The organism is Kribbella antibiotica (assembly GCF_004349055.1).
Taxonomy (GTDB): Bacteria; Actinomycetota; Actinomycetes; order Propionibacteriales; family Kribbellaceae; genus Kribbella; species Kribbella antibiotica.
The window spans coordinates 1-40490 of sequence record NZ_SMKX01000068.1 but is presented as its reverse complement, the minus strand read 5'-3'; the positions used below and the strand labels follow the sequence as shown (position 1 = coordinate 40490).

Here is a 40490-nt window from a genome sequence, read left to right as displayed (position 1 = left end):
GGGTGGGTGCAGACGTGGTCCCGCAGCGAGTCGACCGACAGATCCAATTGAAGACCCGAAGTCAGTGAGTGGGTGAGTCAGGAAGACCGCTGCGGGACCACGCCAACCATTCTCACTGTGAGTGGGGGCGGTCCGGCTCCCTCGGTAAACCGGTGGACCGGATAGGTGTTCGCCTGAAGGATGTGCCTGGTGACTGGATTCAGATCGGCTCGGGAGCTCAGCGCGGCGTTCTATGACGACGTGATTCGGCCGGTAGTCGCCGTACCGCATGCGGCCGGACTGCTCGGCTGGGGATCAGATGTCCTCGGCTACGACACCGAGCGGTCGATGGATCACGGCTGGGGGCCGCGGCTGCAGATCTTCGTGGACGACCCAGCTCCCGTGCGGGACGCAGTTGAGAGAGCGCTCCCCGACACGTACGACGGGCATCCGGTGCGGATCGGCTGGGATACCCAGGAGCCGATCCACCACATCACGGTGACGACGCTCGGCGACTGGCTTGTCGACCTGCTCGGCTTCGACGCCTCGGCCGGGATCAGCACAGCCGACTGGTTGATCACGCCGCAGCAGAAGCTGCTGGGAGTCGTCGCCGGACCCGTGTACGCCGATGACGGCCGGCTCGCGCAGATTCGCCAGCAACTCGACTGGTATCCGGACGACATCTGGCGCTGGTCGCTCGGCTGCCAGTGGGCCCGCATCGGCCAAGAAGAACCCTTCGTCCAACGCACCCACGAGGTTGGCGACGACCTGGGATCACGAGTCCTGGCAGCTCGACTCGTGCGCGACCTGATGCGGCTGGCGCTCCTGCAGTCGCGGGTCTACGCGCCGTACTCGAAATGGTTCGGTACGGCGTTCGCCGGGCTCAAGCACCCGGATGGGCTCGACCGCGTCCTGGCCGATGTACTTGCCGCGGACAACCTTCCGGCTCGCGAACAAGCGTTGACGACCGCGTACCGGCTGCTGGGGGAGCGGCACAACGCGCTGGCGATCACGCCGGCCATCGACGCGAGCCCGCGACCGTTCCACGAGCGGCCGGCGCTGGTGCTCGGCGCCGAGCGGTTCGCCGAAGCTTGTCTGGCGACAGTGCAAGACTCCGGGCTGCGGACGTTGCCGTCGATCGGCACGGTGGACCAGTTCGCCGACAACACCGACCTGCTGAGCAACCCGTCGGCGTACCGTCGCCTGCTGGGCGCCTACGCGACCTGAGTCGCGATCCGGAGCGCCGCGATCAGGTCGCGGTACAGGTCGTCGGTGGCCAGCAATTCGTGATGCTTGCCCCGGGCCCGGATCGTTCCGGACTCCAGTACGACGATCTGGTCGGCGTCGATGACCGTCGACAGCCGGTGCGCGATCGTGAGGACGGCACCGGTCTGCGCGACCCGGTCGATCACTTCGTGGACGGCGGCCTCGGTCAGTCCGTCGAGTTGAGCGGTAGCTTCGTCGAGCAGCAGGATCTCCGGCGTACTCACCAGAGCGCGAGACAGCGCTATCCGTTGTCGCTCGCCGCCGGAGATGACCGCGGTGGACAGGGACGTGTCGAGCCCGTCGGGAAGCGCCCGGACCCGCTCGTCGAGCCGAACCGCGCGCAACGCCTCCCACAGCGTCTCCTCGTCAGCATCCTGGTGGGTGTAGAGAAGGTTCTCCCGAAGCGTTCCTGGGACCAGAGGTGTGTCCTGTTCGACGTACACGATCCGGCGCCGCAAGTCCTCGAGAGACCACTCGTCCAGCGGTATCCCATCCAGCACGAGCCGGCCGCTGTCGGGGTTCAGGAAGCGCAGCAGCAGCGAGAACATCGTGGTCTTGCCCGCACCGGACGGGCCGACGATGGCGGTGTGCCCGATCCGTGGAATCTCCAGACTCACGTCGGACAAGGCCGGTGCCGAACCCGGCGCATACCGGGCGGTCACGCCCTCGAAGCTGAGTGCTGATCGGGCCAGATCCCCGCTCGTACGACGTTCGCCGCCGGCGTCCTCGGCCTCGAGTTCGAGCGCGTCGATCTCGCGGATCCGCGTTGCCGCCGCGATCCCGGACTGAAGCGCGCTCACCGTCGTGGTCAGCGAGGTCACCGGCTCCATCAACTGGAACGTGTACAGCAGGAACGCGACCAGGCTGGAGACCGCCAGCAGACCCGAACTGACCCGCCACGCGCCGAGGCCGAGGATCAGCAGCGTCGCCAAGCCGATCCCGAAACCCGCTACGGTCATCGCAACCGCCTGGTACCGCACGGCGCGCACGCTCTGCCGCGCGGACTCGGCCGCCTCGGTGATGACGCGATCGCTCTCCCGGGTCTCGGCGCGGCTCGCTTTCACGGTCCGGATCGCCCGCAACGCGCCCTCCAGCGCACCCCCGAGCCGACCTACCGCGCCCTGGGCCTGCTCCTGAGCTCTGGCCATCGGCGGCATCAGCAAAGCCACGATCACGCCGACCACCACGAGCGCACCCAGAGTCGTTGCCAGGAGCACCCCGTCGAGCAGTGCCATCAGAATCAAGGCGCCGACCAGCGAGATCACACCGTTCACCAACTGCACCAGGCTCGATGCCGCAGCCTCCCGCAGCAGAACGGTGTCCGAGGTAACGCGGGTGACCAGCTCGCCGGGCGAGCGGGCGGCCAATTCACCGACGCGCACCCGGAGCAGCCGCCGCACCATCGAACTCCGCGCGTCCAGTACGACGCGCTCGCCCATCCGCCCGAGCAGGATCCACTGCACGAGCCCCAGTCCCGAGCTCACGATCAGCAGCCCGACCAGCAGCATCACGGTCGGTGCGATCGGGTTGGCGGCGGCCAATCCGTCCAGCACCGACTTCGACACCATCGGCGTCGCCAGCGCGGCTGCCGTCGTACCGAGTCCTAGCGCCAACCCGATCAGCAATGTCTGCCGGTGCGGCCGGACGAACGACCACAGCATCCGCAGGTTCTGCCACCGCTCGGACCTCATCTGATTCTCCCCTCGTCTGAAGCACGAGAGTAGCTTAATGGGACATTGATGTCCTAAAAATAAACATCGCAGACTGATCGAGCTACAGTGCTGCTCATGGCAGACAGCACCAGCGAGTCCGAATCGGGGACTCGGAGCCGGACCCGGCGGGCGATCATCGAGGCCGCGGTACTGGCGTTCGGACGGCAGCGCAACGCGTCGCTCGGGGAGATCGCGATCGAGGCGAAGGTCGCGCGGAGCACGCTGCACCGGTACTTCCCGGATCGTGAGGCGCTGATCCGGGCCATGGCCGACGACCTGCTGGAGCTGGTCGAGCGGACTGTCGACGAAGCCGATCTGGGAACTGGTCCGCCGCGGCTCGCTTTTCAGCGGCTGATCGCCGGCTGGTTCGAGCTCGGGCCGCGGCTGTTCTTCCTGTTCAACGAGCCGAGCCTCGGTAGTCCCGAGCAGGCGCCCTGGGTCAAAGACTTCTTCGCCCGCCTGGATCAGGCCGGCAAGCCGCTGGAGGGTCTGATCGCCCGCGGTCACGCCGAGGGTGTCTTCGCCCAGTCGCTCCCACCGGCCTGGATCAACCGAATGCTGTGGTGGTCGGTCTACATCGCCTGTGAAGCGGTGGCCGAAGGTGAGTTCACCCGGTACGCCGCGCCTGCCATCCTCCTGCAAACCCTGGAGACCGGTCTCTTGACGCCCGGTGCCGGTGACCCCACGAGGGGATGAGATGGCCGGTGTGGAGGAGTTGCTGCGTGAGTTGACTCCGCAGGTGCTCGGGTTCCTGACTCGTCGCTACGGACAGTTCGACCTGTGCGAGGACGCCGTCCAGGAGGCATTGCTGGCGGCGGCGACCCAGTGGCCGGCGGACGGCATACCGGCGAACCCGCGGGGCTGGCTGATCACGGTCGCGACGCGGCGGCTGACGGATCAGTTCCGCAGTGAGAGTTCGCGGCGCCGGCGTGAGGACTCGGTCGCCGCAATGGCCGGTCCCGAAGTCGCTCCGGCTGCAGATTCTCTGGACGCGCCGGAGGGCGACGACACGCTCACGTTGCTCCTGCTGTGCTGCCATCCGGCGGTGACGCCGGCCTCGCAGGTCGCGCTCACCCTGCGCGCGGTCGGCGGCCTCACCACGGCCGAGATTGCGCACGCGTTCATGGTGCCCGAGGCAACGATGGCCCCGCGGATCAGTCGGGCGAAGAAGAGCATCAAGAACGCCGGGAGCCGGTTCGAGCTGCCGCCGGCCGAGGAGCTCGCGGATCGGGTTCGCGTCGTACGGCAGGTGCTCTACCTGATCTTCAACGAGGGCTACACGGCGAGCTCCGGCGAATCGTTGCAGCGCGTCGAGCTGACCGCCGAGGCCATCCGGCTGACCCGGATGCTGAGTGCTGCTCTGCCCGATGACGGCGAGGTTGCGGGTCTGCTTGCGCTGATGCTGCTGACCGATTCCCGCCGAGCTGCACGCGCGACCGCCGACGGTTCGCTGATCCCGATCGACGAACAAGATCGCGCTCTCTGGGATCACGACCAGATCTCCGAAGGCGCCGCGCTCATCCTGGCGACCATGTCGCGTGGCGGCGTCGGCCCGTACCAACTGCAGGCCGCGATCGCCGCCGTACATGCCGAGGCGCCGAGCGCCGACGCCACCGACTGGCCGCAGATCCACGCGCTCTACCTGATCCTCGAGAAGCTGGCCCCGAATCCGATGGTCACCCTGAACCGCGCAATCGCTCTCTCCCAGGTCGACGGTCCCCAGGCGGGCCTCGACCTGCTTGCCACTCTCGACGACGATAAGAACCTCGTCGAGTCCCACCGCCTGGACGCGGTCCGCGCGCACCTCCACGAACGCGCCGGCAACCTGGCGACGGCCCACGCCCTCTACCTGTCCGCCGCCCGCCGCACCACCAGCCTCCCCGAGCAGCGCTACCTCACCGCCAAAGCCGCCGCCGTAACCCCGTAAATCCGCGCCACCAGTCGGGGGCGTGCACTCCGGGTCGTGGGCTTGCACAGGTAATGCCTTGTTCACGCCCACCAGCTCCTGTTCACACCCCCAGGAGCTGGCGTGTGGGCTGGGTCACGTGACTCGGGTTGTAACTTCGGTTTACAGTGACGGTATGAGCCTTCTGGAGCGGACGCGTGGGCGTGAGCGGCGACGCGATGTCATCGGGGTCGGGGTCGCCTGGCTGAACCGGCTGGCCAAGTCGCGCACGATCGACCGGTTCGGCTGGCGCAAGCAGACCGAGCGGGTCGTGTTCGAGGCGACCAAGAGCGGTTTCCGGACCGCGGGAGCGCTCTCCCGGAGTTTCTCGGCCGCGTCGAAGCTGACGAAACCGTCGCGGTTGCCGGCCGCGCGGGGGACCGGCAAGTTCGACCTGACGCCGACCGAGGACCAGCAGACGGTCGTCGAGGTGGTTCGCGAGTTCGCCGCCGAGGTGCTGCGCCCGGCCGCCGCAGTCGCGGACAGCGAGTGCGTGACCGAGCCGAAGGTGCTGACCGCCTCTGCCGACCTCGGACTGAGCCTGATCGAGGTCCCCGAGGAGCTCGGCGGCATCGTCACCGAACGCTCCGCGATGACCGGCGTACTCGTCGCGGAAGCGCTCTCGCACGGCGACATGGGTCAGGCTGTCGCGTGCCTCGCCCCGGCCGCAGTCAGTACGGCGATCTCCCTGTGGGGCGACGAGACCCAGCAGGCGACGTATCTCCCGGCGTTCACCGGCGACTCGGTTGCCGCCGCAGCGCTCGCGATCCTGGAACCGCGCCCGCTCTTCGACCCGTTCGACCTCAAGACCCGAGTGGTCGGCGGCAAGCTGACCGGCGTGAAGTCGCTGGTCCCGCGCGGCGCCGAGGCCGAGCTCTTCGTCATCGCCGCCCAGCTCGAGAACGGCGGCCCGGCACTCTTCCTGGTCGAGTCCGGCCACCCCGGCATCACGATCGAGGCCGAGCCGTCGATGGGCCTCCGCGCCGCATCCCTCAGTCGCGTGATCCTGGACGACGTACCGGCTGTTCAGCTGGGCACCTTCGACGACTACATCGAGTGCGTCCGGCTCTCCCGACTCAGCTGGTGCGCGCTTTCCCTCGGTACGGCGAAGGCCGTGCTCGACTATGTGACGCCGTACGTGAATGAGCGCACCGCGTTCGGTGAGCCGATCAGTCATCGCCAGTCGGTCGCCTTCATGGTCGCGAATATCGCGATCGAGCTCGAAGGCATGCGCCTGGTGACGTATCGGGCCGGATCGCGAGCAGAGCAAGGACTTTCGTTCGCCCGCGAGGTCGCCCTCGCCCGCCGCCTCTGCGCCGACAAGGGCATGCAGATCGGCACCGACGGCGTACAGCTCCTCGGTGGGCACGGCTTCGTGAAGGAACACCCGGTCGAACGCTGGTACCGCGACCTGCGGGCCATCGGCATCATGGAAGGCGTGGTACTGGTCTGATGATCAACCTCGAGACGCCCCGCAAGTTCCGGGCCTTCGTCAACCAGGCGCACCAGGTCGCCGCCGAGATGCTCCGGCCGAACTCGCGCCGCTACGACCTTGCCGAGCACGAGTATCCGGTCGAGCTCGACATGCTCGCCGCCATGGTCGACGGATTAGGGGCCTCAGGCACCAGTTCGGGAGCCGGTGCCGCTGGAGTTCGCCGTACTGAAGGCAACGAAGACAAGGGTGTGAAGAACGGCTCGAACCTCTCCTCGGTCCTCTCCATCATGGAGATGTCGTGGGGCGACGTCGGTCTGCTGCTCTCGATGCCGCGCCAGGGCCTGGGCAACTCCGCCATCGCCTCGGTCGCCTCCGACGAGCAGCTCCGCCGCTTCGACGGTGTCTGGGCGGCCATGGCCATCACCGAACCCGAGTGCGGCTCCGACTCCGCCAACATCCGCACGACCGCCCGCCAGGACGGCGACGACTACGTCATCAACGGCGAGAAGATCTTCGTCACCGCCGGCGGCCGCTGCGACGCGATCGTCGTCTGGGCCACCCTCGACAAGGATGCCGGCCGCGCCGCGATCAAGTCCTTCGTCGTCGGAAAGGACACCCCCGGCGTCACCGTCGAACGCCTCGAACACAAACTCGGCATCCGCGCCTCCGACACCGCCACCATCCGCTTCGAAAACGCCCGAGTCCCGGCCGCCAACCTCCTCGGCTCCCCGGACATCGACCCCGCCAAAGGCTTCGGCGGCGTCATGCAGACCTTCGACAACACCCGCCCCCTGGTAGCCGCCATGGCCGTAGGCGTAGCAAGAGCGTCCCTGGAACTAACCAGAGACCTCCTCTCCGAGGCCGGCGTAGAAATCAACTACGACCGCCCCACCCACCTCCAGCCGGCAGCCGCAGCCACCTACCTTCAACTAGAAGCCGACTGGGAAGCCTCCCACCTCCTGGCCCTTCAAGCCGCCTGGATGGCCGACAACGGCCGCCCCAACTCGCTGGAAGCCTCGATCGCCAAAGCCAAAGCCGGCCGCACCGCCAACGACGTCACCCTCCGCTGCGTAGAACTCACCGGCACCCTCGGCTACTCCGAGAACCACCTCCTCGAGAAGTGGTCCCGCGACAGCAAAATCCTCGACATCTTCGAAGGAACCCAGCAGATCCAGCAACTCATCGTCGCCCGCCGTCTCCTCGGCAAAACGTCGGCCGAGCTGAAATAGCCTTGTAGACAAAGGGATCCGGAGCTGGCTGCAGGAATCATCAGACCAGCTCCGGACCCAGCTCGGGTTCCTCGTAGCCAGCCACGATTTCGGGCCTGCTCCGTCGCTGCTCCGTCAGCCGCAAACCAAGTCGCTCGAGCCGACGGTCCACGGCCTGACGGGCCCGGTCGTGGGACGAGGGAAGCATATGCGTGTACATCTGCAGAGTGAAGCCCGGATCGTAGTGACCGAGATACTCGGAGAGCTCTTTGATGTTGACTCCGTCGGCGAGGGTGATGCTGGCGAAGTAGTGGCGTAGAGCATGCATGCCGGCTGTGTAGTCAGCTTGGTAGTGCTTCCGGCCTCGCTTGTCCTTGGCCGGTGGCGGGATGACGCCCGCAGCGACGATCGCCGGCTTCCAGACCAGCAGGTTGTACAGATCGGCCCGGAGCGCCCTGTCGTCACCCCAGGTGAAGAGAAGCGCATGCGTCCGTAGTTCGCCGTCGACTTGCTCCCACGGCAGAGTGATGTTCGTCGTACCGAACGTCTTGATGTGTTCCTTGACTAACTCGGCCAGGCGCGGTGACATCGGAACGATGCGCTCTTTGTCGTTCTTCGGCAGTGCATAGATCCACTCTTGCCCGAGTCGCTTGATCTGCCGCCGGACTCTGATCACGCCTTCGTCGAAGTCGAAGTCCTCAAGCGCCAGCCCGAACAGCTCACCCTGACGCAGCCCCGCAGCCGACCCAATGGTCGGGATGAGCCGGTACCGCTCTGGGTGAGCCGCGATGATCTGCTCGACTGTCTCGTCCGCCCAGGCAACGACCTGCGAAAACCGCCTCGGCGGCTTCTTCACGACCTTCGACTGCCCCGGGTTCCGCTTGATGAGCTCATCGGCCGCCGCAAGCTCGAGACACCCGTTCAGCACCAGAAACGCACTACGAGCCGTCGACGGCCCGTATGTCGTCATCAAGTCTGTCAGCCACACCGCAATCTCGGACGGCAAGATGCTCTTGACCATCCGCTTCCCAAAAGTCGGCGCAACATGAAGCCGCCACTTAGACTCGTACTGAATCGCGCTGGCCGGGTCGATCGTCCGAGACTTGATCCACCGCGCCCAGATCTCCTCGAGCCGAACCTTCCCAGCATTCGGATCCAGGTAGTCCCCCCGATCTCTATCCGTCTCCTTCCCCGACGCATACCGCAACGCCTCTGTCTTCGTCGCGAAAGCCTTAGACCGCTCAGCTCCCCGAGGGTCGATCCAAACCCCCAACCACCGCTTCCCCCGCCCCCACCGGGCGTCATTCCGCTCCCGCGTGACCTTTCCGTCCGCCTGTGTAACCGCCCGTGTCCACTGATCCTTCGCATACGCCACCGCCTACCTCCCAATCACCGAGTCGACGGCGCTCAACGTCTGGACTGGGGAGGTTTCTGTGCGCGGCTAGCGGTGATCGGCCGCCCAGGGAGAAATTGGCGGTACTTGCTGGAGCATCGTGGCACCATTGAGAGGTGCGTACGGAAGGGTGCTCGCCTCCACACGAGCCGGACCTCAGTGATTCAGCTGAACGGGCTGCCTACCACTTGGTCCCGGTGCTCCTGGGCGGCGGCGTCACAGCCGAACAGCGCGACTGTTGCGGACGTCAGGGCGCGGTCGACTTCCTGCTGCGGTACCCCGACGGCCGTGAGGCCGCACTGGAGGTGACGTCCGAGGCGATGCCGCGTGCCCGGCAACTCAACAGTCTCCTGGAGAACAAAGCCCTGCCCAACCCAGGTAACTGGACTTGGTCGGCAACCGTCGGCGACCCACGCGACTTGCCGGAGTTGGACGCCCGGTGTGAGCGAATCATCCTGGCCTGTGAAGCCGCCGGAATTCGGGAGCCCAGGTACGCCTACGAGTTGTGGCCAGCGAACTCGGACATCAACTGGTTGATGCGGTCGTCCGTCGACATGTACGGATCACCTGATCTGCCCAAGGTGAGCGACGGCCGCGAAGTTCCATTCAACGTCACGCCTGGCTCGATCGGCGGAGGAACCAGCGAGACCCTGAATGAATTCGGTGAGGTCTTCCAGGACCTTCTGGGTCTGGAGAACGTTCAGCGTCACGTCGCGAAGCTGGTGAGGTCGGGGCAGACAGAACGGCATCTCTTTCTGGTCTGCGGCATGACGGCCTTGCCGTATTCAGTCTTCTCGGCTCTCGCCCTCCGGGACGTCATGCCGCCGACTAGCCCGCCGCTACCCGTCGGCGTCACGCACCTATGGCTGATGGTGGAGTTCAGCCGATGGGTATTCCTTGTCGCAACCGAGGGCATGACCCGATTCGAACGTCCAGCGGCGTAGCCCCTCGCTGCCTCGGCAGCCGTCAGGCGCTCAAACCCCGAACCCGCTGATTTGCAGCCCAGGTTGATCACGGGTTGCCGAAGATGAGTAGAAACCCTTGCTGGTAACGGAGCTGGTGATGAACAGGTGCTCAGTAGTTGTCATTGCTGCTCATCCTCTCGCGCTGATTGAGGTGCGTAAAGAGGTGTCCTCTGGCCGGAGCAGGGCATGATGCCCTCTGGTGAGGGCCGGTCAGGTTGTCATTCGGCCGTGTCTACCGTGACTTGTGGTTCCTCTGCCGGGCGGAAGCGGACGGCCCTCTGTCCGTTGAGTTCTGCTGGAAGCTCTGGAGCGAAGTTGGAGTAGACGGCATCACTCGAGTGCGGAACGATGCGGACCGTGTTGCCGTCGACTGAATCGACTTGCGCCGACAAGGCGGTTCGATCCATGTAGCCGAGGGGCAGGGTCGTGCTGTTGATGGGCGCGGATAGCGGTTCGAACAGTGAAATCTGGTAGTGGTCGCCCGGGTTGAGGGCGATCTCTTCATGCTTTTCGAACGTCAAGTCGGTCCAGCTGCCGACCGACGTCTTGCCGCGGATCAGCGAGGCTGCCCGGCGAATCTGGCGGATGTCTTCGGAGCTCAATATCTCGACATCAGGTACCTGCACAGGGACATTTGTGACTGTCTGGATTGTGTCGAGGTCTTCCACGAAACCAGCAAGCGCGGGCTCAGCGAGTGGATCGCCGGCGGGGATCGCGGAGAAGTCACGGAACGGGCCGTACTCAGTGGAGGCCTGGAGGGTATTCGGGGTGGTGAGGGCAGCTGCGAATCGGAGTGCCGGAAGGACCTTCCGCGCATCCAGGCCTGCCACCGGCGCAAGCGTGAAGTTGCAGGTGCCGCTTAGCGCGGTGCCGTCCAGCAAGAATTCGGCGCTCAGCACGCCGGACTCGTCGGAGCCCTGGCCCCAGCTACCAGTCCTGTCCAAACCGGTAGCCGATGACATCGTGAATGTCAGCTCAGCCAGGCTCGTGCCATCTGGATCGACGATGCGCAGACGCCTGCGATGTACCGCTCCCTCGACTGCAGCCGGCGATAGCCGAATACGTCCGACCTCGCCGTCCGTGCTCAAGCCACCTGGAAGTCGGACGCTGAACGAAGCGGCGCCTTCAAAGGGCTTGCCGTACTTGCGCCAAGTCTCGAAGGCGGCCCGGTCCTCGTCGTCGTCCTCGAAGCTGAACTCGAGTTTCATCGGGATTGGACGTTCTTCCAGCGACTGTGGCGACCGTGCGTAGATCTTGACCGTCAGCCATCGATCATCGGAGATCTGTTCTTGTGTCGCGGCGACCAGCCGCGGCTCGGAGTGCAGATCAGGCGGTCTGAGGTCGAGGCTGTAGCCGTAGCGAAAGTGGGGATCCGTATCGAGGACCCGATCCAGTCGTGAGAGATGGTCACGGATGTCGCCTGGCTCGAGGACTGCAGCCGATCCTTCGCCGGGCGCAGCGGAGTCGTGAACTCGGAGAGCGGAGTCCACCCGGAGCAGGGCGGCAAGATCCGCTACCGCATCTCGCAAGCGGTCGCGGCCGCCGTGCAGGTAGTAGTCGATGACCCTTGGATAATCCCCCGCGAGAGTCTCGCAGAAGTTGAGCCCCTTCCAGGCGATGATCCGGTCCGGTGCTTCGAGCCATTCGTTGATCGTGTCCAGCTCGGCGGCTGTGACCTCCAGATCGCTGTCCTCGGCGAGCGCTTCAACAGCCCGAGCCGGGGTCTCCTCGAACCAGTCCTGCAGATTGTTCAACGTGGGATCCAGCGGCGTCACCAGGTACCAGTCGTTGAGGGGCACTTTCCCACGCACCAGTGCAATCAGGACACGGCGAAATGACTTGTCGATCTGGGCCTTCTGGTTCGTATCCAGATTGGTTGCGAACTTCTTGACCTGGTAAACGTCCCACCGAGCGGGTGTGTGGCTCGTCGGCACGATGACATCGATGCCGAAGTCGCCTTGCGACGGGCGAATCCGCAGCGCGTGTTCGTTCCAGTTGTACATCAGGTTGGCGAGGACCGTCTCGACCTCTTCACCGCTGAGCGCCGACCACTCAACTCGAGCCATCTTCATTCTCCAATCGCGCCAGTATGCGACTTGCTCCCCATAATGAACGGGATCTCTCCCGCCCGGATCTCGCCTCGCACGACACTGCACTGGCTGTCGGACGGGAGGTTGTCCGTGTCAGAGCGGGTGGAGACCCAGGCCCTGGCCGTCGGAGAGGATGCCTGGTTCCGGATCTGTGCGCCGAAGGGTCGGGACTCGAACTCCTAACCACTGCTTTACCGGACCAGGGTTGCTGTTGTCCCTCGGCGATGCTCGGAAGTTGTCGCTGACTTGGTCACTCTCCAATGGAGAGTGACTGTCGTTGGCCACAACTGACCGCCGTATGCCGCTCAATCCAATGAGTAAAACCGTGAGTCCCTGTCACCGATGCGCCCGGCTTCGACTGGATCGCGCCGCAGCCGGCTCGCCAACGATGGCAGGCCCAGAAGCTCGGGGACGCAGACTGTCGGGACCCGCCTCCGAGTAAGATGTTCCTACCTGATGGCCGAGGCCCAACGCGTACCTTGACGACTTATCTAGAGCCTGCGCCCCGTCCACTCGGCGAACTCCGCAATGACTGATTTGCAGCCGAAGCTGATCGGTGATTGTCGCTGATGCGCAGAATCGCTTGCCGGTAAGAGATTCCGCAGCTCGCGCCTAGCGATACCGGTCGGCCACCGACGTACTGCTCCGCCAGTTGCCGCCCAGCCGCCTACCGGGCGCGTCGAGCCACGGCCAAGAAGTGTTAGGCCATACGGCACGTCCAGCCCTAGCCTCTAGTCATGACGCTGTGGACTCCGCCAGGTGCCGACCTTGGCGAACACGCTGGGCCGACACCTGATGAGCGCATGCGGCTCTTCATCGGGGGTCTGGATTCCCAGGGCAGGCCGGTGCCGGCGACATTCCGTCGCTTCCAGAAGCAGACGGAGACCTGGCCCGTCACAGCTACCACACCGGAAGGTCCGGCGATGTTGTTGAAGACGTCGCGTGAGATGTTCGCACACGGCTTCTACGTGTACGAATTCATTGCGACCTCGTGCGCCTGGGCGATCAACGCCGTCGAGACGGCGTTGAAGCTACGGCTGGAGCAACCGGGGTCGTTCAAAGAACTGATCACTGCCACGCAGGAGAGGGGCATCCTGTCCCCCCGAGGTCTGTTCGACCCTCGATGCGGGCCGCCAGATCCGAAATGACTTCGTCCACGACGGCAAACAACCGGTGTGGACGCTTGGAACGGCCGACGGAGCACTTCGTCGTCGCCGAGCTCTTCCCGGACAGCGAGCAAACCGACGCTGCTACTTGCTAGATTCCCCGCCGCAACACTTAGGGTGATCGTATGGGGGCAGAGAGTGGGTAGGCGTCGGTGGACCTATCGGTCAGCTCTCCTCGCCAGCGCAGGCAGCGCCGCGCTCGTCGTACTGATGATGGTGTGGTTGTTGAGGCGGACGGCAATGTCGGACGGCGCCGACGTTGCGACCGTGCTCGGCCTGACGGTCAGCCTCGCTACTGCTCTGGCCGGGTTCAGAGGACGACCGCCCGTCATCAACGAGACCATCCTCGCCGAGAAGGCGCGAGCGCTGGCTGCAGTGGTTTCGACGACCGAGGCCAGAGCTCTCGCTCAGCTCCTCGGCGACACAGGTGAGCCGCTGCCGGCCAACGTCGGCTACGCCCAGGTCGACGAGTCGCTGGTGGAGTGGCGATGCGACGGGGGTGAACAGACAGGCACACTGTCAACCATCAAGGCCTACTACGGTTCCCTGACGGTCGGTCGCCTGGTCGTGCTCGGAGAGGCGGGCTCCGGGAAGACCGTCGTGGCTCTGCGCCTCCTCCTCGACCAGATCGCGGCCTTACGGATTGCCCCAGCTGGCTTACAGCTGCGAGTTCCGCTGCGGATGAGTCTCCCGGCGTTCACAGCCACCGGCGAATCGAGCGCGGAGTTGCGTCGTGAGCTCGACCGCTGGATCTCGGGTGAGCTCGTCTCGACCTACAACGTCGAGCCGACGGTTGCGAGTGCGCTGCTCACCGGTGGCTGGATCCTCCCAATACTGGACGGGCTCGATGAGCTGGATGCCGAAAGCAGCTCTCCAGGCCGTGCACGGGATGTTCTGGCGGCACTCAATCTGGATGCAGGCCCGGTCATCGTGACATGCCGGACCAGGAGGTACCGCGAGATCACCGAAGGTGTCGTCGGCCAGGCGTTGCAAGATGCCACGGCCGTCACCCTGCAGCCTTTGGACGGCGCCCAAGTCATTGCCTGGTTGGAGCATCGTCTTCCGAGGGCCGCGGACCGCAAGCGCTGGCGACCGGTTCTCGCCAAGATCCGCGCACATCCACGAGGGCGCCTAGCCAGATGCCTGTCATCGCCACTGCGCCTCTACCTGGCGCTCACCGTCTACCGGAATCCGACGGCCGCCCCGAGACAGCTCTGCGAACTGCCGGCCGACGAGCTGGACGCGCATCTCTTCGGACAGCTCACCGTAGCGGTGACAGAGCTATATCCCCGCAAGGATGGTTCCCGCTACACGGCGGCTCAGGTCGAACGCTGGATGCAAACGCTGAGCGGACACCTGTCCAGCCTTACCGGCGCACAGGGGTCGACCTCGGACTTCGCCCTCAACGATCTGTGGCAATGTCACGGCAGCACGCCCGGCCGAAGGTTCCGACATCTAGCATTCATCCTTCTGCTCCCGATCATGTTTGGAGCCTCCTACGTCGGCCTCAAAGCCATGCTGGCCGGCACACCCGTACCGGGAGGGTCGCTCGTGACCCTTGGCTGGGCAATTCTGTTTGGTCGCATCCTGCATCTCGCGGTGTCCAGACGGCCGTTTCGTCCGGGAAGGACCGATCTCCGGCAGACCGGTTCACGCCGTACGTCGCGTGGCCTGAGATCTGCCGTGTTGGCAGGGATCAAGGCTGGGCCGAGCTGGGGAATGATCGCCATGCTCGGCTTCGGTCTGGCAACCAACGACCGGCCAACCGAGCCCCTGCAGATCCTGCGTGTCCTCGCCGGGCTCCTGGGCTTCGGCTTGACAGCAGGTTTGCTGTTTGGCGCCCTGGCCGGCTTGTGCATCGGGCTCTTTAACGGGATCACGGTCATCCACAACTCCGCGACGAAACCCAGCGAGCCACACCGTCACGCCGTCACATCCGCGCTTCTGTCAGCACTCGCGATCTCCGGGATGTTCGGCCTGATGAAGCTGGGCTCGCCGCTCATCACCGTGGTCTCCGGATTCGTGTTCGGGGTCGTCGCCAGCTTCGCCGTGTCCGGCGTCACGGCCTGGTACCCGCAGTACCTGTTGTACGTCTTCGCTCGCTCCAGAGCCGACGACCTCCCTCGCCGTCTTCCGGAGTTTCTCGACTGGGCCTACGACGCCGGCCTGCTTCGCATGTCCGGAACAAGAACCCAGTTCCGCCACCGCGAAGTCCAAGAGCACTTTGCCGCGTAGCACCCACCGATCACTTTGACGGGCCTGAGATGTCGAGGATGTAGACATTGAGCTTGCCGCCGAGCGTCATGTCAGACACCGACGTGCTGGAGCGGGCGCTGACTGCCTGCGTCGCCACGCAACTCCAGTTGCGTGACGAATGACAACAAGCTCCTGGTGACCGTGCTCACTCCCCGTTGAAGTCGGGGCTATAAGGGGGCGCGGCGCAGTAAAGAAAGTGTGCACTGAGCCATTGGAGTGTGGGCTCAGGGAGGCTGCTCGGGTCCGTGAGGAGCTGCGCGGTTAGCTGCGACACTGATGGGACGGTGGACGGCCACTCGTGTAGTGCACGCGCCGCGTAGCTGTCGTGCCAGGCGGGGTGATCCGGTTGATCGAGAAGGATCGCGAGGCGACCTACGACCTTGGTCCAACTCGGCATGCCCTTGTGATCTCGACCGTAGCTGAGGGCCGTCGGAACGAGCCAGCTGACCAGCGGGTCGCTGACACAGGTGTGGGCACGGAGCGAGAGCGGCAGGTTCGTCTGATCCTTGACATGGCGGGTGTAGGCGCCGAGGTGGCCGTAGCCGAGGTTGGAGAGTGTCCTCCCGCCGGCGCGGCTCTGGCGACGACCGGAGTGAACTTCGTGGTCGGCCAAGGTGCGATTGCCTTCGGTGCCAGTGCGGGCTTCCGGCCCTTGACGCTGCCGGTGTTCGCAGCGTTCACCGCGCTCGGTGTCATCGCAGGATTCGCTGGATGGTCGGTAGCGGTGAGGCGCGCCACGCGCCCGGGCGCGACCCTCCGGGTCCTCGTGCCGGCGGGGCTCCTCCTGTCGAGGATCCCGGTTCTGGTGCTGATGGCAACGAGCTTCATTCCCGAGATATCTGTCTCCGGCGCGATTGCTCTGATGCTCATGCATCTCGTGGTCGCCGCGGTGGCTCTGCCGGTCTATGCGCGGGTTCTTCCGGTGAAGTGACCATCGAGGGGCCGAGGTATTGATTCTGATGATGGGGGTCATCGGCAAGAAGAACCTTCCGGATCTGTTGCGTTCCGACTACTTTCAGTAGTTCCGTGGATGGCAGGGGAGGCGGACGCGATGGATTTGGGTGAGCCGTTCGTCGAGCTCGATTCGTCCCTCTTGTCCACTGGCCAGGCACTGGCAGTCGCGAGCGCGGACCTTCGCGCGGGAGTACGCCCTGCCGATCGGTCATCAGCTCGACCTGATGCCAGCCAAGGACGTGATCGTCCTGGGATCCCCGTACTTCGGCTTCATGTCCAAGACGCGCGAGGACTTCTTGCATCTGAGCGCGCCTCAGGACCTCGGAGGGTTCGGACTCACCTGCATCGAGGAGTACGTCGTACTGGAGGAGCTCGCCACTGGAGATGCGGCACTGGCGACGCGCCTGTTCATTACGCCGCTGGTCTTCCTGTACGCCTACAACCTCGGCAGCCCGGAGCTCATCGAAGAGCTGGCTGCGCCGTTCTACCGTGGTCAGCGCCCGGACTGGCTGGGCTGTTTCGCGATCACTGACGCCAATCATGGATCGGACGTGATCGCGGCGCATACCCGGATCTTCCCTCGAACGAACGGATCGTGAATGACCACGCTGACTCCGGCGGCGCCGTCGAAGAACTTCGCCTCGACGCGCGAGCGAGTCGAGGCCTGCCTGAATACCTTCCTGACCCGCAAGACCGCCGATGCCCGTACAGACGGGCTTGCGCCTCAGATGCCGGCAGTTCTGCAGGGCTTCATCGCCTCGGGTGGCAAGCGGCTTCGGCCGTTGCTGTGTGTTGCCGGCTGGCAGGCAGCGGGCGGGCGTGGCATCCCGGAATCGGTCATCCGAACAGCAGCCGCGTTGGAGATGTACCAGGCGTTCGCTCTGATTCATGACGATGTGATCGACAACAGTGCGATCCGGCGCTCGCAACCGGCCGTGCACGAAGCGTTGGCCCGTCAGTTTGCGAACTCGCCCGACCCGCGGCATCTGGGGGTCAGCGCGGCCATCCTGATCGGTGACATGGCGCTCACGTGGTCGCACGAACTCTTCATGACCGCCGATGTCCCGGCTGATCGCCGCGCCATTGTCGCAACCATCGTCGACGCCATGCGCGAGGAGATGCATCATGGCCAGTACCTCGACCTGCTGAGCGTGCTCCAGCCACTCGAGGACGAGCGGACGCCGCTGACCGTGATCCGCTACAAGACGGCGAAGTACACCGTTGAGCGACCGTTGCAGATCGGAGCCGCGCTGACAGGTGCCGGGCCCGATCTCTTGGCCGGCCTCAGCCGCTTCGCCTTGCCGTTGGGCGACGCATTTCAGCTTCGCGACGATCTGCTCGGCATCTTCGGTGACCCGGCGCTGACCGGCAAGCCGGTCCTGGGCGACCTCCAGGAAGGGAAGCACACCGTGCTGATGGCTCTCGCCGCCCGGCGTGCCAACCCCGGCCAACGCGACATTCTCGAGCGCAGGCTCGGTGACTCTGCGCTCGACGACGACGGGGCCGCCGAGATCATCGAGGTTATTCGTGCGACGGGCGCGGACGCCGAGGTCGAGTCGATGATCGCCGCCCGGTACGCCGAGGCGCTCGCCGTCCTGGACTCAGAGGCGTTCCCGCCGGACGCGACCGCGACCCTGATCAGGATTGCCCGAGCCGCTGTCGAGCGCGACTCGTGAGACAGGACCGGCCGATCTGCCCACCTGTACGCGCCTGATCAAAGCCATCACCACCTGGTAGGGGGACAGCCATGAAGTTGATCTTCCTCGACGACAGCATGCAGCGCGACCCGGCCCGGTGCCACCTGGGGGAGTTGGTGGCGCTGGGCGCGGTGATTGTTCCGAGTGCGCAGGTCGCAGGGTTCGCCGCTGACCTTTCGGCGATCAAGGATCGACTAGGGGTGCCTGCAGAGGAAGAGCTCAAGTGGAAACCGCCCAAAGGGTCGTTCCTCGCGGGAGCCGGAGGCTTGCTTGTCACCGAGCTTCGCCGCAGCGTTCTCGAGGCCGCAATTGCCCGCCAGATCACCTCGGTGGTTCATGTGCTCGACCACGGCCGTGTCTACAAGGAACGGGCCGTCGTCGACGTTGGTCAGGAATTGCTCAAGTGGACCTATGACAAGGTCGCCTGGGATCTGGACGCGGACGGCGCAGTCATGATCGCGGACAAGCCCGGCGGCGGGTCGGCCGAGGAATCACGATGGCTCGCGAACACCCTCGCGGTCACGAACGACGGCACCGCCTACACGGCACCCGGCAAGGTCATCCTTCCGGTGCTGACCGCCGCTTCTCATCACGTACCGCATCTCCAACTCGCGGACCTCATTACTGCTGCTACGACCGCGGCGGTGGCCGGTCGCCCGAGCGGAATGGATCTCGTACCGCTCCTGCTGCAGATTGCCCGCAAGAACTACCGCGAGTACGTCGGCGGCGCAGGAATCACTCTCTGGCCGCCGGACCTGCGAGACCTGCTCTACTGGATCTTCGACGAGGACATGTACACGAGCGGAGGCGTCGACGAACCTCTCGGGCCGACCGATTCTCCGTTCCTGGCCCCAGGAAGGCCCTTCCAGCAAGCCTCCGGCCTCGGCTGAGCCGGTGTCTGGTGTTGATGACGCAACGCTACCAATCGCGTGCTGAAGGATGATCCGATGCTTGCCGCGACTCCGCTCCTGTTCCAGGCCGTCACGGTGCGCACGATCACCAGGATGGTTCGTCGCGGCGAGATGGTTCGCCACGGCGCAGCGTGCGGACCGACGGGAACAAGTAGCCGGTCACTCTGTTTCGGCAGGCGACACCCAGTACGGTGATCGCCATGAGGTACGCAAGGACCTCTCTACGACCGTGGAACTCAAGATCCAGGCCTTCGCGAGCGCTGTTGATCGTGCCGCTACCCCGGACACGCTCGCCATTGTGCTGACCGACCTCAAGACGGTGCCGTGCGGCCCCTCCGATCTGCGTCAGATCGGATGAGAACGGACACCACCGGTCCCCGGCGGCTTGTGTCAGATGCGGGAGCTCAGCCAGGTCGTGAGGTCGTCGAGGACGGTCTCACGTTCGGGTTCGTTGAACAGTTGATGATGCAGACCGTCGTACAGCTTGAGCGTGCGGTCGGTGGAGGTCAGCGCGTTGTACAAGTGCTTGCTGTACTCCACCGGTGCAATCCGGTCGGCGGTGCCATGGAGAAGCAGCGTCGGCGTCAGCAGTGCCGAGAGCTTCTGTCTGGTCTCATTCATGGTGACCAGGGACTCGAAGCCCATCCGGGCGCGGACTCGGTGCCGAAACACCAGTGGGTCGGCGTAGAAGTCGGCCAGTGCCTGCGGGTCCCGCGTCGTCTGGTGCAGCGGTAACCGGCGGGTTCCCGTCCCAGGTGCTGTCTTGGCCAGGAGCCGGCCCAGTGCCATTGTCGTAGCGGAGGTCGGCGTCGGCCGTGCTGCGGTGCTGCACAGGACGAGCCCGTCGAGACTGGCCTGGTTCTGGAGCGCGTAGGCGAGGGCCAGCATCCCGCCCCAGCTGTGGCCCAGGAGGAAGAGCGGGTGCCCGGGCTGGGTACGACGCAGCGCTGTGACCGCCGCGCCGGTGTCCTTGAGATGGTCCCTGACGTGCGCGTTCGCCCGCGGTCCGTGGGATGCGCCGTGGCCGCGTTGGTCGAGAGCGGTGACTGCCCAGCCCTGCGAGGCGAGCTGCTCGGCCACGCGGTGGTAGCGGCCACCGTGGTCCCCCAGCCCGTGGATGATCATCACCGTTGCCTTTGTGTGGCCATCGGCAGGCCAGGTGTGCTGCTGGAGCAGCAGCCCGTCATGGCTGCGCCACTGGTGGACGGTCCTCATCGGATCTTGCCCGCGGCCTTGCGGTCCAGGCGCTTGACCAGAGTGTCGAGCTGGTAGGTGTTGCGCAGTGGCTTGCCGTGCGCGAAACACAGGAGACTCGGTGACAGGTCGGCGAGCCTTCTGATCGCTTCCCGATTGCGGGCACGGTCGATCGTGAACCCCGCTGGGGGTTCCTGAAGTCCGGATCCGGCCAGCGAGGGGCGCCGGTTGAGGACGTCACCCACGAGCGCAACCCGGTCGGCCTCCCGCCAGAACACGACGTGTCCGGGGGTGTGGCCTGGTGTCTCGAGGACGGTGAAGCCACCCACCATGTCGCCTTCGCGAAGTCGCGTCGTGACCAGGTGCGCCGGTCCGGCCCAGTGCCGCGTCTGCCATCGCGTCACCACATTGACCGGGGCAAGATCGGCAATGCTCCCCTCCTCCATCGCGTCGGCGTCCCCGGCCCCACACAACAGCGGAAGCCCGAGCTCCTCGCAGATGACGTGACTAGAGCCCTGGTGGTCGGCATGGGCGTGAGTGATGGCATGGGCGGTGACCGGTCGCCCCTTCAGCTGGCGCAGGATGCGCCCCGCTGCGTGCCGGGTGCCCGAGTCGACGACCACGTCGCCCATCAGGAACACGTTGATGGCGTGCGGCGGGAAGCCGCGAAGCAGGTACAGATCGTCGGCAAGCTTCTTCATGGCCCCTCATGAGTACGGTGGCGTATGGATACTGTGCCGTATGTTTATCCGGTGGCGCCGATTCCTGTCAATACGGTGCAGTATCCTCACGAACATGGCAGAGGTGGAACAGCCGCGATCTCCGCGTCTCTCGGTACAGGACTGGGAGGCCGCGGCGCTCGAGGCGATCGCGACAGGAGGACTCAGAGCCGTTGCTGTTGAGCCCCTAGCAAGGGTCCTAGGGGTCACCAAGGGCAGTTTCTACGCACACTTCCGCAACCGCCGCGAGCTCGTGGATGCGGCGCTGCGCAACTGGGAGAGATCGCACGGGGCAGAAGGACTGGCCGAGTTCGCCGCGATCTCGGACCCCAAGGAGAGGCTGCGCCAAGTCCTCGTCGGCGCCATCGCCTTCAGTCAGAGTGCCCGTCCCTCACCCCACCTTTCCCTGCTCGCCGAGATGGATGACGAGACGGTTCGCGCTGCCGTGCACCGCGTGAACGAGTCACGCGTCCAACTGATCGCTGACGCCTATCGGGAGCTGGGAATGCCCAGAGCGCAGGCTCGCCGGCGGGCGCAACTCGCCTACGCGGCCTACCTCGGCTTGCTCCAGCTTGCGCGAAGCGAACCCGACAAGATCGTGAGCGGAGCGGAGTTGAACAAGATGATCGATGAGGCCCTGGTCGCCCTGCTCCCCGTTCGGACAGCTCAAGACGGGGGCTGACGACTCAGCTGTTCTGGGCGCTTCCCGGCCCGTGAGGACCCAGGAGCCGGGGAGTCAGCCTGTGGTGAGGCGAACGTAGCCCTCGATCTCGAAGCGAAGGCGAGGATCGGCCGGCGCTGATACGACCGCGAGCGAGTGCCCGGGGTAGACACCGTCAGGGAACCATCGCGCATAGGTGGCGTCTCGTGCCTGGTAGAAGGCAGGAAGGTTCTCGGAACCGGCCACGAAGGTGAGCGGCCGCACGATCCGGTCGGCTCCGGCGGCGAGCTCTGACGACAGCGCGGTGAAGTTGGCGAAGATCTGCTCAGCCTGCAAGTACGGATCATCGAAGATCTCCCCGGTGGGGAGATTCCCGACCTGCCCGGAGATGAAGACGAGCTGCCCGGTCGGAGATGGCTGTACTTGCCGATCGGCGGCGCGATGCTCGCCGGGTTCCAAGGGTGTTCGCGGTCCATCGTGGATCCTCGTCCCGGGACGGTTGCCGCCCGGAATTCGTCTTCCGGCGCGGTGCCTGGGAATGTCGTCCAGCCGTCGGCGTGCTGAGCGACCACGTGTCACCTGTGACGGCTGGGATCAACCGTTTCGCAACCACTATGCGGCGGTCCCGGCCGCTCCCGTCCTGGCCTGCCTGCTGACCTCTGGCGGGAGTTTTGTCGTTGCGCAGGGCGTCCAACTTGTGGTCAGCATCGGGATGCTGGAAATCGCTCACTGTTCAGTCGCGGCGGTGAGCTCGGCGATGAATCCCGTTCGTGACCTCTACGCGGTCGCTCCCGGAGCCGATGTTCAGCACATCGGCCGGTTGCCTATGAATGAGTACTCATGCAATAGTAGTCGTATGTCATCGATCAGGTTGTTCATCCTCGACACGTTCGCGAGGAACGGCGAGATGCACGGGCATAGGGTGCGCCTCCAGGCCGAGCGGGAACATCTGCACCTGTGGACGGACGTGTCCGTGGGCAGCCTGTACCAGGCGATCAAGCGCCTGCTGGCTGAGGGCTTGCTCGAAGAGGTCAGGACCGAGAAGGAGGGCAATCTGCCCGAGCGTCAGGTGTACGGCATCACCGGTGAAGGGCGGCTGCGTCTCAAGGAACTCCAATCCGAGAGTCTGCGCCACATCTGGATGAAGCCGGACCCGTTCGACCTGGCCCTCACCCGCCTGGACCCGGAAAAGCTGGACGAGCTCGACACGGTGATCGCATCCCGGCTGGATGAACTCGCCTCCATGCTCTCGGACACCGAGGCGCTGAACGCCAACGCCATCGACGGCGGCTACCTGACGGTGAGCGAGGCACTAGCGGTCAGTCACAGTGCGCACAGGCTGCGCGCCGAGATCGCCTGGCTCCAGGAGGTGCTGGACGCGGTGCCCGAGATTGTCACCGATGAACGGACCCGTCTGCCCGACACCCTCTGAATCACCGGATTCCGCCCCCTTGAATCCGCCCGCGTCGCAGTCGGCGCGGTATCGCCCGGTAAGGAGCACGCCCCATGTCCGAACTCATCGAACCCTTCACCCTGTCCGTGCCGGAGGAACAGCTGACCGACCTGCGTGAGCGGCTCTCCCGCACCCGGTGGCCCGATCCAGAGACCGTTCTGGACACCAGTCAGGGACCCCAGCTGGCGAAGCTCCGCGCGCTGCACGACTACTGGCTCAACACCTACGACTGGCGGCGGTGCGAGAAGACCCTCAACTGCTTCGGCCAGTCACGCACCATCATCGATGGTCTGGGCATTCACTTCCTCCATGTGCGCTCGCCTGAGCCGGACGCCCTCCCGCTGGTCATGACCCACGGATGGCCCAGCTCCGTCCTCGATTTCCACAAGGTCATCGGCCCACTGACCGATCCCGCGTCCCACGGCGGTGACCCGCGGGACGCCTTCCATCTCGTGGTGCCGTCGCTGCCGGGATTCGGGTTCTCCGACCGGCCGACGGAACCCGGCTGGGGATTCCCCCGGGTCGCCGATGCCTGGATCACGCTGATGGACCGGCTCGGCTACCGGCGATGGGGCGCCCAGGGCGGCGACCTCGGATGCGCGGTCACCGACGAGATCGGCCGCAAGGCCCCCGACGGATGCGTCGGGCTGCACCTCAACTTCGCCATGTTCCCGCCAACGCCCGACGAGATCCGGGACGCCACCGAGCACGAGCAGGCAATGCTCGACAGCGCCGCCTACTTCTGGGAGAACCTCTCGGGCTACGCCAAGGAGCAGGCAACCCGCCCTCAGACCATTGGCTACTCCCTCGCGGAGTCCCCCATCGGCCTGGCTGCCTGGATCTACGCGATGTTCCAGGACACCTGCGGCACGCCGGGGGACGCGGAAGCATCTTTCACCCTGGACGAACTGCTCGACGACATCATGCTCTATTGGCTTCCCAACACCGGGACATCCTCTGCGCGGACCTACTGGGAAATGGCACGGTCGGCACGGCCCTCCGCGCCGAATGCCGCCGCACCGATCACACTGCCTACCGGATTCAGCATGTTCCCGGAGGAGCACGTCCGGAAGTCCCAGCGCTGGGTGGAACGCCGCTACAGCAACGTCGTCCACTTCAACGAGCTTGAGGTGGGCGGGCACTTCGCGGCCCTGGAACAACCGGCACTCTTCGTTGACGAAGTCCGGACCACCTTCCGTTCCTTGCGCTGAGCGCACCGCCGGCATCGGCACCTCCTACCGACAGCTTCCCCCCAGGAAGGGCAATACCTCATGACACCCCTGCCCGGCGAACTCCTCAAACTGCTGAACCGGCCCAGCCCCTGCTTCATCGCCACCACCATGCCGGACGGCTCGCCTCAGCTCACCCTGACCTGGGTCGACACCGATGGTGAACACATCCTCATCAACACCGTCGAGGGCTACCGCAAAACCAAAAACGTTCAACGCGACCCCCGTGTGGCCGTCAGCATCGCCGACCCGGACGACACCTCCCGCTACTTCTCCGTACGGGGACGCGTCACCAACGCCACGACCGACGGCGCCGCCGAGAGCATCGAACACCTCGCGCAGAAGTACACAGGCCACCCCTACGCCTCGTACGGCGGCCCGGGCCAGACCCGGCTCCTGCTGACCATCACCGTCGACTCCGTCATCCATTCCCCCATGCACTAAAGACCAAAGGGACCGTCATGACCAATTTCCCCCACAGCGCCGGCACCGCCCGCCCCTATGTCTGGGCGCCGGACCAGTCCCCGGCCTACTGGAACGTCGGCACGTACTGGAGAGTGCTCGCCGACGGCAGCCAGACCGACGGCCGGTCCTGCACGTTCGAGGAACTGTGTCCGCAAGGACTCGTCGCCCCACCGCACGTCCACGACAAGGAGGAAGAGGCGTTCTTCATCCTCGAAGGTGATTTCGTGTTCACCGTCGGAGACGAGGAGATCCCGGCCGGACCCGGCAGCTACATCTACCTGCCGCCCAAGGTCCGCCACGGCTTCCGCGTCGAATCCGAAGTCGGCCGTGTCTACAACATGCTCACCCCGGCCGGATTCGAGCAGAACATCATCACCAACGGCCAGCCCGCCCCCCAGGTCTCGATGCCCCCACCGGGAACGAGCGCCGTGCCGCTCTGGAGGCAATTGCGTACCTCCAGGCCCCCAGCCCCCTGGGACGACCCTGCCTGGGCGCCTGACTCGTCCCTTTAGAGCGCCGGCCTAGGCCCGGGATGTTTGGCTTACGGTGCGGGACGACGAGCCCACGGGTCAGAGCGACGTCGACCAGTCCGGCGCGCAGTCCGCAGGTCGGATCGGTCAGGTCGGTCTCGCGGATGCGGACCTCGACACCTGTCCGGGTAGGCAAAGGGCCGTAACCCCTCGACTGCTGGACTCGTTGCCGATGATGCCGGGTGTAAGAATGGTGGGGATGGGCAGGCACGGGCCTGGCCATCCCCACCACCTTCGGTCGGACGGGACGACGAGGGTTGGGGTGGGTGCGTGGCAGAGGATCTTGGTTGCCGTTGAGTGGCCTTCAGGCCGGACGGCCACAGACTCGAGGGTTTGCCCCTACTCGGATCCCGACGCGCAGAGCACGCCTGCGACGACGTCAGACGCCCACTACACCCTCAACGGCGAAGTGCCAGTAGACGGTGTCCACGTCCCGAGGCTCATGTCACTGGTGACGCGGCAGTGTCACTGCGGTCCCTGATCACTGCGTCGGCGAGGGGTGCAGCGCGGTGGGAGATGTGAGCGAAGGCCATCAGGGTGAAGATGTCGCCGAGGACTGGGACGCGGAAGACGAAGGGGCGTGGCCCGATGGAGTCGGAGATCGAGTCGATGCTGCCTTCACTGTTCTGTCTGGCCAGCAGATATTCGATACCGGCGGCGACTGGCCGGGGATCTGGCTGGTGGCAGAGGGCGATCATTGCGTAGGCCGTGCTGACCGGATCACTGACCGATCCGGGTTGCTGGCCCCAGCCGCCGTCGGTGTTCTGGCTGTGCAGGATGTGGTCGAGGGCCTTCGACCTCAGTTCCTGCGCGCAGGACGTGTCGAGCTCCGAAACGGCCAGCACTGCACGGAACATTGCGTGGAACCTGCTGGAGCTCCAGTCCGGAGGGAAGGTGCCGTCTGCGCGCTGTTGAGCGGCGAGAAACCCCAGGGCACTGGTGATTACGGCTGCGTCTCCTGTCGGCCGGCAGGAGAGTGCATTGATCGCGGCGGCAGTCATGCAGGCTTCGGAGGGAGCGCCGGCGATGTAGGTCGGGAAGCCTCCGTCGTTGCCGTGGGTGGCGAGCAGCGACTGCCTTCCGCGTTCGATGGCCTGCCGGTGGGCAGGGTCGTCGTAGGTTTGGAGCAGTTCGAGGATGACCGAGGTGTCGTCGATGTCGGTGACCTCGGCGATATCGGTCACCGACCAGCTGCCTTGTGGCTTCTGCCGCCTGACGAGGTTGTCGGCGATGGTTTGGATGACGTCGTCGGGTGCACCGGCTGCCTGTAGCGCCACACCCGCAGTTGCGGTGCACCAGGTGTCGGTGTCGGTGAAGAAAGGGATTCCGCCGTCGCGACGCTGGTGCGCGAGGAGTTTGTCCACTCCGTTGCGAACGATGGCTTCGTGTCCGCCCTGCCGGTGCAGTGCGTGTAGTGCGGACAGATGCACCAGGAGGTTGCCTTCCCAGATCTCGTCGGAGTTCTGGGTGGACAGCAGCAGTTCGATGTCACGGTGTTCGGCCTGATGCCGTGCGCCCGGCGCCGTTGCCCAGATGACTTTCACGGCCGTGGTCTGAGCTTCGGCCCATGGGTGAAGCCCGGTGTTGGAGAAGGACGTCTGGTCCGGCGCTGATTCCGTGCCTATCTCGGCTCCGCAGGCGAGGAGTAGTGCCTCGAAGGTGGCGCGTTTGCGCCGGCTGGTGAAGTCGGGTGCCTGCGCGATGTAGGCATTGAGGTCGACGGATCGGCCGTCGGCTGGGCTGCCGCACGCCGCCGCGATGAGCGCCTGGTCGAGAGGATGGGCTGTGGCTCGGCGTCGCTGCAGGTATCCGGTGATTCTGGTGGCCTGGTCGATCCGGTCGGGAATGTCGCGGAGGAGCGACAGCGTGAGGGCGGATTCCAGCACTCGGCTTTGGCAGGGTTCGCGGACCCCTCCATCGGGTTCGACGCGTTCGATCACGAAGGTCGAGAGTCGTTCCATCGCGGAACGCCAGCCGGCGGGGAGTGAGCTCTCCGGCCAGAGGGTGTGATGGGGCGACGTACGGCGAACACGCATGAGATCACCTCTCAGGAAATGACATGGATAGTCCCGGGTTGGAAGCGCGTGGGCAGACAGGGTCACTTCGCCGACGGCGGCGGGGCCGCCAGCGCGGCGAGTTCGTCGATGCGGTTGATGACCTGCCAGGCCTGCGGATGCAGTTGGGTGTTGTGCGGGCACGCCATGAGTACGCCCCGCCCTGTACAGGCGAACATCTGGAGGTCGTACTCGTTGTCGCCGGCTACCAGGACCCGGCTGGGGTGAACCCGGTGGCGGATGCAGAATTGGTGAAGCTGCCGGTGTTTGAGCTTGGCGGCATCGATCGTGAAGTTGACCTTGGTCAGCGCGTCGGCGTCGTCGAACCCGAGTTGAACGTTGCTGTACCAGTCCGCAACCCCCAGACGCGCTGCCATGTGCTCCACGTAGGTGTTGAACGAGGCGGAAATCAGCCCCACCCGCAGTCCTGCCTGCTGGAACTTGCGGATCATCGGTGTCACCGACGGTCGCAGCCTGATCTTGGAGAACACCGTCTCGGTGGCGGCGCGGCCGACCCGGCCGCTGGAAGTCAGCAAGGCCAGCAGGCGCTGGTCGGCGACAGCCTGGCTGATCTGCCCGGACTCGGACTCGCGGATCAGATCCGTCAGCCGTTGCCGGGGAATTCCCAGTGCCGCCAGAAGTTCGACCGCCGAGTTGTCGATGGTCAGCGTGTCATCCAGGTCGGCGATCACCGCATCGAACATGCGCTCGGTCACTAGGGCCGCACCCGGAGGGCCGTCAGAGCACGTAAGGGGAACGTCGGCCGATACAGCGGGGTGGCCTCCGGTGTGGCGGACAGCGTTGGGAAACGGGCGGCCAGCTCTTCCAGCGCGATCCTTAGCTCCGTCCGAGCCAGAGAGGCACCCACGCAGTAGTGCGTGCCTCGGCCGAAGGCCAGATGCGGAGGCGCAGGCCATCTTCCGGGCAAACACCTGTCCGGGCCCGGGTATCGATCGGGGTCGTGGTTGCCGGCGCCGTACAGTAGGAGCACCCTGCTTCCAGCCGGCAGCACGCTGCCGGCGACAGCCACCTCCCGCACGGTGGTGCGGTACATGCCGACTACAGGGCAGTCCAGCCGTAGGCTCTCTTCGACAAGGTCCGAGATCGGGACAGTGCCGTCAACCAGTGTGGGCCAGCCCCCCGGTGAGCGCAGCTGACTCCTGACGATGATGGCCAGTGCCTGGGCCAGCGTGGTGTGTCCGGTGATGATCAAGGTCGGGATCAACGCGGCCACTTCGTCCGGTGTGAGTTTGTGACCGTGGGAGCTCTCGTACAGCATCGTGCTGATGAGGTCGGCGCGCGGAGCGGATAGTCGCTGCGCCGTCAGTTCCCTGGCGAACTCGCCGAAGGCTCGGAGGCCCGTGGCGTACTCGCGCAACTGTTCCGGAGTGTGGTCGCGGCCGACCATGAGCTGGACCTTATGGTCGGACCAACGCAGACACGCTTGGTGGTGCGCGTCGGGGATGCCGAGGAAACGCAGAATCACCGTCAGCGCGTAGGGCAGCGCGAACTCGGTGATCAGGTCGAACTCCGAGACGCAGGTGAGGGGCTCCAGCAACTGCGCTGCTGCGGCTCTGATATCGGCTTCCGCGGCCTTCAACGCCCGTGGGGTGAACCCCGCGTTGATCACGGACCGGACTCTGGTGTGTTCGGGCGGGTCCATCTCGCCCAGCGATACCGACTCCCCACTCCAGGTGCTCAGCATCTCCTGCACATCCGGAGGAAGGTCCGTCAACGGCCGTGGTTTGTGATCACGAGCGGAGAAGTCGTCGTCGTTGCGGAGGATCGCGGCGATGTCGTCGTATCCGGTCACACACCACGCCTGAAGCTGAGGAGAATGAAAGATCCGGCCGCGGCCTTGAAGTTGAGCCAATGCGCCGTAGAGGTTGTCCCGATCACGGTCCCTGGGATCGAATCCCGCAGGCAGAGCTTCGTCGTCAGCCGACTGTCGTGCCAAGGTTTCCCCCCGGTAGATCGCCTCAAAAAATGTAAGCACGGAACAGCGACCGGCCCGTGGGGCACCGGCGTGTTGCAGATCGCCGGCGCCCCTGCACCGGCTCGCCGGTGCAGGGCGGACCTCGCTGTGGGCGCCTAGAGTCAGCCAAGAGCTGATCATGCCTACCTTGGAGGACAACATATGGCTGGCGATATTTCTCGGCCCCATCCCACGTACGACTGCAGCGGCAATACACCTGGCAACTACGAGCACCCGGACGATCCGACCAGGTTCATCAAGTGTGATGCGGGTCTGCGAGCGATCGAGTTCGATTGTGGGCCGGCTACGCCTGGGGCCAACAGCACGCCGGTGGGCCGGCTGGTCTATTACGCGCCTTATGACGCCTGTCTGGACCTCGACGAGTACACCGAGCTGACTGGGAAGGCTCCCGGATGGGAGGTGACGGAACCTGCGGAGTAGGTCCCACGAGCGGTCGAGCGGAAGCCGTCATGGAGACGGCCGGCCGCTGGCGGCGTCGCTGAGCAGTTCGCGGATGGCGTAAGTGCCGAAGGCGCCCGGAGCGGCGATCCGGCCTGCGGTGTCGACGAGAACCGCAGCCGGACTGCCGTGCAGCCGGTATCCTTTCCCGACCTCGGCCGACTGCTGGATCAGCATCTCCCCGACCCGATGCTCGCGTGCCCAGGCGGCGACGCTCGCTGCGTCACCGGTGCCGATCAGCAGGACCGTTGCCTTGCCGGCCAGGCGTTCCCGCCACCGCGGCAGTTCTTCGGCAATGCGTGCGCATGGCCCACATCCGGGGCGCAGGGACAGCAGGAGCACCGGCGCCCCGGCCGCCAGTGCAGAGCGCAGGCTGCCACGTCCTCCGTCGGTGCTCGCGAGGTCGAATTCCGGCGCCAGTACGCCGACCGGCAGGCCCTTCGCCGCAGCCTGAGCCGGCGGACGCACGTCGATCCGCCGCCGCAGTTGGCGCAGCGCCAAGCCCTGGTGCAGTTGCACGACACCGATCACAGCGAGCGCTGCTGTTCCAGCGGCGTAGCCGAACGGTAACTCCTGCGGTACGTCGTCCCGGGCGAGTGACCCGAGTACGGCGGCGAGTACCAGCAGCCCGAGAACAACGTTGCGCAGCAATGTCGGGGCGCCGATCGGCCGCGCGCTTGTCGCGCCGAAGCACGAGCACGCAGGTCGTTCACCGCGCAGCAGCAACCGCGCCACCAGCAGCGAGAGCACCAGCAGCAGTCCCAGCGCTGTGACACCTGCTGCCGTCGCTGTCCACGACGGTAGTACTGCGGCTGCCACGACCAGTTCCACCACCGGCAACGCCGTCGCGACCATCGAGCACCACCGAGCGGGTACACCGAACTCCTCCACCGACTGCCGGGTGCCTGCGCGGTTCGCCAGCTTGGCGAACCCGGCCCACCCGAACACAACTGCGACCAGCAGGCGAAGTGCCCACACGACATGCGAAACGATCACGACATTCACTCTGCCACGCGCCACGCCGAGTTCGCACCGGTGCTCACTCATTCTCAACCCAACAACGTCAACCCCATGCGCAAAGGCTTTGCCGTGCTCCTGACGGCTGGCTCTAGCTGGACCAGGTGTAGGTGCCGGAGGGGACGACGAGGGTGGGGACGGGGGAGTGGCGGAGGATTTTGGTTGCTGTCGAGCCGAGGAAGACGCGGGCGAGGGGGCCGAGTCGGCTGGAGCCGAGAACGAGTACGTCGTTCGGTCCCCAGGGGATGCCGTTCAATGCGCCGGCCCACCCACGGCCGCGGGCCACGGCTGTCTCGACGTCGGTCACGCCGTGGTTTTTGCAGAACGCCAGAGCATCCTCGTGCAGCTCGATCGCCTGCTCGGCCCACTGCGCGGCGACCATGTCCTCGGCGTCGAGTCCGACCTCGGGCGGGTACATCGTGCTGGCGCGTGGTACGAACGTCGCCACTCGCAGGTGTCCGTCGTAGTGCTTTACCAGTTCGCAGGCTGCGGCGAGTGCCTCGCGAGACCGGTCGGTGCCCGCATAGGCGCAAGTCAACGCCCCGAAGGTCGCGGCCGGATCGCCGCCGTATCCCTGGGGCGCGAGCAGGATCGGCACCGGGGACGAGTGAAGCAGCCGCGAGCTGACACTGCCCACGAGTAGCGAGCCTTGGGTCGCTGCGCGCGCCGATCCCAGTACGAGCAGGTCGACGCCGGACTCGTCAGCTACCCGCACCAGGCCGTCGGCGACTGAGGTCGAGGCGACTCGCCGGAATTCGAGTGACTCGGGAGTACCGGGCGACAACGCCGCGATCGCATCGCGGCGAGCCTGGTCGGCTATCGAGTCGAGCCACTGCCGGTACTCCAGGTCGACCCGGTCCGCGCCAGGGTTCTCGGAGACAGCAGGCAGTACAGCGACAACGACCAGTTCGGCACCTGTAGTACGGCGCAGCGTGGCGCCGAGCTCGAGGGCTTCGGGGGTGTCGTCGCCACCGCGGTAGGCGACGATGGCTTTCACAGTCCACCATCCTCGTCCGCAACCTCTGCGTCGTGCAGGATCGAATGCTTGTGGCTGTAGAGGAAATAGACGGCCAGTGCCAGGATCAGCCACAGCCCGACCGAGATCCAGGTGACCTTCGCGATCGTGCTGGCGGCGTACAGGCACGAGATGATCGACAGGATCGGGATGACCGGGCCGAACGGTAGCCGGAAACCGCGCTCGAGGTCGGGTCGGGTCCGGCGCAGGATGATGACGGTTGCCGAGACCACGGTGAAGGCGGCCAGGGTACCGATGCTGACCAGGTCGAACAGTTTGTCGATCGGCACCACGGCCGCCAGGACGGCGATGAACGCGCTGGTGAAGAGCACGTTCTTGTTCGGCGAGAGGGTGTTCTTGTTCACCTCTTTGAACATCGGCGGCAGCATGCCGTCGCGGCCCATCGCGAACAGGATGCGGGTCTGGCCGTAGACCGTGATCAGGGTGACCGAGAAGATCGAGATGACAGCGCCCGCGGCGATGATGATGCCGGGCAGCGCGACGCCGGTGACATCGTTCAGGATTGCCTCCAGGCCGGCGTCCTGGCCCTCGAACTTGGCGGTCTCCTGGGCGCCGACGGCGGCGAATGCGACGACCAGGTAGAACACGGTCACGATCAGGACGGCGCCGAAGACTGCCCGGGGGATGGTCCTGCCTGGATTCTTAACCTCTTCACCGGCCGTGGAGACGGCGTCGATCCCCAGGAAGGTGAAGAAGATCGCCGGGATCGCGGCGGAGATGCCGCTGATGCCCTCGGGGGCGAAGGGCACAAGGTTGCCGGACTTGAAGCCGGTCAGCGCGAGCACCACGAAGAGGGCCAGGACACAGAGTTTGATGACCACCATGATGGCGTTCGCTCTGGCCGACTCCTTCGCACCGCGGAGCAGTAGCAGGCAGCAAAGGCCGACCAGTACTACGGCGGGCAGGTTGATGATGCCGGAGCCGTCGGCGAGCAGCCCCGAGCTCAGGGACTCGGGGATCCGGACGCCGAAGACGTCATCGAGGAGCGCATTGAAGTACTCGGCCCAGCCGACCGAGGTGGCAGCCCCCGCGACGCCGTACTCCAGGATCAGGCACCAGCCGACGAGGTAGGCGGGGAGTTCGCCCAGGGATGCGAAGGAGTACGAGTATGCCGAGCCGGAGACCGGGATGGTCGAGGCGATCTCGGCATAACAGAGGGCAGTCAACGCTGCGATCACGCCGACGAGCAGGAAGGTGACCATGACGGCGGGTCCGGCCTTGGGGACCGTTACCGCGAGGACGAAGAAGATACCGGTACCGATGGTGGCGCCGACGCCGAACATCATCAGCTGGAACGTGCCCATGGTTCGCACGAGGTGTTCCGAGCCGTGGGCACCTCGGCTGGCGGCGAGCATTTCGTCGATGTTCTTCTTGCGTAACAGCGGGTGCGATGGCGGATGAGTGGCTCTGCTCATGGTGGCCTCCGACCGGATCGGGTCGGGTCAGCGTGACAGGGAGCGACCGTCATGTACAGGAAATGGCCGGTTCCGGAACCGGCCATGGGACGACTGCGTGGAGCCAGCCGCTCTGCGGACACTGGCGTACCGGCGCGAGCCAACAGGACGCCGAGGACCGCCCGGGGCCGTGGCCCGCCCAGCCGCAAGGGGCGCCCATGCGGCGATAAGATGCTGGGGTGAATACGACGGAGCTTGGACGGCGGATCTTCGAAGCCGCACAGCTCAACGGTGAGTTCGTGCTCAGATCCGGCCGAACCTCGACAGAGTACTTCGACACGTATCAATTCGAGGCCTTCTGTGGTCAGCCGCTGAGGTTGGTGTTGACCCACTTGTAGTGCCAACGGTCGGGGCCGCGGGCGAGGAGAAGAGCGGGGATGGCGTTGACCTTCCACTGGTCAGAAACCTCTTGAGGATGCGCATGGAGTCCACTCCGGGGTATCGACGGTGGCAGGACCACCCTTCGAGCAAACGCGCTGGGGAAGCTGGCCCGGATGAGCGAGCGGCAGTGACGCTGGTCCAGATGCAGGGCGCATCCAGCGTCGGGCACGGCGGGTCGCATTCTTCGCCGCTTCGAAGGGTCTCGGAACGGCTGTGGGCGGTTAGGAGCGCCGTGCGGGAGTGTGCTGCACCTGTCGCGGAGGTACGAATTCTGTCGTTGCCGGGCTGTCGGGGCGAGGTAGATCACCGTTGTCGGCCCCCGGTCCAGGAGCCCGACCACACGCTTGGCGGCGAGCTCGATGAGTTCGCCGCCGCTGCGTGCCCGCAGCGTGAAGCTACGCGGCCGGTATCGTTCGGTGCGTGAAGAGGGTGCGCCGGAACGTCCACGGTCTGGTGAGATCGGCTAGTGATGGTGGCTCAGTGACGGTGCCGACGCAGCCGGGATCGCGTTCCTTGCGGTTTCCGCTCGGATCCACCTGGCGCGGCGCGGCTCGTCGGCGCTGCTCAACCTGTCGAACTAACGTTGGCCCGTTGGCCCGTTGGCCCGTTGGCCCGTTGGCCCGTTGGCCCGTTGGCCCGTTGGCCCGTTGGCCCGTTGGCCCGTTGGCCCGTTGGGCAGCGTGCGGTGAGCGGGCGCTGGGAGACGCTTACTGCTGAGCGTCGGGTGCTGGCTGTCGCGCGGACCGTGACCTCGCTGAATCGGCTGCTCGAAGTGCTGGTGGTCTTCGCCGACGACGACCGGATCGCGGTCGAGTTCGTGGTGAGCGCCGGATCGAGGTTCGGCGCCGAGGTACCCGGGGTACTGCAGCGGATCGGCGCGCGGATCGTGACCTGGGATACCGCCGTTGCGACGGATTACGACCTGATCCTCTCGGCAAGCGATCACGAGGACTTGCATGAGCTCGGAGGACCGTTGGTCCTGCTGCCCCATGGGGCCGGCTTTCAGAAGTACTCACCACACAACGAGGCAGATGTCCGGGAACGCGCGGGATTGAGGTCTGGCGCTCTCTGGCGTGACCGGAAGCGGGTGCCGGAGCTTCTGGTGGTTGCCCATGACAACCAGAAGTCGCTGGTTCCCGGGTTCGCCGATCGGGTTCTCGTGGCTGGTGACCCGGTCATGGACAACCTGATCCAGCTCAGCAGCAGACGCGCTGAGCTGCGAGAACAGCTTGGCATCGGCCCCAGCCAGAGTCTGGTCACTCTGACATCGACATGGGGGCCCGCCTCGCTGCTGGGTCGCTGGCCAAAGTTGCCCGCCCAGCTCCTGGCTGAGTTGCCGTACGACGAGTACCGGGTGGCCGCCGTACTGCATCCGAACATCTGGGCCGCGCACAGTTCGTGGCAGATCCACCAATGGTTGCGTACGGCGGTGGCGTCCGGGTTGATCCTGGTTCCGCCGACTGGCCCTTGGCAGAGCGTCCTGGCTGCTGCCAGCTGTGTGGTGGGTGACCACGGATCGCTTTCAGCGTACTCGTCCGGATTGGCCACACCGCTGGTTCTAGGAGCGTTCGGCGAGGAGGAGGTTCCCCGGGGTACGGCCATGTGGCGTCTGGGTGGCTCCGTGCCGCGGCTGGACGGCTACGAGTCGTTAGCGGATCAGATCAGATCGACCATGGGTAAGCCGGAGCAACAACTGCTCAAGTCGCTCGCCGAGGATGTCTTCGCTCGTCAGGGCCAGGCGCTGTCGATCCTCCAGCGCGAGCTGTTCCGCGTGCTGGAACTGTCGCCTGTCCATCGCCCCCAGGCGCTCGAGGCTCAGGCTCTGGGTGCGGATCCCGTCGATACGGCGGCATTCCATGTGGAGATCTCTGACGGTCCGGTACTTCGGGTCGAACGGTTCCCGGCTGATCTGGCGGTCTTCGGTCGACCCCGAGGCGTACGACACCTGGTGGCGTACGACGATGCCGATGTCGTCCTGCTGCAGTCTGCCACTGCGATTGTTGCCAGGATACCGCCCGAACCCAGCTGGGCCGCCGCGACTCTCGACAGATTCCCGGGCTGCAAAGTCGTGGTTGAGCCGACGGCCCCGAACGCCGCGCTATTGACAGTCCGGGAGTCGCCCGAACACACGGCGTATGTTGCGCAGTTCCAAGGGATCGAGCTCCTTGCAACGGCTTCGGTCTGGCTCTACTGCCGGGTCAGAGGCTCAGAGACCGGCCGGACTGCGGTGTTGTTCGCGAACGAATCCGGGTTCGTTGACTTCACTCTTCGCTGAGCTCTCTCAGGCGGTTCTCGACGTTGGCCACTCGTGGGTCACCGGACGAGGCGAAGATCTCCTGCAGTTTTCTGAGATAGCCGGCTTCGGCCGCTTCGTCAGCGGCCTGTTTGGCCAGCTCGGCCAGGAGTTCCAGCGGCGGGACCACGAGGCTGGTCTTGCCCAGCTCAGCGGCAAGGGTCAAAGCATCGGTCAGGGCGGCAACGGCTTCGTCCTTGCGGTCGAGAGCGCGCAGAACCCTCGCGGTGCTGTATAGCGTTTTGGACTCGGCGCGGTGATCTTCGAACGGCCGGATCAGCCTCAGGGCTTCGGCAAGCAGGACGAGCGCCTCGTCGTTGCGACCGAGCAGACCGAGACTGCGACCGCAGAACTGGGACTGCAAGGCGATACCGCGCTGATCGCCGAGTTGCTGGTTGATGCGCAGGGATTCGCTGAAGCAGGCCAACGCCTCCTCGGCCCTGCCCTCGCGGAGCCGGAGCTGTCCCTCGAAGTCGAGGACCGACGCGTGCAGCATCGGATCCTTGATCACCGAGCTGAGTTCGAGTGCCAGTCGAATGTCATCGTCGGCCTGCCCGAAGTCGCCCTGCTCGGTCCAGCCGCGAGACCGGTAGCACCGCGACCGTGTCTCAGCCCATTTGTCCTGGCTGAGCACCGCGGCGTCGACTGCGACCGTACCGGCCTTGATCCACTCGACGTACCGGCTGTGACTGGTGTAGAACGGCCAGCAGGCCTCGAACAACTGCCAGGCTTCCGTGGAGAGCCCTTGCGCTGCGGCGCTTTCGATGACTTCGAAGATCGAGTCATGCCAGGTCTCGAGCCATTCCATGGCGTGCTTGGCGCTCGCGAAGCCGACGGAGGCCGCGACGCCGGCCGGCGTGATCCGGAACCGCTCGCGCTGCACACCCTGATCAGCGGCGGCGGCCAACGCCAGCCAGGCGCGGACGGTGCGGGCGCACAGTTGTCCCCGGTTGGCGGGCGGAGATTTCGTGGCGACCTGCTCGGCATGGATTCCGATCAGGTAAGGCAGCGCGTACCCGCCGCTCACCGGTCGCAGGAAGTCGAGCTGCACGAGTCGGCCCACGGCCTGGCCGCTGTCGACGCCAGCGGCCGTCAGGACAGCGCGAACGACCTCCTTGGGCCACCGATCTCCTGGCACCGCGCCCAGGACTCGGTAAGCAGTGCTGACCTCGCTGTTCATCAGTAGGTCGTAGGCGGAGTCGAAGATCGCAGTCATCGCGCGGCGTAGCTGGGCTGCCGTAGGCGTCGGTTCGGCAATGCCGGTCCGAGACTCCAGCTGCGCGACCAGCTCAGGCAGACTGAGGTCATCCTGCAGGAGCAACTGCCGGGCAACGGTCTTCAGCCCGAGCGGCGAACCGTCGCACAGCTTCACGAGCCGACCGACTGCGTCCTCCGCATCGCGGAGCCGGTCGTTGCCGAGAATGGCCGACAGCAGTTCGAGGGCATGCGGAGTGTCGAGGCCATCGAGCCGCTTCACCACGAATCCGTCGATGCGGAGGTCGTCGAGACGGATGTCACCGGCCGCGATCACCATTGCTCCGGGCGAGTTCGGCGTCAATAGCCTGATCTGGGCTGCATCGCGCGCATCGTCGACCAGTAACAGGATCCGCAGACCGGCAGTAGCGCTCAGCAGCCGGGTGTGCCGCGAAGCGGCGTCGGGCAGAACCTCGCTCAGGTCGATCTTGAGCGCGCCGAGGACGTAGCCCAGGACGTCTTCCATGGCGCCGCCTGGAAAGTTCCGCAGCGGCACCCGGATCGCGTGGTCGAAGTGTTCGCCGACACGGGCCGCCAACTGCTCCAGCAAGGTGCTCTTGCCGGATCCGCTGACCCCATGGATTGCCAGCACGTGGGGTCCCGGATGGTCGGAAAGCGCGAGCTCACAGGCGATGCCGAGGTGATCGGTGCGGTTGACGAAGTTGCTGATGGGAGCCGGAACTGCCCAGATTCGGGTGGTTTCGGGGAAGCGGATGGCGTTCAGAGCCGCAGTGGACCGGTCGAATGCACCCGACAGGCGAGAGCTCTCGTCCTCAGGCTGCATGGACATGCCTGACTACTCCCCGGTGGTCAGTGGCCACGAGTCCCTCCCAGGTCTGCTACTTAGCGTGGAGTCTAGAGTACGGCGCGCTCAGTTTTGCCCGGAACCTCACGTCGGCGGGTGCGGCGATACCGTGTGCCGCATGGTTTCCATGTGGCTGACAATCGCAGTGGCACTGATCGGCGTACTCGGTACTTTGTGCGCCGGATGGCTGACCGGCCGACGCGCTGACCGCCAGTTGCGGGATGAGCGCGAAGCACGCCAGTTCGAGCAGGACAGGGCGTCGAAGAAGCGGCTGTACGCCGACGTGATGCGCGCCGCACGGGCCTTCGGGCGAGCTGTGGTGTCGGAGCAAGGCGTGCCGGTTCTCCGCGATGCCCTGGGGCGGCTGGCCGACGTCACAAGCGACGTAGCGCTGGAGACGCCTGACCTCGCGGAACGCTCCCTGGGCCAGGTGCTCGAGAAGGCCGAACGCCTCCTCACTCTGGCGGTCCAGCGGCCGGCAACCAACGAGGTCATTACCGAGACCCTCACGGATTTCCACAGTGCCGTCGAGGCGCTCAATGGTCGCCTGAACGCTGAGATCAATCCGCGTAGACCTCACTGATCGGTGGATGATGGCCAGGCCGAGTCCGGCTCTGCCTGGTGTCGCGGGCGCACCCCTTGTTCCCGGACGGCACCTGAGGACGGGGGCTACGTCCACCAAGGCTTCACTCAGCGGCGAGAGCTGCCGGCGTTGCGCCGTCGGGTAGTCGCAGAACGCAGCTAACTCTTGGCCTGCTCCCCTCGCCCGGGGGGTCCGCCGCCTGCTCGCGGGCGCGGTGTAGGGCTGCTTGGCGTCATATTCGAGCGTGCTGTGCATCGAGTTGACGTGGTCGGACAGCATTTTCGCGAAGGCATCGTTCGGTTCTCTAGCGAGATGGGATCGAGGGTGCCCTTCAGCACGCGAACCAGTCTGGTAGAGATTGCGACCAGTTGACTGCGCTCGTAGTTTGCCCAGTCCAAGGGGTCGTCGGAGAACCTGTAGCCGTGCTTGTGGTCGAAGGTGAGTTGATCCGGGACCACCTGGCGCCCCCGGAGCCTCCGGCTTCTCCAGCCGCAGAAACACCTCCAACGCAACAGCCCCGAACGGCAGCAACTCCAGTTGGACCTCCCCGTCGCCGTACCGACACAAGCAAGACAAGGCACCCCGCCATCTGTGACAGCGGGGGTGATGTCGGGAACGACACGTAGCAGTGGGGCGGGGTCACCAGTTCGGGCGTGAGTGGGGCGTCGTACGGCCTGGAATCTGGACCACTACCTGGCGTCGGCATGGTCATCTACGCGCAGTCGATCGGCCCGCTGCTGCAGATCTTCTTGCCCTGGTTCACGGTTCGCCTGAAGACCGACTAAGGCTGTATTGATACCTTCCCCGCCCCACCACCCCAGTCGAAGGGATCCCCGGACCAGGGGCCCGGGGATCCTTTTGCTTTAAGAGCTGATCGGTTCGAGTTCGCGGTCCTCGGTGGCAGGTTGACGGACCTTGATCTTGCGGGGCCACCAGGCCCATTTCCCGAGTAGTGCGGTCACACTCGGCACCAGGAAGATCGACATCACGAACGCCGAGACGACGATCCCGGCCGCGACCGAGAAGCCTATCTCGGTCAGGAAGGCCATCCCGGCGAGCATCAGCGACGAGAATGTACCGGCCAGGATGAGTCCGGCGGACGCGACCGAAGGCCCGCCGTGCTCGATCGCGAGGTCGGCGGCCTCGCGTGGATCGGTGCCACGTTCAGCCTCTTCGCGGAGTCGCGCGATCATCAGGATGTTGTAGTCGGTGCCGATGGCAACAACAAAGAGGTAGAGCATGATCGGCAGCGAGAACGTCACGCCGGCATGCCCCGCCATGCCCTGGAAGACGAAGACCGTCGCCCCGATCGAGCTGAAGAAGCTCAGTACCACCGCGAGCATCAGCACCAGCGGCGCGATCAGCGATCGCAGCAGCAGGGCGAGGATGATCGCGATCAGGCCGCCGGCGACCGGGAAGATCACCGAAAGGTCGCGCGTGTTCGCGGACCGGATGTCGGTGTAGCTCGACGTCACGCCACCGACCAGCGCGGTCGTCCCGGCCGGCGTCTCGTTGTGCGCAACCTCCTTGAGCTTGCCGTCGACGAGATCCAACGAAGCGGTCGCGTACGGCGCTCCATTCAGTACGACGTTGATCTGGGCAACCGTTTTGCCGGGGTTGAGGAGCGCCACCCCACCTTTCGCGTCGGCCGGGAGTACGGCGCCGACTCCGTCGACCTTCGCGAGTTTCCCGGCGTACTGGGTGAGCTCGGCCGGATCCAGCGGCGTACCGTCGGTGCTACGCACGAAGACCGTGGTCGGGTTGAGTGCGCCGGCCGGGAAGCCGGCCTGCAGGTCCTTGACGGCGCGGGCGGACTCGGTGCCCTTCGGGAGTTGGCTGAAGGCGTCGTAGTCGACCTTCATCCCCAGTGTGCCAAGGGCCAGCGCGACCATCACGGCGCCGGAGGCGACTGCCACGAGTGCCGGGCGGCGAGCGGTGAACCGGCCGAGGC

At 65.6% G+C, this 40490-nt stretch carries 36 protein-coding genes; 22 read left to right on the top strand and 14 right to left on the bottom strand.

The window, feature by feature from the left end:
• Window positions 1–180 precede the first annotated feature (180 nt).
• Window positions 181–1206: a DUF4037 domain-containing protein gene (locus tag E1263_RS22655; protein WP_132170569.1), complete on the top strand. Its 1026-nt coding sequence runs from the start codon at window positions 181–183 to the stop codon at window positions 1204–1206.
• Here the strand turns inward: E1263_RS22655 and E1263_RS22650 are convergent.
• Entirely contained in the window at window positions 1194–2936 is a 1743-nt protein-coding gene (locus E1263_RS22650) for an ABC transporter ATP-binding protein (protein WP_132170567.1), read from the bottom strand. The two genes, E1263_RS22655 and E1263_RS22650, sit on opposite strands and share 13 nt — an antisense overlap.
• Window positions 2937–3032: 96 nt before the next feature.
• On the opposite strand from E1263_RS22650, the gene E1263_RS22645 reads away from it, so the two are divergent.
• The 4 genes from E1263_RS22645 to E1263_RS22630 all read left to right on the top strand — a co-directional run bounded on the left by E1263_RS22645 (window position 3033) and on the right by E1263_RS22630 (window position 7566).
• Window positions 3033–3653, top strand: a complete 621-nt coding sequence (locus E1263_RS22645) for a TetR/AcrR family transcriptional regulator (RefSeq protein ID WP_132170565.1) — start codon at window positions 3033–3035, stop codon at window positions 3651–3653.
• Window position 3654: 1 nt separating this feature from the next.
• On the top strand, window positions 3655–4884 hold the full coding sequence (locus E1263_RS22640; RefSeq protein ID WP_132170563.1) for an RNA polymerase sigma factor: 1230 nt from the start codon (window positions 3655–3657) through the stop codon (window positions 4882–4884).
• Window positions 4885–5038: 154 nt separating this feature from the next.
• On the top strand, window positions 5039–6355 hold the full coding sequence (locus E1263_RS22635) for an acyl-CoA dehydrogenase family protein (RefSeq protein WP_132170561.1): 1317 nt from the start codon (window positions 5039–5041) through the stop codon (window positions 6353–6355).
• On the top strand, window positions 6355–7566 hold the full coding sequence (locus tag E1263_RS22630) for an acyl-CoA dehydrogenase family protein (protein WP_132170559.1): 1212 nt from the start codon (window positions 6355–6357) through the stop codon (window positions 7564–7566). Before E1263_RS22635 ends, E1263_RS22630 begins: the two co-directional genes overlap by 1 nt.
• 40 nt (window positions 7567–7606) lie before the next feature.
• On the opposite strand, the gene E1263_RS22625 is transcribed toward E1263_RS22630, so the two are convergent.
• On the bottom strand, window positions 7607–8566 hold the full coding sequence (locus E1263_RS22625; RefSeq protein ID WP_132170557.1) for a tyrosine-type recombinase/integrase: 960 nt from the start codon (window positions 8564–8566) through the stop codon (window positions 7607–7609).
• A 488-nt stretch (window positions 8567–9054) separates the two neighbouring features.
• On the opposite strand from E1263_RS22625, the gene E1263_RS22620 reads away from it, so the two are divergent.
• Window positions 9055–9882 (top strand): hypothetical protein, encoded by an 828-nt coding sequence (locus E1263_RS22620; RefSeq protein WP_132170555.1) that lies wholly within the window; start codon window positions 9055–9057, stop codon window positions 9880–9882.
• A gap of 239 nt (window positions 9883–10121) precedes the next feature.
• Here E1263_RS22620 and E1263_RS22615 read toward each other — a convergent pair whose 3' ends face one another.
• Window positions 10122–11906, bottom strand: a complete 1785-nt coding sequence (locus E1263_RS22615; protein ID WP_132170553.1) for a hypothetical protein — start codon at window positions 11904–11906, stop codon at window positions 10122–10124.
• 824 nt (window positions 11907–12730) lie between these two features.
• Here E1263_RS22615 and E1263_RS22610 point away from each other — a divergent pair.
• The 7 genes from E1263_RS22610 to E1263_RS44080 all read left to right on the top strand — a co-directional run bounded on the left by E1263_RS22610 (window position 12731) and on the right by E1263_RS44080 (window position 19335).
• Window positions 12731–13141, top strand: coding sequence for a hypothetical protein (locus E1263_RS22610; RefSeq protein ID WP_132170551.1), 411 nt, complete (start codon window positions 12731–12733; stop codon window positions 13139–13141).
• 156 nt (window positions 13142–13297) lie between these two features.
• The gene (locus tag E1263_RS22605) at window positions 13298–15394 is read left to right on the top strand and encodes an NACHT domain-containing protein (RefSeq protein WP_132170549.1); all 2097 of its coding nucleotides are present in this window, start codon (window positions 13298–13300) and stop codon (window positions 15392–15394) included.
• A gap of 367 nt (window positions 15395–15761) precedes the next feature.
• On the top strand, window positions 15762–16346 hold the full coding sequence (locus E1263_RS22600; RefSeq protein ID WP_165956723.1) for a hypothetical protein: 585 nt from the start codon (window positions 15762–15764) through the stop codon (window positions 16344–16346).
• A gap of 130 nt (window positions 16347–16476) precedes the next feature.
• Window positions 16477–16968, top strand: coding sequence for an acyl-CoA dehydrogenase family protein (locus tag E1263_RS22595; RefSeq protein WP_165956722.1), 492 nt, complete (start codon window positions 16477–16479; stop codon window positions 16966–16968).
• A complete protein-coding gene (locus tag E1263_RS22590) occupies window positions 16969–18045 on the top strand; it encodes a polyprenyl synthetase family protein (protein ID WP_132170543.1) in 1077 nt (358 codons plus the stop codon).
• A gap of 71 nt (window positions 18046–18116) precedes the next feature.
• Window positions 18117–18956 carry a DUF3800 domain-containing protein gene (locus E1263_RS22585; RefSeq protein ID WP_132170541.1) on the top strand — a complete coding sequence of 280 codons (840 nt, stop codon included), beginning with the start codon at window positions 18117–18119 and terminating at the stop codon, window positions 18954–18956.
• Window positions 18957–19206: 250 nt separating this feature from the next.
• Window positions 19207–19335 (top strand): hypothetical protein, encoded by a 129-nt coding sequence (locus E1263_RS44080; RefSeq protein WP_272949684.1) that lies wholly within the window; start codon window positions 19207–19209, stop codon window positions 19333–19335.
• A 32-nt stretch (window positions 19336–19367) separates the two neighbouring features.
• On the opposite strand, the gene E1263_RS22580 is transcribed toward E1263_RS44080, so the two are convergent.
• Both E1263_RS22580 and E1263_RS22575 read right to left on the bottom strand, forming a co-directional pair.
• Window positions 19368–20192, bottom strand: a complete 825-nt coding sequence (locus E1263_RS22580) for an alpha/beta hydrolase (RefSeq protein WP_132170539.1) — start codon at window positions 20190–20192, stop codon at window positions 19368–19370.
• Window positions 20189–20872, bottom strand: coding sequence for an MBL fold metallo-hydrolase (locus tag E1263_RS22575; protein ID WP_132170537.1), 684 nt, complete (start codon window positions 20870–20872; stop codon window positions 20189–20191). Before E1263_RS22575 ends, E1263_RS22580 begins: the two co-directional genes overlap by 4 nt.
• Window positions 20873–20966: 94 nt before the next feature.
• Here E1263_RS22575 and E1263_RS22570 point away from each other — a divergent pair, with 94 nt between their 5' ends.
• A complete protein-coding gene (locus E1263_RS22570; protein WP_202869000.1) occupies window positions 20967–21572 on the top strand; it encodes a TetR/AcrR family transcriptional regulator in 606 nt (201 codons plus the stop codon).
• Between the two features lie 54 nt (window positions 21573–21626).
• Here the strand turns inward: E1263_RS22570 and E1263_RS22565 are convergent, their stop codons facing one another.
• A complete protein-coding gene (locus tag E1263_RS22565; RefSeq protein ID WP_165956721.1) occupies window positions 21627–22010 on the bottom strand; it encodes a RidA family protein in 384 nt (127 codons plus the stop codon).
• Window positions 22011–22089: 79 nt separating this feature from the next.
• Here E1263_RS22565 and E1263_RS22560 point away from each other — a divergent pair, with 79 nt between their 5' ends.
• The 4 genes from E1263_RS22560 to E1263_RS22545 all read left to right on the top strand — a co-directional run bounded on the left by E1263_RS22560 (window position 22090) and on the right by E1263_RS22545 (window position 25210).
• Window positions 22090–22983 (top strand): PadR family transcriptional regulator, encoded by an 894-nt coding sequence (locus E1263_RS22560; RefSeq protein WP_165956720.1) that lies wholly within the window; start codon window positions 22090–22092, stop codon window positions 22981–22983.
• A 74-nt stretch (window positions 22984–23057) separates the two neighbouring features.
• On the top strand, window positions 23058–24215 hold the full coding sequence (locus tag E1263_RS22555) for an epoxide hydrolase family protein (RefSeq protein WP_132170531.1): 1158 nt from the start codon (window positions 23058–23060) through the stop codon (window positions 24213–24215).
• A 60-nt stretch (window positions 24216–24275) separates the two neighbouring features.
• Window positions 24276–24677, top strand: coding sequence for a PPOX class F420-dependent oxidoreductase (locus E1263_RS22550; protein WP_132170529.1), 402 nt, complete (start codon window positions 24276–24278; stop codon window positions 24675–24677).
• 17 nt (window positions 24678–24694) lie between these two features.
• Entirely contained in the window at window positions 24695–25210 is a 516-nt protein-coding gene (locus E1263_RS22545) for a cupin domain-containing protein (RefSeq protein ID WP_132170527.1), read from the top strand.
• A 458-nt stretch (window positions 25211–25668) separates the two neighbouring features.
• Here E1263_RS22545 and E1263_RS22535 read toward each other — a convergent pair whose 3' ends face one another.
• The 3 genes from E1263_RS22535 to E1263_RS22525 form a co-directional block, all read right to left on the bottom strand.
• A complete protein-coding gene (locus E1263_RS22535) occupies window positions 25669–27264 on the bottom strand; it encodes a prenyltransferase/squalene oxidase repeat-containing protein (protein ID WP_132170525.1) in 1596 nt (531 codons plus the stop codon).
• A gap of 62 nt (window positions 27265–27326) precedes the next feature.
• Window positions 27327–27998, bottom strand: coding sequence for an HAD family hydrolase (locus E1263_RS22530; protein ID WP_132170523.1), 672 nt, complete (start codon window positions 27996–27998; stop codon window positions 27327–27329).
• Window positions 27998–29095 carry a cytochrome P450 gene (locus E1263_RS22525; protein WP_202868999.1) on the bottom strand — a complete coding sequence of 366 codons (1098 nt, stop codon included), beginning with the start codon at window positions 29093–29095 and terminating at the stop codon, window positions 27998–28000. Before E1263_RS22525 ends, E1263_RS22530 begins: the two co-directional genes overlap by 1 nt.
• A gap of 324 nt (window positions 29096–29419) precedes the next feature.
• Between E1263_RS22525 and E1263_RS22520 the strand changes: the two genes are divergently transcribed.
• Window positions 29420–29698 (top strand): carbohydrate-binding module family 14 protein, encoded by a 279-nt coding sequence (locus E1263_RS22520; protein ID WP_132170521.1) that lies wholly within the window; start codon window positions 29420–29422, stop codon window positions 29696–29698.
• A 27-nt stretch (window positions 29699–29725) separates the two neighbouring features.
• On the opposite strand, the gene E1263_RS22515 is transcribed toward E1263_RS22520, so the two are convergent.
• The 3 genes from E1263_RS22515 to E1263_RS22505 form a co-directional block, all read right to left on the bottom strand.
• Window positions 29726–30712, bottom strand: a complete 987-nt coding sequence (locus E1263_RS22515; protein ID WP_165956719.1) for a peroxiredoxin family protein — start codon at window positions 30710–30712, stop codon at window positions 29726–29728.
• Between the two features lie 112 nt (window positions 30713–30824).
• Window positions 30825–31730: a universal stress protein gene (locus E1263_RS22510; protein ID WP_165956718.1), complete on the bottom strand. Its 906-nt coding sequence runs from the start codon at window positions 31728–31730 to the stop codon at window positions 30825–30827.
• Window positions 31727–33184 carry an amino acid permease gene (locus E1263_RS22505; protein ID WP_132170515.1) on the bottom strand — a complete coding sequence of 486 codons (1458 nt, stop codon included), beginning with the start codon at window positions 33182–33184 and terminating at the stop codon, window positions 31727–31729. Before E1263_RS22505 ends, E1263_RS22510 begins: the two co-directional genes overlap by 4 nt.
• A gap of 1105 nt (window positions 33185–34289) precedes the next feature.
• On the opposite strand from E1263_RS22505, the gene E1263_RS22500 reads away from it, so the two are divergent.
• Window positions 34290–35879 (top strand): hypothetical protein, encoded by a 1590-nt coding sequence (locus E1263_RS22500; protein ID WP_132170513.1) that lies wholly within the window; start codon window positions 34290–34292, stop codon window positions 35877–35879.
• On the opposite strand, the gene E1263_RS22495 is transcribed toward E1263_RS22500, so the two are convergent.
• Window positions 35866–37941 (bottom strand): tetratricopeptide repeat protein, encoded by a 2076-nt coding sequence (locus E1263_RS22495; RefSeq protein WP_132170511.1) that lies wholly within the window; start codon window positions 37939–37941, stop codon window positions 35866–35868. The genes E1263_RS22500 and E1263_RS22495 overlap by 14 nt on opposite strands.
• 133 nt (window positions 37942–38074) lie before the next feature.
• On the opposite strand from E1263_RS22495, the gene E1263_RS22490 reads away from it, so the two are divergent.
• Together E1263_RS22490 and E1263_RS44075 are read left to right on the top strand one after the other, a co-directional pair.
• The gene (locus E1263_RS22490) at window positions 38075–38539 is read left to right on the top strand and encodes a hypothetical protein (protein ID WP_132170509.1); all 465 of its coding nucleotides are present in this window, start codon (window positions 38075–38077) and stop codon (window positions 38537–38539) included.
• Between the two features lie 653 nt (window positions 38540–39192).
• Window positions 39193–39324, top strand: coding sequence for a hypothetical protein (locus E1263_RS44075; RefSeq protein ID WP_272949683.1), 132 nt, complete (start codon window positions 39193–39195; stop codon window positions 39322–39324).
• Between the two features lie 78 nt (window positions 39325–39402).
• On the opposite strand, the gene E1263_RS22485 is transcribed toward E1263_RS44075, so the two are convergent.
• A partial coding sequence (locus tag E1263_RS22485) for an MMPL family transporter (RefSeq protein WP_165956717.1) occupies window positions 39403–40490 on the bottom strand: 1088 nt, incomplete at its 5' end.

Coding starts and splice junctions, on each gene's coding strand:
- E1263_RS22655 (WP_132170569.1), top strand. CDS start 181: ATGTGCCTGGTGACTGGATTCAGATCGGCTCGGGAGCTCAGCGCGGCG.
- E1263_RS22650 (WP_132170567.1), bottom strand. CDS start 2,936: ATGAGGTCCGAGCGGTGGCAGAACCTGCGGATGCTGTGGTCGTTCGTC.
- E1263_RS22645 (WP_132170565.1), top strand. CDS start 3,033: ATGGCAGACAGCACCAGCGAGTCCGAATCGGGGACTCGGAGCCGGACC.
- E1263_RS22640 (WP_132170563.1), top strand. CDS start 3,655: ATGGCCGGTGTGGAGGAGTTGCTGCGTGAGTTGACTCCGCAGGTGCTC.
- E1263_RS22635 (WP_132170561.1), top strand. CDS start 5,039: ATGAGCCTTCTGGAGCGGACGCGTGGGCGTGAGCGGCGACGCGATGTC.
- E1263_RS22630 (WP_132170559.1), top strand. CDS start 6,355: ATGATCAACCTCGAGACGCCCCGCAAGTTCCGGGCCTTCGTCAACCAG.
- E1263_RS22625 (WP_132170557.1), bottom strand. CDS start 8,566: ATGGTCAAGAGCATCTTGCCGTCCGAGATTGCGGTGTGGCTGACAGAC.
- E1263_RS22615 (WP_132170553.1), bottom strand. CDS start 11,906: ATGTACAACTGGAACGAACACGCGCTGCGGATTCGCCCGTCGCAAGGC.
- E1263_RS22610 (WP_132170551.1), top strand. CDS start 12,731: ATGACGCTGTGGACTCCGCCAGGTGCCGACCTTGGCGAACACGCTGGG.
- E1263_RS22590 (WP_132170543.1), top strand. CDS start 16,969: ATGACCACGCTGACTCCGGCGGCGCCGTCGAAGAACTTCGCCTCGACG.
- E1263_RS22585 (WP_132170541.1), top strand. CDS start 18,117: ATGAAGTTGATCTTCCTCGACGACAGCATGCAGCGCGACCCGGCCCGG.
- E1263_RS22580 (WP_132170539.1), bottom strand. CDS start 20,192: ATGAGGACCGTCCACCAGTGGCGCAGCCATGACGGGCTGCTGCTCCAG.
- E1263_RS22575 (WP_132170537.1), bottom strand. CDS start 20,872: ATGAAGAAGCTTGCCGACGATCTGTACCTGCTTCGCGGCTTCCCGCCG.
- E1263_RS22570 (WP_202869000.1), top strand. CDS start 20,967: ATGGCAGAGGTGGAACAGCCGCGATCTCCGCGTCTCTCGGTACAGGAC.
- E1263_RS22560 (WP_165956720.1), top strand. CDS start 22,090: ATGTCGTCCAGCCGTCGGCGTGCTGAGCGACCACGTGTCACCTGTGAC.
- E1263_RS22555 (WP_132170531.1), top strand. CDS start 23,058: ATGTCCGAACTCATCGAACCCTTCACCCTGTCCGTGCCGGAGGAACAG.
- E1263_RS22550 (WP_132170529.1), top strand. CDS start 24,276: ATGACACCCCTGCCCGGCGAACTCCTCAAACTGCTGAACCGGCCCAGC.
- E1263_RS22545 (WP_132170527.1), top strand. CDS start 24,695: ATGACCAATTTCCCCCACAGCGCCGGCACCGCCCGCCCCTATGTCTGG.
- E1263_RS22535 (WP_132170525.1), bottom strand. CDS start 27,264: ATGCGTGTTCGCCGTACGTCGCCCCATCACACCCTCTGGCCGGAGAGC.
- E1263_RS22520 (WP_132170521.1), top strand. CDS start 29,420: ATGGCTGGCGATATTTCTCGGCCCCATCCCACGTACGACTGCAGCGGC.
- E1263_RS22505 (WP_132170515.1), bottom strand. CDS start 33,184: ATGAGCAGAGCCACTCATCCGCCATCGCACCCGCTGTTACGCAAGAAG.
- E1263_RS22495 (WP_132170511.1), bottom strand. CDS start 37,941: ATGTCCATGCAGCCTGAGGACGAGAGCTCTCGCCTGTCGGGTGCATTC.
- E1263_RS22490 (WP_132170509.1), top strand. CDS start 38,075: ATGGTTTCCATGTGGCTGACAATCGCAGTGGCACTGATCGGCGTACTC.